We start from the raw sequence: 57,671 nt of genomic DNA, 5'->3' as shown, positions 1-57,671 counted from the left end.
CCCCCGGAAGAAGGCTTCGAGGCTGCACTCCGACTGATCAATGATGTGGACGAGATGCTCCATATGTACTCGGAAAATAAATCAACGGTATTCGACATCATGAGAGATGCTCTCGCAGGCACTCGCTCTATCCCATATCGTGATCATTGCTTCAGCATATTGCTGCAGAATTACGTGTGCTATGTTCTTTATTTTGAGTTTGATGAAATTCATCATCTGGTGGACTACTTTAGAGGCACTCCGGCATGGTGCAAGACGATTCTAAATAAAATCTTCGCGGATACCATCTTTCTTCAGAAGATCATGCGGCAGAACCGGATCGATATTGCCGATTATGGGAGTGTGATTGAATTCTTCGATGAGGAGGCTCGGAGGATTTACTTGTGAGTGGCAAGCATCCCTGTTACCTACTCAGGAGCCGATGCTTCACACACTTGCTGTACCTGTCCCCCGCTCTTATAATACCCATTGATTAAACCCCCTTAGCGCATTACGCTTCCATGTACAGGCAGAGAACTTCCTGCCAGCAGCTCGTTGTGCTAATGGAGACCTTGATGAAATAAACTTGGCCGGCAGCTTAAAAAAGAGCGTTCCCCTCTTTAGGGAAACGCTCTTTTGCTCATTCATATTATTTCAAGCCCAATACCTCAAAGTCATAAATCCGCGCGGCCGTATCCCCGCCTTGTGTCGCCTTCTCGACTTGAAGACGAACGTACTGTGCGGAGGTAAGCTCGATGGCATGGCTGCTGACCGCTTCCGTATTGTCCTTGACCGAAACCGCATCCTTCCATTCCTTGCCGTCCGAGCTTACCTGTACGGTGAATGCCCGCGTGTTGAATGCGGCCGGCTCGCCTCCCGCCTCCGCATGCTTGATCACGAATTCGCTGATCTTGTGCTCAGCTCCGAGATCCACCGTCAGAGAATGTGGCCCGTCTCCGACCGCACACCATTTGGTGGCGGCATTACCGTCAACCGTAAATGCAGGTGCTTCCTTCTCGTTCACGAAGCTGGATGCTGACGTTTGCTTGCCAAGGGCAAGATTGCCAACGCCATTCTCCGCTTCTCGTGTAACCGTAATGAGCTTCTTCCGAACCACGTCCTCGCCAATGCTATTTTTAGCGGTTAACGTCACTTCGAACGTTCCTTCTTCCGGATAGGTCACCTTAGGATTCTGCTCCGTGCTGGACGCCGGCTGTCCGCCCGGGAAGCTCCAGCTCCAGGACTCTGTGACTTCCGATGAAAGATCCGTGAATTGTACCGATTCTCCCGGTGCGATCAGCGTCTTATCCGCCTTGAAGGCTGCCGTCGGCTTCGGGTATTCCGGCCAGTCAAAGCTTACGGACGCTGCTTTTCCTTGTTCATAATGGCGGTTCACCGGAATCACGACCATTTTGGTAGACTGCTCTTTTTGCAGACGCTTCATTTCAGGCACATAATAAACGGTGTTGCCCGTCATGCCCATCAACTCGTACTTGCCGTCCGGATGAACCCGGTACACCTGATAATACATTACGTCCTCCGCCTGTTTCGGTGCCTTCCAGGACAACCGCGCATCCCCATAGATTCCGTCGCGGAAGTCGTTCTCGATCACCTCCAGATCGGTCACCTGATGCGGCTTCTTCGCCTTGTCATTCACCTGCGTAACGGCCAGTTTGCCGATATTGGCCTGATAATTGGCCATATCCGCCGCGGATTCGAATTGAAGCGAAATTCCCGCAATCGTACGTCCTTTGAACTTGTTCAGTCTGACGCTTCCCTGCTTCCAATCCTGATTCGCGCCTGCTTGGGTCCACTTGGCCGGCTCGAAGAACACATAGTCATCCGGCGCATCGGAGAAGGCCAGCCCGATCTTCACCTTGGCGTCCTTCGCATTGTCCGTATAAACAAGCGATACTTCCGTCGTCGCTTCTACCGGGATATTCGCCTTATACAGCTTGACATGGGTAGAGGAGCCTTTGCTAACGGGACCTTCTACCTGAAGCGAGCTGCCTCCGTAGTAGGATTTGCTGAAATCAAATCCAGGCTTGAGGGCTTCGCCCTTGCCGTTGGTTTCCGTGATCCAGCGCCAGGTCGGCAAAATATCCTGCAGACTCCGGTTGCTCCAATCGCTGCTCCGCATCACTTTGCCGTCCACCGCGAACATATGGCCGTTCCCCGTATTAAAATGGGTGACGAACTCGGAATCAGTAAGCACCGTTTTGGCAACGACATCATGGGCAATCCCTCTCCAGGCGAGCGGGTCGCTTCCTTCAGGCTGGGAGGTATTCGCCGGGTTCATGCGGGGCCCAGCCCAGAAAATCTGCTCCTTGTTCATATATTCCTCATGCGTCTCAGAGCTGTTGAACGCCCAATCCGGACGGTAAATGCCGAGGGAAGTGGTCGCTTTCTTGCCTTCCGGGAACACGACCGGCCAATTGAACCTGCTTTCGTAGCCGTTTGCCTCCACATCGATGCCGGCGTACAGATCATACGGACTGCGGCCAAGCTCGGCCGCCTTCGCCGGGGAGTTCAAGAATGGCGTGATATAATCGTATTTGCCGTTCTTCTCGTCCTTGAACTGCCAGCGGAAATCGATAAACATATTGTCGGAAACGCGCTGATTTCCCGCCTGGAAGAACATCTTGTTCTGGTCCGTCAAAGCCCCCTGCCACTTCACCGGCCCGTCCTTGATCATGGAATCGTACCAGATCACTTCCATGCCCGGTGCTTTCTTCTGCTGAAGATATGTTAAAAATTCAGCCATCTTGGCGGCATCCTCAGGCGTTCCGCCTTGCGTTTCCTGATTGATGAACCAGCCGTCAAATCCGTAATATGCAGCAACCTCAATCAGTTTGTCTGCAACCGGGAAGGATCCGTCCTCCCGCTGCTGTAACAGATCATGCAGCCACTGGATTTTGCCTCCATGCTCGGTTTGCGGCAAGAAAACGGTTCCAAATACAGGCACGCCATTCTTGTGGGCTGCATCGATCACGTCGGCGCTTGGCGGAACGATCAAGCCTTCACCTGCCGAGCCGCCCCACATTACCAGCTTGTCGATATACTGCCAATTACTGAACGTATACGTATGGAACTTCTCCGAGCCTTGGGAAGGAGCACCGCTTGTGCTTGGATACATGGAAGCAATCGATAGTACCTTCACTTCCTCCTTGGCATGGCTGTTGACCTTATGGCCCTGAACCCGCTTGGTCTCCAGCTTCACCGTTCCCCGGTTAAAAAGCGCATCCTTATCGGCCGACGGCGACCATTCCAGCAGCGTGTTCGGATACCAATAGGACGAATGAGGCTGCGCTGCTTCGGCTTCTCCGGCAAAACCCGCCAGGGATGCTGCCAGCACGGCTGTGCTCATCCATACGGTCATTCTTCGCTTCCACTGAGCTTTAGTAAAATAACCCGGTTTGATTTTTTTCACTCAAAAAAACCTCCTATACGGATAATGGTCATGCAGTTTTTCTAGTATTTTACAGGAGCGTGATGATAAATAGAGAGAAACGGCTATAATCATCAGCCGTTTCTACTCTTCAGCCACTTTTTATGCCTTACTTGTTCTGTGCTGCCTTCCACTCATCGAACTGCTTTTGAGCCTCAGCGATAACTTTGTCGATTCCAGCATCCTGGAACTTTTGTTTTGCTTTTGGCAAGTATTCGTCAGGATCGATGGAGCCGGTATACAGTGCAGGGATGAATTCCTTCGCTACGTTCGTCACGGCCGCAACTTCTGTTTTGACCGGAGCCGTATCGAAGTTAAAGCCGAATGTAGGAGCTACTACAGCGGAGCTGTTAAATTTCTCGAATGCTTCCCACTTGTCTTCAGGCTCGCCTTCATGAAGGTACGTCAGGAACATATTGCCGAGCGCAAATCCAGGCATTGCATAGTTTTCCTGCATGGCAGGCATATCTTCGATGTATGGCCCTTCAAGCTTCTTGTAATGCGTTCCTTCCAAACCGTATTGAATCATATTGCGCAGTTTCTCATCCGTGTTCAGCAGGTTCAAGAACATCATGGCCCGCTCCGGATTTTTGGAGTACGAAGAAATCGCCATCATCGAACCCGCTGCGGAGCTGGTGTAAATCACCGGATCATGCATCGGTCTCGTCACAATGTCATATCCCGCGTTTCTGGACCAGCCAAGCTCTGCGTATGGCTGCGTAATCTCGCGGTCCACGAGCCATTTGCCGGTCTTGATGTTATCAATGCCGTCCAGCGTCGCTACATCCTCGCGCACATAACCCGCTTTATAGTATTTGCGCATCGTGGCCAAAGCCGATTTCAATTCAGGTGTATCCAGCAAATTCACAAATTTAAAGTCTTTGGTGTCAAGATACATCCCGATCGGAATTTCATCGCCAAGCGGGAAGTCAACCGGCAAGTACGGCTTAAAGCTTTTCGGTACGGCAAGCGGTGTAATATCCGCCGGCTCGTTCTCTTTAATCGTTTTCAAAAGCGGCTCCAGATCCTCAAGCGTTGTCACGTTGGAAATGTCCAGGTTGTACTTATCCAGATACTTCTTGTTGAAACGCCATACAAACTGCTGTGCCAGCTCCTTATTGGCCGGGATGCCATAGTTCACGCCATTCACCTTCGTTCCTTCCAAGAAACGGGGATCCAGCGCTTCCTTGATGCCTTGTCCATACTGATCAAGCAAGTCATTCAGCGGTTTGAAGGCACCCTTCGCCGCGTTTGGAAGATAATCAAATGCCCACGAGCTGGTAAATGCGATGTCGTAATTCTCACCGGAGCTGGTAATAACCTGCATCCGTTGGCTGTAATCGCCCCAGTCGATCATATTGATCTCGATCGTAGCGTTGATTTTCTCCGTCAGGTATTTATTGATCTCCTCTTGAACCTTAGGAAGATCCTTCTGGTTAGGCCCGATCATGTACATTTTGAGCTTGACCGGGTCCAGCTTGGATGCATCCACCGTGCCGTCGCTCTGAATGGCAGCCTCTTCCTTCGCGGGCTCGCCAGACTTAGCGCCTTCCTTGCCGCCGCAAGCCGATAATACGACCGTGAGCAAAAGCACAAGAGCAAGGGACAGTATAGAAGCCTTTTTCTTAAACATGTGTTTTCCCCCTGTATCACTTAATGGTTAATGCTATATTGACACCGCTTACACACCTCGGACGTGAAAGCCGGATTACTCCGGCCGTGTGCGATGCGGGTACAACCTTATGAAATTAGCCTTTGACCGAGCCTACCGTCAGGCCCTGGACAAAATACCGCTGGAAGAACGGATACGCCATAACAATCGGCAGGGTCGCCAATACGACCATCGCCATTCTTACCGTCTCCGTCGGCAGGCTTGCTGCTGCGTCGAAGGAACCGATATTCTGCGCATTCTGCGTCAGAAAGTCCATGTTCTTCTCGATCTTCATCAGCATGAACTGCAGCGGCGGCGTCGCTTGTGGATCGTTATAATACAGCAAGGCGTTAAACCAGTCGTTCCAGTACCCCAGAGAGCTGAACAAACCAATGGTTGCAATCCCCGGGAGCGAAACCGGCAGCACGATTCGGATAAAGGTCAGAAACTCGCCGGCCCCATCGATTTTGGCGGACTCGATAATTTCATCCGGAATCGTCGTCTGGAAGAAAGTCCTCATGACAATGATGGAGAACGCGCTCAAGGATAAAGGAAAGATCAACGCCCAGATGGTGTTCTGCAGATGCAGGAACTGGGTCATCACGATATAACCAGGCACCATTCCGCCTGAGAACAGCATGGTGAAGAATGCAAGGAAGCTGAAGAAGCCTCTGAATTCAAAATTTCGACGGGACAATGCATAGGCATAAGTCGTAACCAATGCCAGACTCACCAGCGTCCCCAGCACCGTGATCAAAAGCGTTAAGCCGAATGAGGACAAAAGCTCGCTGCCCGTTTCGAAAATATATTCATACGCTGCCGTGCTGAACTGACTTGGCAACAGCCTGAAGCCTTCCGAAACCAGCGTCTGTTCGTCCGTCAGGGAAATAATAATAACAAATAGAAACGGAAAGATACAGGAAAACGAGAAGAGGCCGATCACGATATTGAAAATCGTATTCCACAATGGGGAGATGGCGTTATAGTCTCTCTTTCTTGAACGCTTTGCCGGCTGACCGGCAGGCTGCGTGGATAGCTGCGACATGATGGTGCACCTCCCTCGGATTAGAAGATCGCATGATCTTTTTCAATTTTACGAACGATATAGTTGGCAACCAGAATCAGAATCAAGCCTACAAATGATTGGTACAAGCCCGCTGCCGTACTCATGCCGATGTCTCCCATGTTCATCAGCCCGCGGTAGACGAAGGTATCGATGACGTTCGTAACCGGGTACAGCGCGCCCGAATCCTTCGGAAGCTGGTAGAACAATCCGAAATCGGAACGGAAGATGCCGCCGATTGCGAGTATGGTCAGGATAATCATAAGCGGCTTCAGCAGCGGAATCGTGATGTACCGCACTTGCTTCCACTTGCTGGCTCCGTCGATCACGGCCGCTTCATAATAAGACTTGTCGATCCCTGTGATAGCCGCAAGGTAAATAACGCTGTTGTAACCCACGCCTTTCCAGATACCGACAAAAACGAGAATGAAGGGCCAATACTTCGCTTCCGAATACCAGCTGATCGGCTCTCCCCCGAAATAAGTGATGATTTGATTGAGCGTCCCTTTGTCTACGCTAAGAAAAGTGAACGCAAAATAACTAATGATAACCCACGACAAAAAATGCGGCAGAAACATGCCGGTCTGATATACCTTGGCCGTACGCTTGTTGACAAGCTCGCTTAGCATGATCGCAAAGCCCACTGCAATGACCAGGCCCAGGATAATAAAAGCCAGGTTGTACAGAATCGTATTTCTCGTAATGATATAAGCATCATTGGTTGTAAACAGATATTCGAAGTTTTTGAACCCTACCCATTCGCTGTTGAGCACGCTGGCAAAAAAACCGTCCGGGCTAATACGGAAATCCTTAAACGCGAGAACGGTACCGAACATAGGCAAGTAAGCAAAGATAAGAAACCATATGGTTCCGGGCAGGATCATCAGCAGCATAAACCGGTTGCGTATGACCTTTTTGATGAACCCCGACATGAGCACTCCTCCTCTTCCCTGTTAAATACAAGTGATGCGACTGCAGTAGAAGATCCCCATGATCTTTGTCGATGCGTTATTCTATCACTTGCCCTTAACTACTATCATTGTGCCAAGTAAGCGCTATCGCGCTCAAGTTGAAAAATACTAGAACGGGATGGACAAATTAAAGAATCCCCTATAAGTGCGTGTTCAAAAAGTCGGGTTTTAACAAAAAACAGGCCGAAGGGTTATCCGCCCTGGGCCTGTCGCAAATGGTTTCCCGGTCGATTTAGTTCCGGTACATGGATCTCATCTCGGTTGGAGATACGCCGGTATATTTTTTGAACTGCCTATAAAAGTAGGAGCTGTCCGTATAACCCACGCTGAATGCAATATCCGCCGTCTTTTGATCCGTATGCAAGAGGAGCTGCGTGGCTTTCTCGATGCGGTATTGGTTCAAATAATCCGAGAAGCTGGCGCCGACCTCCTGCTGAAACAGCTGACCTAAATAATTCGGATGCATCTGCAGCCGCTGGCTCAGCGTCTTCAGGGAAAGCTCCTCCGGATAGTGATGCTGCACCTGCTCCACAAGAAACGAGACATGCGGGCTATAGCCCTGCTCCGCTTCTTCCAGGCGCGCAAGACTGCGCTCGACGATGCGCCATACATGATTTCGGAGCCCCTGGAGCGTATTAATCCGGTGCATTGGCGTAAATACCTCGCTGTAATCGGGGTTTTTCTCCATATCCTTCGCCGCGACCATCAGCTGGACTGCCGCATTCAAGCAGGTCTCCCGAGGAACCATCGGTTCCCTGCTGTCACCGCTCAGAACGGACTCGATATAAGCCTGCAGGGAGGGAATGTCTCCCTCGATCAGCAGCTTCGCGAACGTATCGGGACGAGCGAACGGCGAAGAAGCCTGAACGGCCTCCGGTTCCGCAGACGAACTATATAGGATCATGTCATCTCCGGCAATCAGGCAGGCGTTGAAGAGGTCCTTCGCCTTCCTGTAGCTCTCCTGAATATCTTTGAAATCATTGAAGCCTGCATTGCCCTCCGAGCACCAAATGCGCAAGCCAGTCAGCTCCCGCAGCCGGGCCATGGCATTTCTCATACCCTCCCGCTCCGCGTCCCTCCGTTCATTCCTCGCGGCCGACATCATAACGATGTCGTCATCCGCATCAGGGAAACAGATCACCTCATGATCTCCCCCCAGCACTTCCGAAAAAGCCCGGCTGCATTCATCGGCTAGGCTGGTTAAGCGATAGAGCTGGGATACCGGGCGTTCGTCGGATATGAGCCGCAGAACATAAACCTGGTAAGACGCATAATTGAGCGGAATTCCGAGAAGCTCAGCTCTCTGTTTTAATTCCGAGCTCTTGATTTCGCCGTTAACCCACCGCTGCAAAATATTGCTGCGCAGGATCCTCCAATCCTCCTCGGAACGGAACCGGCTCAATTCCTCGCGCTCCCAATCGCCGCGGATATGCTTAATCGTCGCTTCCAGCTCCTCGATGCTGATCGGCTTCAGAATATAATTCTGGATGCCGAGCGTGATCCCCACCTTCACATATTCAAATTCTTCGTAACCGCTCAGCACAATGAATTTGGTGCGCGGATGCATTTCTTTTACCTTCTTGATCAGTTCCAGCCCGTTCATTCTGGGCATCATAATGTCCGTGATCAGCAGATCCACAGGATCTTCCCTTAACCGCTCAAGCGCTTGCACCCCATCGTTGGCCGAACCTGACACATGCAGATCGTAATTCTGCCAATCTACGATGGTGGCCAATCCCTGGGCAATCAAAGGCTCGTCATCAACAAAAAATACCTTCCTCATGTCGTCTCCCCCTTGCGCAGCATCGGTATTTCCATGCGGACCTCGGTTCCCTGTCCTTCCGTGCTGTTGATGGTCACTCCGTAATCACTTCCGTAGTTCAGCACGATTCGTTCATGCACGTTCATCAGCCCGATCGAACGGTATCCCTTGTCTGGAGGCTGGAGAACCTTGTCCAGCGTGCTGCGAATTTGGGTCAGCTTTTCCGCCGGTATGCCCGTTCCGTTGTCCGATACGATGATCACGACCCGGTCCCCTGCCCGGCGGGCATGGACTGAAATTTTATTGTCGTCGTCAAGCGGACGAAATCCGTGAACGATATAGTTCTCCACGATTGGCTGGACCAGCAGCTTGATGATGCTGGCATTTTGGATCTCCGGATCGACCTCGATTTCCGTCTCCAGCCGCCCTTCATAGCGAATGCGGAACAAGTCGAGGTAAACGGAACACATGTCCATTTCCTCTTCAACGGTGACCACGGTGCTTTTTTTCACCATGTTCTTGAACATCACCGACAAGCTGTATATCATCTGACCCACTTCCTTCGCGCCCACAAAGTACGCCTTCATGCGAATGGATTCGAGCGTATTGTATAGAAAATGGGGGTTAATCTGGGATTGCAGGGCAACGAGTTCCGCGTTTTTTTGCTTGATTTCCGAGGTATACATTTTATCGATATATTGCTCCAAACGGTCGCCCATATCGTTAAACCGGCGGGAAATCTGCTGCAGCTCATCTTCGCCGGACATCTGAATGCGCGTCGACAGATCGCCTTCGCCGATCCGGTTCATCGAACGGATAATCCGCTGCACTTTCTTGGAGAACCTGCGAATGATCGTAAAGGTAATTGCAAAACTGGCCGCCATAAACAGAAGGGTGACCAGAATCAGTCCCGTTCTTAAACTCTCCGTGCTCTCTTTGATCAGGGATTGCGACACAATCCCCACCACCGACAAGCCCGCATTGCTGACATTCAATATGTTCACTTTGGAGGGTTCATCCAGCTCTACCCAGTCCCCGGCTTTTTCCTGCTCCAAGCGGTAGGGATAGGTTTGCCCGTAATACTCATCCTCCGAATCGTAAATGACCGTTCCCTGTGCGTTCAACACCATAATCCGGCCTTTTACCGAAGCTCGGCTCTCCAGCCAAGATGAAATTTGCCGGGCGTCGAACTCCACATTCATCATCCCCACCCGATTCAGGGTCCAGGGATCCTTCAGCTCTCTCGAATAGGAATACGATCCGGGACTGGAGCCTCCGGATGAAGGCGAGGATTCATTCTGAGGCATGGTATCCCAGCTGTGCTGCTCCCGGCGGGCAAACCAGGTCTCCCACTTGTTCTTGGAACCGGCATCATTATTCAACTGCTGGTTGGTCCGGCTGATATGCATGTAAAAATTGTTCGGATAGCTGTAGATCGAGACGCATCTGGCGCTTGATTCCTGCTCCAGATAATTTCTTATCAAGGTATTGAAAGACCGTAATCGCTGCTCTCCGGCTCTGGTGTACAAATCCAGCCGGTATTTCAGGTAACTCTCATATTCGTGGTTCAGAAAATAGATCAGCTCATCGCTCAGCGTGGCATCTCCGTAAATCTGCTGAAATATATTCTGTATGCCCTCATACTGCCGGCTCAAATAAATGTTCAGCACATGCGCGGATTTGAGATTCGCATCGGTCTGCTCACGGAGTATGCGCTGTGTCTGGTATTGATAAACCAGCGTTGCCGCAATCGCAAACAGCACGATCATGACGGTCGAATACAGCACAACGATTTTGTTGAACATCTTTCGCTTCAAATGATTTAAATAGAATTGGCGCAGTCTGAAAATATGAAACACACCCTGTTCTATAATGGTCACTTCGGCACTCAGTGTACACCCTTTCCGAAAACCCGGCAATTGAAAATTACATACTATGCTCTCGCCTAGCCTAAACCCCGATCATGCAGCCGGACGTGCGTGAACATTCTCCTAGCGCGGCAGGGCGGATTGTGCAGGAAATAGGGAAGGCCAATACATCAAAAGATGTTTCATCAAGTACAATAAAAGGTGCGACTAAAGCAAATGATTGAATTGCCTACAGAGGGGATTCAGCTTTACTTTTCAACTTTAAGGGGGGAGATAATGCTTCAAATTAGTTTATTCATTGAAAGCGATTCGGAACAAGAGGCATCTGCAATAATTAACGAGGTATTACCGGAATTAGCAGAGTTAGTTTCAACATACCAGGTTTCATCTTGTGAACAATACTGGAAGATTGAAACATGGTATAAGGCGGTGATCGATGTCACTACAGTTAATCCTATAACTCTGATAGTGCAAATTATATGCTCAAGAGATTATGTAACGTTTGGATATGGGACAACAATAAATCATCAGCTCACACAAATGATAGGAACGACGATGTTATCTATGTACATCCCAAAATCAGATTTATTAATTGTTGGTTTGAGGATTTAGAGTAACAACATAGTAACCGACTAAACACAGGACATTTATTTGTACAGAGCAAAAGGGAATTTTACGATAAGTAAAAGGGGTGTTACTTTAACACATGATTATTAACAGTGTTGGCGTTGACTCCTATCAACTTGGGTGCGGACTTGAAGAAATAAAAGAAAAAATAAAAGACCTTGATTTTACTGAGGAAGAGTTAGACAATCACTTTACCATATCAACAGACTCTATTAAGTTTTGGATTGATAAAGATCAAAGTAACGTAACCCAAATATCGGTGTTTGGTGAGTATACGGGAAAATTCCTTAAAAAAATTGGTATAGGAAGTACACTCTCTGACCTAAATGATTTAGGTATTAAGTGGGTTAAAGAAGACTATGTGTACAAACTACCTGAATATCCTGGAGTATGTTTTGAATTAGAGGATATTGATGATTGGAACGAAATAGAGGCACCCATACAGTTCATTTCAATCTATTGCGAATAGTTACTTCTTACCTTGAGGAAGAGATTCCTCAAGGTTTTTCTTTTCCGTTGTCAGTGAGAATACTGATCAAAAGGGATGAAACCGAAGCGATTTTCCCTTCCCCTTTTAATATAAGCTAAAATGATCTACCTCCCCCTCCTCCCACTTCTCCCTCAAACCTTTCAAGTCCTCGATAAAAAACCTTAGCAAATTGGGTCTTCTTCTTACTGCCAGCGGGTGATAGGTGAAGCCGATCGGGATCCCCTGGAACTCATGCCAGCTCCCCCGCAGCTCCTTGACGGTGGCATGCTCCTTCTCCGGGAATAATCCTTCAACCACGACATTGCCAAAGCCAAATAGGACAAGCGGTTGCTTCTGAAGGAGCTGCGCCTGCAGATGCGGCAGGCATGCTGCACGGGTGGCAGGCTTATCGTAAGCGCGGATTGGCCGGCGTTTCAGCAAATAAGTGACGTATACCGAGTGGATATCGATCCCCGCTTCCCTCATGCCGAGTTGGAGGGTTTCCCGGGTCCCGCACAAGAACGGATTGCCTTCCCGATCCTCCCGGGCTCCCGGGTTATCCAGAATCAACATCAATGAGCTCTGCGGATTCCCTTCCCCCCAGATGATGCGATTCCGCTGTTTGCACAATTCGCAGCGTTCACAATGCTGCATATCCTCGGGCGCTTGCTCTTCTGGCAAGATGACGCAGGATTGACCCATTTCCTTAGACACGCAATCCCCTCCTTTCCGATAACAAGCACTGGTTCCATTATGCCCACCTATAGTTAAAACTTGATCTCACCTATGGTTCGGACACCCGAAATAATGAGACCCTACCAAAAAAATCGTGCCTGTTCATCGGTTCATGATCTTCGATAGAATAAAGATGCTCCTTATTGTAAGCGTTTTCCGATGCGTGCTTATAACAGGAGAATCCACGATTAAGGGAGGGTATTTATGAAGCGATCTCACTATCACTCTACGGAAAGGCGGTTTAGGCGTAAGGGCCTGGGCTTGTTCTTGGCAATTGTGCTGCTGGTTAGTCTCGGTCTCATGCCGGCGTCGAAGGTTCAGGCAGCCGAAGAGGCTGGGACCACCATTACCTCGATGTCTTACTTTTCCGCGGCAGACGGACCGGTCATCACAAAATCAGGGGTTGGCCAGGCCAGCTATGGTTTTGTCATGCCGGTCTTCAACGGAGGCGCCGCCACTTGGAATGATGTTGCCCAAGACCTGGGGGTAAAGGTGAAGGTGAACGGCAGTTGGGTTGATATCGACAGTGTCGGCAGCTTTGTCTATAACCAGAACTGGGGGCACTGGAACGACGGCGGCTTTACCGGCTATTGGTTCACCCTCTCCGCAACAACGGAGATTCAGCTGTACTCCAAAGCGAATGGGGTGACGCTGGATTACAGGCTGGTCTTTCAAAACATCAACAAAACGACCATCACGGCAATGACCCCGACCCAAGGGCCGCAAATTACAGCAGGTTTTACGGGCGGTGCGGGCTTCACCTATCCGATCTTTAACAATGATCCAGCCATCACCTATGAAGCCGTCGCGGACGATTTGAAGGTGTATGTAAAGCCCGTCAACAGCAGCGAATGGATCGATATCGACAACAATGCCGCCAGCGGCTGGATCTATGATCAGAACTTCGGTCAATTCACCGATGGAGGCGGCGGCTACTGGTTTAACGTCACGGAGTCGATCAACGTCAAATTGGAATCGAAGACCTCTTCCGCTAACATCGTGTATACCATCACCTTTAACGAGCCCGTAAGAAATTCATATGTGCTTACGCCTTATGAAGGAACGACCTTTACAGCCGATGCGAGCGGCGCTATCGGTATTCCGCTGCCCAAGATTGATGGAGGCGCGCCAATCGGCACGGAGCTTGGCAATTTCGTATACCAGATTAACATCAACGGGCAGTGGGTGGATCTGGACAACTCGAGCCAGAGCGGATTTGTATACTCGGCGAACGGCTACAATAACATGTCCCCCGCCAATCAGTGGGGGTACTGGGCCGATCATATCTATGGTCTGTGGTTCCAGCCGATCCAAGAGGACATGCAAATCCGTATCGGCTATCCATTAAATGGGCAGGCAGGTGGAAGCGTGGGCAGCAATTACGTTAACTACACCTTGATCGGGAATCCCGATGCTCCTCGTCCGGATATCACCGATCAGGAGGATATTCCGATCGGATCGCCAAGCGATCCAACCATCGCGGGCATGAATCTGATCTGGCAGGATGAGTTTAACGGGACGACGCTGGATAACAGCAAATGGAATTATGAAACAGGGTATTATCTCAATGATGATCCGAATACCTGGGGTTGGGGCAACTCGGAGCTGCAGCACTATACCAATAGTGCGCAAAATGTTTTTGTACAGGACGGAAAGCTCAATATTAGAGCCTTGAACGAGCCAAAATCCTTCCCGCAGGATCCTAATCGGTATGCACAATACTCCTCCGGGAAGATAAACACCAGGGATCATTTTTCCCTCAAGTACGGTAGAGTGGACTTCCGTGCCAAGCTGCCAACCGGCAACGGTATCTGGCCTGCGCTCTGGATGCTTCCGCAGGATAATGTGTATGGAACATGGGCATCCTCCGGTGAGATCGATGTGATGGAAGCAAGAGGACGCTTACCTGGCGTGACGAGCGGCGCGGTTCACTTCGGCGGGCAATGGCCGACGAACCGGCATCTTTCCGGCGAATACCACTTCCCGGAAGGGCAGACCTTTGCCAATGACTATCATGTCTATTCGGTCGTCTGGGAAGAAGACAATATTAAATGGTATGTAGACGGCAAGTTCTTCTTTAAAGTGACCCGGGATCAGTGGTATTCCGCAGCGGCGCCGAACAATCCGAATGCCCCGTTCGATCAGCCGTTCTACCTCATTATGAACCTGGCGATCGGCGGTACCTTCGACGGCGGCCGGACCCCGGATCCGTCTGATATCCCTGCAACAATGCAGGTGGACTATGTACGGGTGTACAAGGAAGGGGACGGCGGGGGCCAGAATCCCGGAAACGTGCCCGTTACCGGCGTAACAGTGAATCCAAACACGGCGCAGGTGGAAGTCGGGCAAAGCGTTCAGCTAAACGCCAATGTAGCGCCGTCGAATGCTACGAATAAGCAGGTAACGTGGTCAGTTGCGAGCGGCAGCATTGCATCCGTAAGTCCGAGCGGTCTCGTGACCGGGCTCGCTCCGGGAACGACAACCGTCACGGCGACAACCGTCGACGGCAATAAAACCGCCAGCTCCACCATCACCGTTGTACCGCCTCCTTCCACAGTCATCGTCATCGGCGATGAGGTGAAGGGATTGAAGAAAATCGGCAATGACCTGCTGTTTTATGTTAACGGCGCCACCTTTGCCGACTTGCACTATAAGGTCAACAACGGCGTGCAGCTAAACGTAGCCATGACCCCTACGGGGAACGGCAACTACACTTACCCTGTCAATAACCTGAAGCACGGGGATACGGTCGAGTACTTCTTTACCTATAACCCGGGGCAAGGGGCATTGGATACTCCTTGGCAGACGTATGTGCATGGGGTGACGGAGGGGACACCGGAATAAGCGGGTAATCATCGGCAAGACATTGTTGGGGTTGGGGAATGTTATCTGCTCGGTTTTTAACAAAAAGTATTAATCAAATTTATCTGATCATCTTAATTGCTCGATCATAATAAAATGCAAAAGGAGCTGCCGCGGCAGCTCCTTTTTAACTCTCCTAGCTTAAGCCGACCCTTCTCGGATCTTATGACTCTCCCTCTTAACTCGACGGATCGTCCAGCATAACATCAATAACTTCAATATCCTCTTTTGCTCCGTTTCACTTCTGCTTCGAAGCCTGTCCACTTGCCAAGAATCAAGTTAAAATAGCTGACCCCTAAGCCTTCTTCACAAACTCCGATTTCAGCTTCATCGCTCCAAAGCCATCGATTTTGCAATCAATATTATGATCCCCGTCGATCAGGCGAATGTTTTTGACCTTGGTGCCGATCTTCACGACCGATGACGTTCCCTTTACTTTCAGGTCCTTGATGACGGTGACCGAATCTCCGTCCCGCAGCATATTGCCGTTGGCATCTTTTACGACTTTTTCGTCTTCATCAACTTCGAGACTGGAGCCCAGACTCCACTCATGAGCACATTCCGGGCACACCAGCAAGCTTCCATCCTCATACGTGTATTCGGAATTGCATTTCGGACAATTAGGCAGGTTAGACAATGTTCATATTCTCCATTCATGATCATAATCGAATCTCTAACATACTGACATGGCTTCATCCGATCGTCAAGCACATCAGCTATCACCGTATTGAATTTAATCTTGACCTTCACATTAGTGTCATACTTTAGAATCCATTTCGAAGGCAATATTCCTTGAGATACGGGCGATCTCATATGGAATAATCAATTCTGGCTTGTTGTGATTATCGAAAGGAGCGAAGTTAAATGAACAAAATAATCAATCATGACCGTACAGCGGTAACAGTCATTGGCCTTGGAAATATGGGTGTGGCACTTGCAGAGGCGTTCCTGAAGGGGGGGCACCCCACAACTGTCTGGAACCGCTCAGCGAATAAGGCCGATGGACTGGTTGCAAAAGGTGCTGCGCTTGCGGCTACCTTTGCTGATGCGGTAGCGGCTAGTCCCGTGGTGATCATATGCCTATCCACTTACGAAGTTATGCATGAACAGCTCTCCCCATTAACCGATGAACTTTCCGGTCGAGTCCTAGTCAACCTCACGAGTGGAACTCCAGACCAAGCTCGTAACACAGCCATCTGGGCAGCTGAGCGAGAAGTCGAATATCTCGACGGAGCCATCATGGCAGTACCCCAGCTAATCGGGCTGCCGGAAACCCTCATCTTCTACGGAGGCTCCAAGACTCTCTTTGAAGCTCACGCGCCGCTGTTACGGGTTTTCGGAGGCAATGCGGCTTATCTTGGCGATGATCATGGTGCCCCATTGTTGTACGATCTGGCGCTGCTCACCATGCTGTATGGATCCGTGTACGGATACCTCCATGCCCACGCCTTCTTGAGTACGGCAAACATATCGCCAACAGCTTTCCTCCCGTTTGCAACGAATTGGGTCAACCATGTAATTGCCCCAAGCATAACCAACCCCGATAGCGCACGTGCACTCGAGGAGCGCAATTACGCGACCGACGTGTCCAACCTGAATACCAACAAATTAGGGCTGGAACACATTATTCGCGCCAGCAAGGAGCTGGATATCCCGGCAGAGTGGTTAAAGCCCCTGCACGCTATTGCTGCGCAGCAAGTCGCTGAAGGCTACGGCAATGATGCATTTGAACGAGTCTTCGAGGCTTTGCGGAAATCCTGATGGGCCAATCATCGAAATACAGGAAGAAGAGGATTCTGTTTCAAGCAGAATCCTCTTCTTATCTCAATGGATCGGTTCCATTCCCTAATCCGGTATGTTTCCTGACCGTGTTCCTACCTCATAAGAAGGAAGCACATGATCATACATGAGATGCAGCGTCATCCCCGTCGCCGCATGATCGAGGTTATGACAGTGGTCCATCCACATGCCCGGGTTATCCGCGATAAAGCCGACCTCATACGATTCACCCGGCATGACGTTTAACGTATCGGTCAGCCACGGCGTGGCCACCTTCTTGCCGTTCTTCTTCAGCACCGTCATATGATGCCCGTGCAGATGCATCGGATGCTCGCCCAAGCTTCGATTCACGAACGTCGTTTTGACCCTGTCGCCCTCTTTGACGACGAAGGTTGGAACCCGGGGATACACCTCCCCGTTGATCGTCCATAGGAAATTAATCTGGCCGTTGTAAAATCCCATTCGGTTGCCGAGAATCATATGGAATTCCCGATCGAATTTGTCCTCTGCCGTAACCTCATTCATGACGGGCTTCCCGTAATCAGACGGGTCAAACTCAGCAGATTCAGCCTGAAAGACCGGTCTCTCTGGACGGCTCCCGGCATAAAACACGGTTCCCGGGTTGCCCTCGTTCCTTCTATTGACGAGTTTAAAGAAGACCGGACGATCCGGCATCGTGAAGACCACGTCGTATCGGCCCCCCGCCCCGAGCCGAAAAGCCGTTTGGTCGGACAAGGGCTTGGGGTCTTGAATCCGCATGCCGTCGATACTGGTGATTCGGAATTCGGTTCCTTGAAGCAGGAATTTTTCCGAATAGTTATATGCGTTGATGATCCGCAGCTTCACGGTATCCCCCGGCTTCACCTGCTTCCACTGGAACTCGTCTTGGTTTCCAAATGCTTTCCGACGGCCTTGGTCGGTCTCCCATTGATGGTTAATCAAGGTTATCTCTTCATCATAACTTTCCGTTTCCTGTTTCGGCTCGACGATCAGGGTGCCGAACAGCCCTCTCACGACTTGCTCCGCCGCTTGCTGATGCGAGTGAAACCAGTAGGTTCCTTCCTGATTGGCCCGAAACTTGTAAGTGAATGATTGCCCGGGTTTAACGACATTTTGTGTCATCCCCGGCACGCCGTCCATCGCATTCGGCACGTTATAGCCATGCCAATGAATGGTGACTCCGCGATCGATATCTTGATTGACGAGCTTCACTTCAATCATTTCGCCTTGCTTCACTCTGAGCTCGGGAGCGATCTCTCCATTATATGTCCAGGCATCGATGACTGCCCCGGAAGCGAGTGTCACCTTCTTCTGCTGTGCCACTAGCTCAAATGTCCGATCGGCGGGCTCCGAAATATCCCCGGTGAGCGACGCTACTTCGACTTGGCTGGGATCGACCGAAGCCGACGCATGATGAGCTTGATGCTGCTGATGATTGGAGCTTCCCGACATAAGCGTAGGGGCGCCGCCTCCCTCGTCAATCCAGTCGTGATTCATCATGTCGGAGGCTTCCGGCAGCTTGGAGACCTGGACTCCGACCAGTACGTTGGCAACCAGAAGGGTTATAGCCACCATGGCCGTGAGCAGACCTGCCGATACAAAGCTTATAAGCCTGGCACCAAGCCCGCGCCGAAGTGGTTTCCCCTGCTTCAACTTCGAGTATCTTCTATTTGCAAAAATCGCCGGCACAAGCAATAGAAGCGCAACCACCAAGTAGCGGGAGCCGATCTGAGATAGGCTTGGAAGAACCGGCTGGACAAAGAACGTACTGAGCGCGGAGATGCCGGATACGAGCGCAGCCGCTAAAAAGGATATTGATATGGAAGGCTGGGCCACTGCTTCCAGTGCTGCTGGCGTCGGCGGTTCTCCGCCGGCATTGCGTAAGCTTTTCAACCGGGGGAGAATCGCTCCAGCGATATACAACTGAGGAATCAATGTCAACGGGATGAGCATTTTGACCGTCCCCTCTACAAACAACCAGCCGTCCTTGATGAGTTGGAGGGTGATTACTCCGTACCAGGCAGCGCTCAGTACAAAAGCAATGCCTGCCACCCAGAGCAAGAATGTGCTCTTATTATTCAGGCTTCGACTTGACTTGGAGTAGGGAAGGCCTGCTGCCGCAATGGCGGCGATTCCCCACAACAGGGTCATAACGACCGTAATGATGATGCTGAATATGGTTTCGAACATGCTGTTCACTCCTTTTAACCGGGGCTTCGTAAGCCTCACGCCCGGTATCCTTTTCTTGATGGTTGACCTGTAGCATTTGTCCCCATCTGCCAAACGTTATCTTTGATGACCATATTACTAGCGAAATGTTGCGAACTTGTGGTGAAGGTATTTACAGATTGTGAAAGCACCCATATTCTTTAAGTAGCTATCAAAATGGATAAGTCTGGGAGTGTAGGAATGGGAATCAAATTGCTAATCGTTGAGGATGAAACAAAAATTGCGTCGCTCATGGAATCGTACCTTCAAGCAGAGGGATATGACGTACTGACCGCGATGGACGGAAAAACCGCCCTGCAGCTGTATGCGCAGCATAAACCGGATATCGTGATCTTGGACTGGATGCTTCCGCAATTGAACGGGCTGGACACCTGCCGACAGCTTAGACAGTCAGGGTCCCCAGGGATCATCATGGTTACGGCCAAGTCGGAGGAGGCTGACAAAATCGTGGGCCTCGAAATGGGCGCGGACGATTATCTGACAAAGCCCTTCAGCTTGAGAGAGCTGTCCGCGCGCATCCGTTCCTTATTGCGGCGCATGAACCACACAGGAAATGACGAGGCCGATACTGTGCTTCGAAGAGGGGATCTGACGATTGATGAGAGCAGCCTGCAGGTTTTTATTGGCGGTCAGGAGCTGCATCTCACACCGACCGAATTCAAGCTCTTGCACCTGCTGGCGTCAAAGCCCGGGCGGGTGTACAGCCGCATGCAGCTGCTGCGGCATGCCTTCGAGGAGGAATTCATCGTCGACGAACGGACGGTAGACTCCCATATTAGCAAGCTGCGGAAGAAGATGGAGAAGGACGGCCGGGCGGCCGATTATATTCAGACGGTCTACGGCTTCGGCTACCGATTCGGGGCAGAACATGAAAATTAAAACCAGGCTGACCCTGTCGATGGGCGGATTGATCGTGTTGATTATGCTCGTCCTGCTTGCCGTCACGCATGTGCAGTTTTATATCACCCGCGATTTGGCATATCTGGAGGAGAAGGATGCCTTTGAAGCCTTGAGGATGGAGTTTGAGCAATATTACCGGAGTCACGGCAATTCTTGGGAGGACGTAGAAAGCGCAAGCTTTGAATCCGCTGCCCCCTTTGTCGAAATCGTGTTGTCCGCCGAGGAGCAGGCCTTATATCAGCAAGGAAGTTTAAGCGTAGATAAGCTCCGCGGTGACGGCTACATGCTGGCGCTTGGTCAGGGGGACCAGAGGATCGGCAGACTGTATGTAATGAACGAGCGGCAGTCCAAAATCTACGAGTTCAAAACCATGTGGTACGGCATGCTGCCGAATATCGGGATTGCTTCGCTGCTGATTACCGGCATTGCCGCGCTGCTGATCATCCTGTTGTTGTCGTGGCGGCTGACAAGCCCTATACGCAAAATCATTAGCGGGATCGGGGCCATCAAACAAGGCGGCGCACCCATAGTCTTACCCGCGCATCGGAAGGATGAATTCGGCGCGATTTCCAAGGCCCTTCTTGAGATGAACGATTCGCTCGCGGAGGCGGAGCGCACCCGAAAACAGCTGATGTCTGACGTCGCCCATGAATTGAAAACCCCGCTGATGATCATCCAAGGGGAATTGGAGCTGGCGCACGAGACGGGCTCTCCCCTCACTGCCGTGAAGCAAGCCTCGATTCTTGATGAAGTTTTGCGGTTATCGCGATTGGTTCATGAAGTGCTGGATCTGTCCCGGCTTGAAGCCGGCATGACGGAGCTGCACCCGAAAGAGGAGAACCTGGTTGCGCTGCTGGAGGACTTACTGACGAAAACCCGGTTCATGGCCGAGGACAAAGAAATCCAGCTGTCCTTGCATGCCGAAGAGCCGATGATCCCCGTCTCGGTGGAGAAATCCCGTATTCTTCAGGCGCTGTACAACATCCTGACGAATGCCGTGTACTATACGAAGACCGGCGGACACATCCGCATTCATGCGGAAACGGTGCACCTGCCTGACCGGCAGCAGCGCTACGCCCGAATCCGGGTTGAAGACAACGGCACCGGCATCTCCGAGGCGGATCTTCCCCATATCTTCGACCGGTTCTATCGGGCGGACCATTCCAGGGCTCGTCCCGGCGGCGGAACCGGACTGGGCCTCGCGATTGCGCAGCATAATATCCTTGCTCATCAAGGCTTCATCGAGGTGGAAAGCGTGGTCGGCGAGGGCTCGGTGTTCACGATCTGCTTGCCGCTTGAGGATTAGGGGCCAGAGGGACTTGTATAACAAAGCCGCAGCATCCGTGCTGCGGCTTTGTTAATTATAGGAATATTACTTCGGCTTTGCGAAGAGACGTGCACGGAAGGTTACCTCGGTCCCTTCCCCCAACGTGCTCTTGATAAGCAGTCCTGTTCCGAAGTGCCGTTTTAATCGCAGATCCGTATTGATTAGCCCGACTCCGGCGTGCTCTGCCCGCCTTTCCAGGATCCGCTGCAATTGAGCTTCGTCCATTCCGACGCCATCGTCTTGAACGGTGATCTCGACGTCATCCGCCTGGACCGAGATCCGGATCCGGACCGTTCCCCCGCAGGATCGCTTCATGATTCCGTGCCTGATCGCATTTTCAACTAAAGGCTGGATCGATAGGAAGGGGATTTTTAATGGCTTGTGGTCATCGATCTCCCAAACAACCTGCAGACGCTCTCCGAACCGGACCTGTTCAATATATAGATACGATCGGACCATCTTGAGCTCCTCTTCGATGGGAACTAGGCCGTCTGTATCCTGGAACCTGAATCGGCTCCGCAAAAAATGGCTGAACTCCTCGAGCAAATCCCGCATTTTATCCAAATCAATGCCGCTTAACGCCGTTATGGCATTTAACGCATTGAATAAGAAATGAGGCTGGATTTGCGCCTGCAGCCATGCCGCCTCCAATCGCAGCTGCTCTCGAACCGTCTGCTTAATCGTTGTCAGCGCCTGAATCCGCGATCTGATCTCCAATGCTTCCACCGGCTTGGTCACATAATCGTTAGCTCCCGCCATAAATCCGCTCTGAATATCATTCGGCTGGCTTCTTGCCGTAAGGAGCAATATAGGAAGCTCGGTGAGCGTAAACCGCTCCCGAATCCGCCTTGTCAGCTCGTAACCGGACATCTGCGGCATCATGATATCGGTAATGACCAGATCCCATTCCTTCCTATCCAGGAGAGCCAACGCTTCTTTACCGCTCGTTGCCATCGTAAGGTCGTATTCGCCTGTCGGCAGGATCGCTTCCAGCACTCGAAGATTGACAGGGTCGTCATCAACGATTAACAGGTGTGGACGATAACCGCTCATGCCGGATAACGTTGTCGGGCTCGAAGCGGATGGAATGATTTCTTCTAGCTCCAAACCGGTCCGCGCCGTTTCCCCAATCGGCAAGGGCTGTACGGCCAATGCTTCAAACGATGTATGAACCTCCTCTTTCTCCACGTCCACCCCCGCCAACTCTAACGAAAATGTAAACTTCGAGCCTCTTCCTAATTCGGAGGACGCCTCTAACGTCCCCTCATGAAGCTCAATCAGCTGCTTGCTTATGCTTAAGCCTAATCCAAAGCCGCCTTCAATCATCGTCTCGCTGGCGCTTGCCTGCTCATACGGAAGAAATACGCGCTTCAGCATATCTGCATCCATTCCGATCCCCGTATCGGCAACGGCGATATAGGCTTTTCCGTCCTCTGCATGTGCCTGAATCGAAATGATGCCTTCGTTCGTGAATTTCACCGCATTATGAAGCAGATTGAACATGACCTGAATGACCCGGTTCTCATCGGCAATGACGGGAGGGAAATCTTCAGGAATCTGGTTTACGATTCGAACAGACTTCATATCCGCGTTCCACTGCAGCATATCCATGACGCCGGTCACAATCGGTTGAATCGATACGACCAATTTCTGTAAACGCGGATTGCCTTCCCGCAGACTCATTCCATCAATTAAATCATTTAATATGAGCGTCAGGCGGCGCCCTACAGATAACACCGTTTCAAGCTCTTTAATGCTTTGATTCTGCAGTACATCCCGTTCTCTGCTCAACACCGATTGGGACATGTTAAGGATGCAGTGGAGCGGATTTTTAAATTCATGCGACGTGTTCGCCAAGAATTGATCCTTCTGATCGTTCACCCTCTGCAGTGTCGCGGCAATCTCCTTCGTATGGGCATGCATACGGAAATAATCCCGAAACCATACGGAGGCCAGGCATCCGATCGAAATGATCAGGTCGAACGGATAGTGGGCGATGCTAAGGCCGCTCTCCCGCCAGTATAAGGTCCACAGGAAATGGTGAACCAGCGCAAACATCGATAAAAGCTGCAGCAGATGATTTTTGATATCCTTGAATACCTTTTTAAAGATAGCGGTGATCGCAACAACAGTTGCAACACAGCCCAATAAATAATAAACCGGAAAGAGTTTGATGATCTGATGGGGAGCCAGAAACAGCGTAACGGCGGCCGTCCCCAAACTCGCTGTAGCATAAACTGGATACACCCTTCTCCAAAAAGGGAGCTCCCGATGCTCCGTACATTGGAGCAGCGCGTAGCAGCCGATGATCGCCGCGGCATTCGTCAGCCGAAAATCCCAATCGCTGCCGATATAGAACAATTGGTGAAACAGCTTCTCATCGCTGCTCAATAAGCTGGGAAGCGTGACGCAGAGCGTCAGTAAGGAAAAATAAAGCAGCCTTCTCTCCCGGTTCCCCAGTAAGAACAAAATTAGCGCATAGACAGAATGCATAAGAAATATGACCGCTCCCAGCGTCTGCATCGATACGGAGAGCTTCATTTCCTGTGCTACGGCCTCCTCTGAGCCGAATTTAACCGATCTGGCAATGCCGCCGCTTCGACTATCCACATAATTTGCCGCCTGAACCACCAGCTCGATGACCCCGTTCTCATCTGCCGTAAAGCTTGTGGAATACGGGAGGTTCTTCGCCGTATATGCTTCCTTCGTCTTCCCCACCTGACCGGATTTGGCAAGCAGCCGGCCGTTTACATACACTTCCGATGCAGTCCGCACGCTGGGCAAGCGAACGCTATAATTCAAATCATTGTCCGGATTTACCAAAATACGCAGGCGATAGGACCCAAATCCATACGGCGTCCCCTCTTCACCTTCACGGTGCAAAGCTTCCTCCCATTGCCCCGGGACCTGAAGCAGCTTTGGCTCCGGACCGCCTGCACCATGCTGCTTGCGTTCCGACAGCCACTCCGAGGGATAAAACTCCCACTCCCCATCAAGCAGGAGAACGCCGCTGTCTTCTGCATGCCAATGGCGCAAATCCAATTGTCCGTTCTTGATGGACACCTGCATTTGATGAGGGAGCAACTCCATCCATAACACGCGCAGGCCGGATAAAATGACTAATAACAATCCGATGAACAATACAATATGGCTCTTTTTCATAAATAACTCGGGGAGTCTTTTGCCAACAAATATCCCTCTCCTAATCCAATCTCTAATGCAGACGCGTCAATGATCCAAGGGATGGTTATCCGAGAACAAATCCGGATTGTCCTTCAGCATCGCCGTGATGATCTCCGCCACCGCAGCTGCATCACACACCCTTACAACGGCATCGCCAAGCTGCCCCTTGTGCATCGCGCCTTCACGTTCTAGGACCTCGTCGACCTTCCAGAAATGCTCCGACCACGACAGCCCGCAATGCCTGCGGGAAGGCACAGAAATTTCCGTTCCATCCGGCAATACCGTGTACAGCTGCTCATGGTCATCCGTTAACCTCCCCGGGATGTCCACCCATTCCTCAACGCCATGAATAAAGGTGTTGCGCCTTAAATCAACCCCGACTAACAAAATGGTCGCCTTTCGGTCGAGCAGCTTCCCCCAGGCGGAGCCTCTGGCGCATGGCGTATCAAAGCGATGGTCGTCGCTTGTGAACGCTTCGGATTCCCGGCCCAATGCCGCCACCGAATGCGTGGGATGCAGCGAACGCACCACGCCGGGCCGCTTGCGAAACAGCTCGGGCAGTATCCCGACGCAGGAAGGCGAACGGTCCACGTAAAACCTCGGATTATCCGCATTGATGTAAGACCAAGTATGGGTGGGCAATACCAGCAGCCCATCCTTCATATATTCCGACAACGCATTCAACACCGTATCCGCGCCGCCCTCGACCGGCCCCATGCTTTTCATCGATGAATGAACCAGCAGCGTCCCCTGGCTGTCTATGCCCAGCTGCTCCAATTGCTCCATTAAGCTTTCTTTCGTGTGCATATTCCTTCTCCTCCCGTATGCTTATGAATCATAACCTATTGACGTCTCGATCTCTTAGCTGAACGATTCCTATAACAGGAATATAACATCCTTATTTGGGACCAGCCACCTATCCTTCTTAGCGTTGTTGTTACACAGGTCATATTTAGAAATTCTTCAGAGACCCATGTTACGCTTAAAATAAAAACAGAAAAGGGCAGTGAGCTTGTAAGTGAACAAAAATTACTTCGAAGAGATGCGCAAATTCAGCCATGACGACGAAATGAGATACAAGCTATTGATCCAGGGAGTCAAGCGGGTACTGCAAGAGCGTAAGCAGGGACGTCGTAAACTCACGCAGATTCTTGATTCACGTAAAAGAAACAAAAATTTGCAGGCCGGGAAGTGGTACCATTAGCCGCGCCGACTTGATGTTAGTCAATCGTTGTTTGTGTTTCTAAACCCTGCTCCCCGGATCGCCGGAGAGTATACATAGGGAATTTTATAAGAGCCTGTCCAACCCGGAAGGCCCTTTTTTGCATGGCTTAGAGCTATGTCCCATCGACTTGCCTGCGCTAACTCCTTCGCGGTTCGCGGCCAACGGCCGAATGGGAAGCCGGTCCGTCAAACGAGACCTTTATCCAAACCGCTGCGTTTTGTACCACTTTGCTTTTCTCCCCGTCACCTTGTCAACGACGAACGAGTAGAGCGCGCGCAAGGAAATGAGCAGAAATAGCTGGGCATACGTGAAATACGATATGCAGGACAGAATAAAGTTTTGGATCGTGCTCTGTCCGACATCGGTTGCCAGCGCCAAATTGATCTGCAGCACAAACAAGTAATACATCAATCCCCAGACCACCATCAGATAGACGTATACATCATCGGCGAATTGGAACGGCGATACTACATCCGGATTGAACAGCGCAACGACCCAATAGGCCACGTTGACGAGGATGATGATATCCGAGACGATAATGGATAACAAAAACCAGAAATAACTCGCCGCGTAGTACAGCACTTGCAGCTTGATCCGCCAGCTCGACCGATTGAACAAATGATGGATGTTATCAACCACGACGGAGAAATTCCCTTTGGCCCATCGTTCCCGCTGCTTCAGGTATACGCTGAGCTGCTCCGGTTCCTGCTGATAAGCTTCCGCCTGCGGAGCCAGGGCGATCAGTTGTCCCCTTGTCATAATCTCGAACGAGATGGCCGTATCCTCCGTGATGGCCTCCGTATCCCAGCCGCCGATCTCGCGCATCAGCTCTGTTTTCACAATAAAATTCGTCCCCGGGATCGTCCCCAGCTTGAACAGCTCCCACAGCCCGGTATGATAGATGCGCTGCGCGGTAACCAGCTCGAGATTAATGCATTTGGAGAGGAAATTCTGCCCGCGGTTCCGGGCCTTATTCCGTCCAAACACCGCTCCGTAGGTTTCCGGGTCTTCCATTGCTTTGTCGATCAGAAAATACAATGCGTTCCGCTCCGGCGCCGCATCCGCGTCGAAAATGCAAATCCATTCATGCTTGGCATACTCCAGCGCATCATTAAGCGCTCCGGACTTGCCGCCCGTTCCCGTGCGTTCGAAGATCATGAAGTCCCGGTCGCGATACGCTTCCTTGGCTTGCAAAGCCCGCAATTTCCCTGCGGTATCATCACTGCAATTATCGGCAATGACAATGAGCTGCACTTTATCCTTCGGATAATTCAGCCGTAAAATATTCTCTGCCGTTGCCGCGATTACCAATTCTTCATTGTGAGCGGGAACCATAACAGTTACCTTGGGGAAATGCTCCATCTCTTCCACATCGGGAATGGTCCACTCCTTGCGGCTCTGTCTAAAAATAAACCGAATCGCTCCCCCCATAATGAGGATCGACTCGAGCACGGCAGCCCAAATGCTGATAATACAAAAAATTAATAGTAGGTCAGCCACTGATCTTCCTCCGGTCGTATTTTCGATGTACGCGAACCCGAAGGGTCAGCGTTGCGATGAACAGCCCCACCACCGCAACGGTAAACAACAGGCTGACGATTTTGCAAAGCGGGACAAACCATTCCGTATAAGACATCTCTTTTTCTCCTCCTACTGCTAACTAAACACCTTATATATATTCTCCGATCAAATCCGTCTCCGTATTGCGCTCGAGTGCGGCAATGACGGCATCCGCATCTTCATACTTACTAAACTGCTCCTTAGCAAACACCAGCGCCCCTGCACGGATCACCAGCTTCAGCTCCCCGCCCTTCCGGTCTTGAAACGGCATGTCCATCAGCGCGTGCTTGATCCGGTCCGTCAATGCCTTTAAATACTCCTGGTTTGTCATCGGAAGCAGAACGATAAACCGCCCCTCATCCAGTGCGAACTTGTAATCCTCATAACGAATATGATTCCGGATCCCTTCCGACAAGGAAGCAAGCAGCTGGACATAGCCCTGTGAACCCAGGGATTCCCGCACCATCGGCAGAAATTCGATTTTGAACATGGCCAAGCAGAAGTTATATGTATCCGAATAACGATTGGCCAGATTGGACTGCTTGACCAGCGTTTCCCTAAAGGCTTCCTTATTGCCTAGCGAGGTTGCCAAATCCACTTCCGGATTCCTTCGCTGCAGCTCCTCGAGCCGCTCAATCAGCCGCTTGTTGCGGATCAGCCCGGATTTGATGAACATGGCCACGGCCACGTTAGCCGGCAGCAGCCACAGCCAGGAGATGGACAGCACATCAACCTCGGCAACCGTCGTAAGCCATACAAAATAAGCGACGATATAAACAAAAATACCAACGACCGAGACCCCCGGCGGGGCCAAAAAGCCCAGCAGCAGAGCCGCAAGGCATCCAATGGCGAATCCCAGCTCAGGTAAAGTAAAGGATTGGTCCCTAAACACATTCCAATAGATCAGCAATTCCTGCACGATTGCTAATCCGATCAGCAGTACGTATCCCCAGACCATGCGCTGGATGAATCTTTTATTTTCCATGTCCACCTCGTTGAATTGCGTATTCTCCTAATAAAGGGAGCAAGTTATCAAAAATATGCGTATTTTTCCCGAACACATATCCTCCGGGATATTGGGGATCCCGCCCCTTGAAGGTCTGCAGACCTCGTACAGCTGTTCTGCCAAAGGCCTGTCGCCCATTTGGAGCGCAAACTTGATCGCGAGGCCATACACCGACGGAGACTCGTAATTCACCGCTGCCTTTCGGTCGGCGCGTGTATACTGCCCTGCCAATTTCCCCGCCTGCCCGAACTCCTCCTTCAGAAATTGGTGCAGCGGTGCCTGATCCCTTCCCGTTTCTCCGGCATACATCGCGATCAGCAGCTGATCGATCAGATTCACCTTGTCTTCATAGGTATACTCCCGCGTCACGACATGAAAGGACTTGGGATAGAATACGCCGTCATCCGGCATGTTTCGAAGCAGGGCATGATATCGAATATAGGTTTCCTGATCCAGGATGCCTTCGCTCTGGAGCCCTTTGAGTGCCGGGAGATCCACATAGGCCAGACTCAGCGTATCGGGCATTTCCTGCCTGGAGAAATCATAGAAATCCACCAAATACCCGTTGTTTTGGGACCTGTTTAGCAAGGCTTCCGTAAGCTCCCTGGCCGTCTGCTTCCATTCCGGATGGCCCTTCCTCCATACCTTGGAGCCCTCCAGCAGCGCCCCGATAATCCGCAAATCGTCGCCAAGCGCATTCGTGCTGACCTTCGCCTCCCCCTCGGGGCTTAGCTTCCACACAATATAATCGCGATCAGCGATGAAATAGCGGGTTAATATGTCATAACTCTTCTCAAACTCGGCCAGATCGCGGCTTTCAATCGCTGCCTGCATCCAAAAACCAAGGGATTCAGAGAGCGCCTCTCGTCCTGCCGCCAGCTCAGGACTGACCGATTCCGCCTTCTGTAAATAGGTAGCCAGCGTGCCGTTAGCGTTGATCATATTAATCGTAATAAAACGTTTCGTTGGATTGTCCCCTTTGGCTTGGGTAAAGAATCCCCCGATTCCTACAACCGCGCCTAATAATAAGCCAAGTCCTGTCCACAGGACTTTACGTCCATATCGCCATTCCAAACTGCTTAAACCTCCATTCACTGCGGGACCGCGCCTTGATTCAACCCTAAATCCGCACCGGGATTTGCCACTCAAGGATTGTATCACTTCATTCTGAAGAAAAACTGTACATGGGGTTGTTTCAATATGCTTACAAGCCCTCGCAGCAAAAAAAACCGACATCCTGTCCCTACGTAAAGGACGGGATGTCGGCTATTGCTTCATGGCCCAGTGACGCAAAAGCTTAGCTATACAATAAACGCATCGCTTCGGCTTTTTCCTGAATGTACGTGATCGCTTCAACCGGCCCCTTAATCTTGACCTCGCTCCCGAGATTCCAGATCAAGTCTACATAGAAACGTAAATCCTCCGTGGCAATCTGAATGGCTGCCGCTCCGCTTCCGTCTTCGTTGCGCTGTATACTCGGGGCAAACCGGGGATTGGATTCCAGAAGCCATACTCCCTTCCTGGTGATCTCGATATGCAGCACCGTTTGATCCAGATGGCCTTTCTCCGGCTTATTCATCAGCGTCATCTTCCGGATCTCGTCCAGGGGAGGGACCGATGGATTGAGCGCTGCCGACAGGATCCGATCCGCCCTGAACTGACGGATATCCTCCCGCTCAAAACAATAAGCCGGGCAATACCAATAACCGGAGCTCGTGTAAAGGCCGATGGGCTGAATATCCCGCTTGGCTATCCCGCTGCTGGAGTTGTACTCCATGGTGACCACTTCGCCGGTCATGATGGCTTGCATCAGCGTTTGAAGAATCCCCGGAGCCATGGAACGGTACGGACTCCATAACATGATTCGCCCGTCCAGCCGATCGATCTGCTCCTTGATATCGGCAGGCAGATAATGATAAAACTTTTGCAGTGCGGATTCGGCCCCTTCGCCAAATGGCAGGGAGCTGAAGTAGTCCAGTGACTGGCACGCGAAGAACATCGCGATGGCCTCGCTTTCCGACAGGCTGATGGGCGGCAGCATCCTGTCTTGAAGCAGCTTGTACCCTCCCCCTCTTCCTTGAATGGAATAGATCGGGATGCCGAGCTCGGACAGCTCCTGCAAGTCACGGGTAATCGTTCGAGTGGACAACCCAAATTCATCGGCAAGCTCTCGAACGGTAAATGACTTTTTTGCATTGATCATCATAATCAGCTGAATGAGACGCTGCGACTTTTGCATGGGTCACCTTCTCTTCGAAGTTTTTTTCATTATAGCATTTAAATAAGACATGATTTGTCTTATTTACGTGATACGATGTTCACAAATAGCACGCAGCATATCAACCTGTGAGGGGAGTTAACTAATATGAAGAAGAACACCAACGAAGAGATCGGTTTTGTATTTATCCATGGAGCGGGATTAGAGGGCCGAATATGGAGTAACGTTGCGGAGGGACTGGGTCAGCCTTCTTTACTCCTCGATTTTCCGCTCAGGAAAGGCCCGGTCGATTCAAGAAGCGACTTGGCTTTAGAGGATTATGTCAGCCATATGGAACATCAAGTAAATCAATGGGGCATCCAGCGGTTTGTCATCGTCGCACATTCGCTCGGAGGCGTTCTAGCCCTAAAGCTCGCTTCCAAATTCTCTGATCGATTGGCCGGCTTTGTCGCCGTAGGGGCAGCGATCCCTAAGAACGGCGGTTCGTTCGTGTCGGTTCTTCCTTTCCCTAAACGAATGCTCATGACGGCCATATTGCGCAAATGGGGTACCAAACCGCCGGAATCCGCCATCCGCGCCGGCTTATGCAATGACCTGTCAGAGGAACAGACGACGGGGCTCGTACAAGGCTTCGTTCCCGAGGCCGTACGCGTATACACGGACCGGGCTCATGCGGACGTTCCGGCTGTGCCGAAGCTGTACGTCAAGCTGACGAAGGAATTCCCTTCTTCCCTGCAAAATAAAATGATCTCGCATCTATCCCCGCATTCCGTTGAACAACTGGAATCCGGCCACTTGCCGATGCTCAGCAAGCCGGGAGATTTGCAGCGCATTCTGCAATCTTTCCTGGATCGCATCGCTTAATTGAAACGGATACCCGTAGAAGTTAGTACAGAAAAAGGCTGCCAGCGTGCTGGCAGCCTTTAAGGTTGTTACCTTTGTTGAATCAAAAAATCCAAAAACATCTCCGTCGTCGGAAAAACATAATTGCCTTGGAAACTTCGGCTAGTAAATGCCACGCCTTGGAACGTGCTGTAATAGAATAAAGCCAATCTTCGCGGGTCCCCCGGCTTGAATTCGCTTTGCCGCTGCCCGGCTTGAATGAGCTCTGATAGGCTATCGATCAACCGGTTCATCGAGGCCCGTACGGCATTCTTCAGATCCGGGCTCAGCTCTCGATCTGTAAAACTATCGATCTGGCTAATTAGAAGCAGCCCATCCGTGGAGGAAGGATCCTCTTGAAGGTTACTCAGCAAAAATGTGGTTGCTTCTATGATCACATCTTTTTCATTGCCCTCTTGTTCAAAGAGCCCCGCCATACGGTCAAACCCGGGGATCGAAATTTCGATCAGCCTGCTCATGATTTCTTCTTTGGTAGCAAAGTACCGATATGCTAACCCTTTACTGAGACCGGCATCATCCGCAATGTCCTGCATTGTGGTTTTGCCAAACGTTTTTGTAGCGAAAAGTTTAGCTGCCGATAATAAAATCTTCTCCGTAGCCTCGGCTCTCATGGTTTCAAAGCGTTCTTTCTGCTTGCTCAACGCTAACTGCTCCTCCCGTTCTTCACCTTATTCTGCTGTTAGGAATCCTTGATCCTCCATCATTTGTGTAGGGGCATCATGGGTAATCGTAAAGACCATCTTAATCGAATCTTCTTTAACATGCAAAATGTAAAAAGAATCATGAACCAGATCGAAGGATTTACCCGAAGCCTGCTCGACTCTCGCCGTGCCTTTAACTTCTACCAGCACATAGTTGTCTTTTAAAGGGGTTTCCTTTACGGGCGTAAGCTTGAAAAACTGATAGCCTAAAGATTTTAAGTATTCCCCCGATTCTCTCGTCCCTGCCAAGTAATCCCCCTTCTTCACCGCATGTACGTCACCGGATGGATAGGCGCCCACCAAGGGGTCATTCACCAAGGGATCAAGAAGCTCCGGATCGTACATATTGTTCGCGTGCTCGAAATCTTTGAAATAATTCTGAATTCTTTGGCTTACTTCGCTCATTGTTTATTCCTCCAACCTCTTTTTAGAGTGATTTCCAATAAAATAAATGACTGAATATATAGTCATTATATTTTCTGTTCCATTAACTGTCAACCTCGTTCGAGAAAAATATACCCAATATTACTTCTGGTTTCTTAATATTGAAGGTAAAGTGTAAGCATATACGCTCGACCATCAACACTCCCGGGGGAGCAAGCCGCAGGTTGGCCTATGTTTGAACCTTCATGAAAGGAGCTTCACCCGGCTTTGTTGATGCGATGGGCACGATTATTTATTTTCCAATCTGTCACATCGGCACGTTTCCATACGTCAATCCAATGAGAGCTTATAGAAGGGAGACTTTTCAATGACCGACACCCATTGGCTTACGGATCAATTCGAAGCCCATCGTTCCCATCTGCGATCGGTAGCTTACCGAATCCTCGGAAGCTGGAACGAGGCAGAAGATGCCGTTCAGGAATCGTGGTTTCGATTGAACCGCTCCGAAACGGATGCGATCGAGAATATCAGAGGGTGGCTGACAACCGTTGTGTCCCGGGTATGCCTTGACATGCTGCGTTCCCGAAAGGCACGGCGCGAAGAATCAATGGAGGCTTACGAAATCGGAAAGCTCACCGATCTTGAAGCTGGGGGTGACCCGGAGCGGGAGGCGTTACTGGCTGATTCGATCGGCCTGGCATTGCTCGTGGTGCTTGGCACCTTGAGTGCCGATGAGCGGGTTGCATTCGTGCTGCATGACATTTTTGCCCTCCCTTATGCGGAGATTGCTCCTATTATAGGCTGCTCCGAGGCCGCAGCGAGGCAAATGGCCAGCCGTGCGCGCCGCCGCATACAAGGAGCAAAGACTTCGTCCAAGACGGACCTCTCCATTCAGAGGAGACTCGTTGATTCCTTTCTGGCGGCGGCGCGGAGCGGCGATCTCGGCGCATTGCTTCAGGTCCTCAACCCGGGAGTCGTGCTGCGCAGCGATCGCGAGAACGCTCCGAAAGAAGTCCGCGGTACCCATGCTGTAGCCGAACAATTGATGTGGGGACGCGCCAAAGCGGCACGGCCGGCTCTCGTCAACGGAGAGGTCGGCGTCGTCATTTCGCCTGGGGGGCAATTGCTCCTCGTGTTGGCTATCGACTATGCGGACGGGAAGATCAACGGAATCGATGTGATTTCCGATCCGGCACGTATGAAGGAACTGGACTTGGTCACGTTGAGCGAGTAAAAGGCTTTTCATTCTATATTTATATGGAGGGATTTGCATGATCCTGTTCTCGATCGTACTTCAGAGCTTACTTGTGGCTTATTATCTATTCTCGGGCACGGCCAAAATCATCGGAGCCAAGTACTGGGCCGATATCTTTGCCCACCTTGGGCTCTCCCAGAGATTTCGCGTCGTTACCGGCTTCGTCCAATTAGTCGGAGCTGCCGGGCTTATCGCTGGTTACTGGTATAGCTGGGCAATCGCTTGGGCCGGGGTATGGCTTGGTATCACGATGCTGGTCGCATGCCTCGTGCATCTCAAAGCCCGGGACACTTTCGGAAAAACAGCACCTGCCCTCGTATTCGCTGCATTGAATATCATCGTCCTATCCATCAACGCAAACGAGCTGACTAATATTTTCTGAACGAGCCGGATTGCCCAAGATAACATAATGGCTGAATGTACACTGTTCCAAATCTCGCCGTAACGAAAAGGGCACCTCGTTCGAGGTGCCAATTCATCAACGGAGTGATCTCAAGATAACGTCCTCATCGGACCATTGCGCGTTATGCAGCCCTGTAATTACTTGATCACTCCCTCAACATGATCCGCCCTTGCAAAGGACACCGCCGCAAACTCGGCTTCATGGAAAGCCTGGGCCAATACTTGATCTTTCCCCCGTAACCTTCCTTGGGCACGGATGATTTGATAGTCAATGCCCATAAAGTTAAACATCGCTTTTAAATATTTGTGAGAATACTCGACTTCGGTGTACCAATCCTCGTTCGTATAGATACCGTCACTTGCTTGAATGACAAGCACGCTTCTGCCGTCTTTTAGCAGACCGACCGAGCCCTTGTCCGTATAGGCGAACGTCTCTTTAGCGATCATGATGTTATCCATATAGTCTTTCAGCTTGGAGGGAATGTTAAAGTTATGGAGCGGCATGGCGATGACATATTTCTTCGCACGCTTAAATTGCTGCAGAATTTCGGTCATGCGGGAGTCGAGCGCCTGCTCCTCTTCAGTCAAAGGCTCTCCGCTTCTCCTTTTATCATATAGGCTCAGAAAGGTCCGGTCTATGCAAGGAATGGTTTCCCGATATAAATCGATCTGTTCGATTGGCCCCTCCGGATTCATCTCTCTATACGTCTCCAGAAAATGATGGAGCACTTGCAGGCTTATCGACGAATCGTCATCCACCATGGGGTGTGCATTGATAACGAGCAGTGTTTCCAACTTCGATCTCTCCCTTATCCTGTATTTCTGATACATAGATGAGACAAATAGCAGATGTCTTTTGTGACATGATCGCTGAGGACGCCAAATAAAAAAACCGACCCCAAAAGCAGGTCGGTTGTTCTTGTTCTATAAGCAGTCCATGAACTCGGACTTTAGTTGGCTCGGTTCCGGCTAAATTGATTCACAGCGCTAAACAGTGCTTTTACAGACGAGGTCATGATATCAACATCAATGCCGCAGCCCCAATATACGCTGCCGTCAGCAGCCGTTATACCGATGTAAGAGACCGCTTGTGACTTCGAGCCTGTTTCCAATGCGTGCTCTTTATAGATCAGATCGGTATAGTTCATTCCAAGCTCGGTTTGAAGCGCATTGCTGATTGCATCAAGTCTTCCGTTTCCGGTGCCCTCAATCTCCTTGACTTCATGGCCGGTTCGGATCGTGACGGTTGTATGGAAGTCTTCATTGTCCGTCATCCGGTATTTGATAAACTCGACAGGTGATGTTATGTTCACATATTCCTTCACGAAAATGTCGTAGATTTCGTCCGGCATCAATTCCTTCTGCTGCTGATCCGATACGTTTTTCACGAAGTATCCGAAGTTTTCGCGCATTTTCGCCGGGAGATCGAGCCCGTACTTCAGCTGCAGGACATATCCGATGCCGCCTTTGCCGGACTGGCTGTTAATGCGGATAATATCGCCTTCATACTCCCTGCCGATATCCTTGGGATCAATCAGCAGATAAGGAACCGACCAATGCCGCGGCTCTTGTTCCTCGCGCCACTTCATTCCTTTCGCAATCGCATCCTGGTGCGAACCCGAGAAAGCGGTGAATACCAGCTCGCCTCCGTATGGATGTCTCTCGCTTACTTTCATCTTGGTCAGCCGTTCATAGACGGAGATGATCGCAGGGATGTTCTCAAAATTCAGCTTCGGGTCCACCCCGTGCGAGTACATGTTGAGCGCCAGCGTCACAATGTCGACGTTCCCCGTTCTTTCGCCGTTTCCGAACAACGTGCCCTCGACGCGCTGGGCTCCGGCCAGCATTCCCAGCTCCGCATCCGCCACGCCCGTTCCTCTGTCGTTATGCGGATGGACCGACAAAATGACATGCTCCCGGAAGCTCAGATGCTCGCTCATATACTCGATCTGGCTTGCGTAGACGTGAGGCATCGACATGGAGACTGTTGCAGGAAGGTTAATGATAACCGGGTTCTCGGCCGTCGGCTGCCATACGTCGAGCACGCTGTTGCAGATGTCCAGCGCAAATTCGATCTCCGTACCGGTGAAGCTCTCCGGCGAATACTGGAACTGGAAATTGCCCTCGGTCTCAGCAGCGCATTCCTTGAGCAGCTTGGCGCCGCTCACGGCGATGTCGATAATCTCTTGTTTGGACTTGCGGAATACCTGCTCCCGCTGCGCTACGGAGGTCGAGTTGTACAAATGGACGACGGCCTTCTTCGCGCCCTTCAGCGATTCGAACGTTTTGCGGATGATGTGCTCTCTCGATTGGGTCAGCACTTGGATCGTAACGTCATCCGGGATCAAATCCTGCTCGATCAATGTGCGCAGAAAGGTAAACTCCGTCTCCGATGCCGCGGGAAATCCGACCTCGATCTCTTTGAACCCGATCTCCACAAGCAATTTGAAGTACTCCAGCTTTTCCTCCAAATTCATCGGAACGATCAATGCCTGGTTTCCGTCGCGAAGGTCGACGCTGCACCAAATCGGCGCCTCGGTAATGTATTCCTTTTGGGTCCAGCTCAAGCTTGTCTCCGGCGGCATAAAATATCCTCTGGCGTATTTCTCAACATTTTTCATGGATATCCTTCCTCTCATCGATTTCCTGTGCTTAACTGCAAAAGATCCGGATGCACAAAAAAAGCCTTCCATCTCCAATAACAGGAGACGAAAGACTTTGACATCTTACGCGGTACCACTCCGAATTCATGCCGTCACAGCATGCACTCTACGGATACAGGGCTGGCAGCAACGCACAATCCTTGCATCCTCCTGAAGATAACGGTCAGGCTCCGGCTCCACCTACTCTACGGGTTCAGCGAGCAACTCCAAGGCGAGTTCCGATTTTCTCCACGGCTGTTTCGCACCATCCAACAGCTCTCTTCACGTTTTGAAAAACGTACTATTCCTTTTCAACGTTTTAAATATTAGAAACAATGTATATCACCAATACGTTTGATGTCAAGTATTATCTTTCATGTGTCAGGGATGTGCATTGTTCTATAGTATGCCGCCATTTCGGAATTTTTACCTTCAAGTTCTGCTGTTTCTGCCATATACAAAATATAAAGTAATGGTGGACATGATCATCAATATAACGGAATACACCAAGGTTAACGCTTTGGTATCCGCTGCGGCCTGCGCATCCGTGCTGTTCTTGATGACGATTCCTAACGGTTGGTACAAAGGATGATAGAGGAACACCGTAACGTCGTAATCCGCCAAAATCCCGTTAAAGTTCAAAGCGAGAACCGCTAGCGTTGAAGGAAGAATGATAGGCAGCAGCACTTTCCTGAACGTATAGAAGGGTTTGGCGCCAAGGTTTCTTGCCGCATCTTCCAAATTGCTGTCCAAGCTGAAGAATGATGCCTTTACCATACGCAGGGTGAAAGGAATATGAACGATCACATACGCGATCAACAGCATCCAGACCGTTCCCACCAGAACCGAATTCCCGATCACCAGCTGGGGCGTATTAAACGTTACGATCAGTCCGATCGCGATTAATGTCGAAGGCAGGATCCATGGGATCAGCAGCGAGTATTCCAGGGCAAGCGTCCACTTGTTATTATATTTATGCAATAATCTTGAGACCGCCAGCGTCAACGCTACGACGATGACCGAGGCTGCCGCGGCATAGACGATGCTCACGAGATAAGGCTTGAATGCGGACATGGATGAAAACACTTGAATGTAATTGTCCAAGGTGAAGCTGCTCGGATTCAGCGTGGCGGTAGTAATGCTGGCCGAATCGGTGAACGAAAAGAGGATGATGAGCACGACCGGAACGATATAGAGCACAAACAGGCCGTAAGCCAGAATATGAGCGGCGATATTCCCGAATTTGTGGCGAATCTTTTGCTTGACCAGCTCGGATTTGACTTTGGAGACCGACATGAAGTTGCCCTTTCGTTCAAACCGGATCATCACGGTTAACAGCACCAGCGTTGCCAAACCGAGAATAAGGGCCAGCAGCGCGGCCAGATCCCTCGACGTCATGCTTTTCGAAAATGTCAGGATCATCGGCGTAATCGTTTGGAATTCCTTCCCGCCCAGGATGAGCGGTGCAGACGTGGCGGCAAGGCCGGTCAGGAAAGTCAGGATCGTTAGCGCATAAATGGTAGGCTTCAGAACCGGGAGCACAACTCTTCTTAGGATGTACCACGTTGGGGCTCCCATATTTCGCGCCGCTTCTATGGTCTGAAAGTCGATTTTGCGAATCGCATTGCCCATAAACAGGAAGTGGTTGGACGTGCAGGCGAACGTCATGACGAATAGAACCGCCCAGTAGCCATGAAACCAGGTTGCATCAAAAGAAGGGAATAAGCGGACCAAGAGCTTGGTCATAAACCCTTCTTCGCCGTAGACGAATTTATATCCGGACACCAGCACGACCCCGCTGTAAATCAGCGTCGTCGAATATCCCAGCTTTAAGATCTTCGCGCCTTTGATATCGAAGTATTCCGAGATCAGCACGAGCGTAATGCCCACGATGTTTACCGTAACGACAAGCGAGAACGCCAGGATAAAGCTGTTGTACAAACTTCTCATCGCGCGTTCGGATGACAGCAGCTTTTCCGCTGCCTCCAGCGTAAATTTGCCGTCTTTAAAGAAGATTTCGCCATAAATATTCAAGTTCGGGTAAATCAGAAAGGCAATGACGAACCAAATAATCAATCCGTACAGGATGATGGCGATCGGATTCATGGAAGCCAGCCGGGTGTTTAGGCTCCGGACATTCATGCTTCCCCCTCCTTCATCGGGTACTGCAAAATATCGCCTACCGGAATGTAAATATCCACCTCGTCGCCAACCTCATGCTGAACGAGACTGCTTTCCTTCTCGATGGTCTTTAATTGTCCGCCGCCGGCAATCTCCAGTACATATTTGCTGTATAATCCGTAAAATTCCCGCTCCGCAATCTTGCCTTTCAGCTGGATCGTATCAATGCCCGGCAGGGGCAGCAGGCTGACCTTTTCATTCCGGACATAGGCGATGTTTCCCGGATGGACCACCTCTTGCAGTCGGCTGTTTGTTATCGCCTGCGGATCGATCCGGTTAATATCCCCGATAAAATTACACACAAACTCCGTCTGGGATTGGTTATAGACCTCCTGGGGCGTGCCTACTTGCTCCAGAACCCCCTGATTGAATACGCCGATCCGATCGGACAGCGTTAACGCTTCTTCCTGATCGTGCGTGACATAGATCGTCGTGATCCCGAATTTCTTCTGCAATTCCTTCAGCTCGTTTCGAAGCTGTACCCTCAGCTTAGCGTCCAAATTGGATAAGGGTTCATCCAGCACCAGGATACTCGGCGTTAACACCAGCGCCCTGGCAATCGCCACGCGCTGCTGCTGTCCGCCGGATAATTCCGATACCTTCTTGAACAGCTGTTCATCCTTCAAATCGACCTTACGGGCAATATCCCGTACCCTTTGGTCCACTTCAGCCTTGGAAATCTTCTTTACCCGCAAGCCGAAGGCGATATTCTCGAACACATTCATTGTCGGAAACAGTGCATAGCTTTGAAACACCATACCGATCTCTCTTTTCTCGATCGGCAGATGAGTAATGTCGGTATCCTTCAACAGGATCCGTCCGCTCGTAGGCGTAATAAACCCGACCAGACTGCGAAGGGTCGTCGTTTTTCCGCAGCCCGAAGGACCAAGGAACGTGAAAAACTCCCCTTCCCGAATATGCAAATTGAGGTTCTTGACCGCATGAAACGCTCCGAATTTAATATCAACGCTCTGGAATGTAATCATCGTATACTCTTCCTTTTTGTTGTTCTTGAATGAACGGCTGTATATTGGCCTCCCAATATACAGCCGGCTTGACTCCATTCCTTCTTATTGCATAATCTCCAGCTCGATTTTCTCCGCCCACTGATCCATGTTTTCGGCGATAAAGGCCCAATCCAGCTCCTGCGGTTTTAAGGTAGCATACAGCTCCTTGACGGACGCGTTGGCTTGTTCGGCCGCTTTCGTATTGGCCGGCATCGCATTGAACTGTGCCGCAAATTGCCCTTGGACTTCTGCGGAGCCCATCCATTCCACGAATCGTTCTGCCGTTGCCTGCTTCTTCGTTCCATTTACAATCGCAGCGTGCTCTACAACCATCGGCACGCCGATTTCCGGACTGACGATGCCTGCCTTCACTTTATACTGCTCTTCCTTCTGCTCCAGGGTTCCGGACACCAGCGCTCCCAGCGGTGTTTTGCCGCTCGCCAGATTGGCATAGAAGTCTTCGCCCTCGACAGCGTTAACCCCGTTATCATAGAGCTGCTGAATTTCGTTCCAGCCTTCCTCGGAGATGCCGAGATCGCCATTCGGATCCTGGAATCTGGTCAGAATCCCCGCTACGACAAGGCGCGGGGTGTTTTGTCCAAGGAGCGTCGGAGCCTCATACTTCCCTTTGAACGCGTCGTTCTTATAAAGTTCGGTCCAGTCCTTCGGGGCCGTATCGGCCGTGAATTCGTTCGGGTTGTAACCAAGCAGAATCGCTTGCTTCACAAGACCGTGGTAGTAGCCTTCCGGATCGTTCAGGCCCTGCTCAACATCTCCTGCCCAGCTTGGAACAAACTTAGCCAGAACGTCTTCCTTCTTCAAATTCTCATACAGCATATTGTTCAAGCCGTATACAACGTCCGCGATCGGGTTGTTCTTCTCGGCAATCAACCGGTTCGTCAAATCGGCGCCGCCCGCCCCAACAATTTCAATGTCAAAGCCCGCGCTCTTCGCTTGCTCGATTAACCATTCGCCGCGGCCGTCAGAGTTCGCATTCGTGTACACGATCAGCTTCTCATTCTTGGCCGGTTCGGAAGACGAATCCGTCCCAGCCGATGTTCCGGCCGGCGCTGCGGCCCCCGAATCGCCCGTGTTTGCATTGCCGGCATTGTTGCCGCCGCAAGCCGATACGACCAGACACAAAATGAGAAGCAAAGCTGCCATCGTCCATTTTCTCATGATTATCCCAACTCTCCTTTTAATCATTCTTCTTATTCGTTTCAAATGTTTATGATTAACCCGTCGTATGCCGGCACAATTCCGACGGGATTGAAGATGCGGACAAAATCCTCGTGAAGCAGCTTGGAATTATGGCTAAAGTGCGTGACGACGATTTTGCCTTCGGGCTTCAGAATGCTTTCTTTCTGGAACTCGCGCTGAGCCTCCAGCACCGTTTCCACGCACATATGATTGCGGTCGCGGGAATTTCCCGTATATCCGTGCGTGCAGTCGAGGATGGCGCAATCCAGATTTTTGCCCTTTAACCACGCCCACGTCGCATCCGGAAACCACCCTGAATCATGTCCGTACAGCAGTGCTTTTCCATCCTTCTCAATCACGTACAGCAGGCAGGTTTCCATGCGGTCATGATCCGCCAACAATGGCGTTACCCGCGCATCGCCCATCATGAACGTCTCAAACGGACGCACCAGATGGAACGCATACCTTTGTCCTTCAAAACGGCCGATCGCGGCACGCGTATGATGCATCACGGTACCATTGCCATAAATGTGCATCGGATGCTGAAGGCCGTGCGCAATTCCTTCCCTCCGGCATTCCAGATCAGCGGCATTATAATGGTCCGAATGGGAATGGGTGACGAGCAGATGCTCGATGGCCCCAAGGTCAATGTTGTCCCGCAGCGCCTGCATATAGGAATCCGGGGAATAGTCAAACTTGATGACATCGTCAATGATGGCGGAAGTTCGCGTGCGGATATTTTTGCCGCCTAGCTCCCGCGCTTTGGCACAATACTCGCAGTGGCAAAATGCATTGGGAAAGCCCTCTGCGGCTGCGGTTCCTAGAAAGTGTATTTTCAAAAGTCATTTCTCCTTACCATGCAAACTGTAGCGATCCATGTTACGTCCTGGTCAGAACGGATTTTCGTTCTACAATCGATGTTTGAATTTTAATGGTGATCGGATTCTCGTTGGAGCTGCCGACACGCTTCATCAGCAAATCAACGGCCGATCGGGCAAGCCTCTCGGTATCTTGTCGAACCGTCGTCAGCGGAATCGGAATATAGGCCGCCAACTGGATATCGGAGAACCCGACGATGGACAGCTTGTCAGGGACCGGAATATCCATATGGAGTGCGGTATATATCGTCGAAATGGCCACGTGGTCATCACCGCACATGATGGCGGTCATGTGGGGGTTGTCCTGAATGAACCGCTCCTGTTCCGGATCTCGCTCATGAATGCGGCTGGTATTGCAAGCCACGCTCCTGAAGTGAATGTTCTGGTATTTTACCGGGATTTTATGGTCGAGCAGCGCCTGGATATATCCTTGGTACCGCTCCTCCCTGCTTGTGATATGATCGATCGCGTTCGACGTATAGCCGATTTCCCGGTGCCCCTTCCCGATCAAATACTTGGTCATTTGGTAGGAGCCCATATAGTGGTCGTGATAGACGCAGTCGATCTCCACTTCATGGAAAATGCGGTCGATGATGACAAGCGGCAGCTTTTGCAGCTTTAACCGTAAAACCTGGTCGCTGCAGGTCTTCCTCCCCTGAGGGAATAAAATAATGCCGGTGATTCCTCCTTCGGCCAGCCTTTCCAGGCAAAGCTCCTCATCGTCGCAATCCTTCGTCATTTTCAAAATGAGGTCGCAGCCGTGCTTTCGCACTTCGGCCTCGGCGGCGGCGATGATTCGGGCCGTATAATCGGACAGGTGAGGCATGATGAGCGCGATCTGCCCGCTCCGCTTCTCGACCGCCGGAGCCGCCTCGGGATCCTGGGGAGGGAACCCTCCTTGCGTGATGCGTCCGTCTTGCGGTTCGGCAAGGAACGTTCCTCTTCGGGGCAAGCGGTACACCAGACCCTGCTCGGCCAGCTTTTGCAGCGCTAGCTTGCTCGTCATTCGGCTGACGCCAAACAGCTTGGCAAGCTCGCCCTCCGAAGGAACCGGATCATGCGGCCGCAGCCTGCGGCTTTGAATAATCTCGATGACCTGATCGGCCACCCGGTGATAGAGTTGGTTCTGTTTGGTCAAACGGATATCTTTCATCACATTATCCCTCTAATCGTTGAGTCGACTCGAATCCGCAAGGGATCTAATTTGAACATAAAGAATGTCACTGACATATTCAATGATATATATGTAAATGTCTTGTAAAATCTATGTTAAATCCGGATTTTATGCTCCAAAATCAGGAATTGTATATCAGTGATATCCCCTCTTTACGAGCAACCGATTATTTGGGACATACGGCATTGCGACTCCAAAAGAAAAAACCGACCCCAATTTCAGGTCGGTTCATCCTCTATTTTCATACTTTATCAACATAAATAAATATATTCCCGAGGTAAAATCATACTGGATCCCGATCGGACAATTCCAAGGTTTTATTAGGGGGGCTGGTAATGTACTCCAGCAGCTTCTCTCGAAATACTTTGGCAGGTGTGCCGAGCACCCTGTCCCTATGCCAGATCAGTCCGTGGTTCATCCGGACCGGCTTAGGCAGCGGAATACTGACAACCGTTCCTGTGGCGAGCTCCTTCTCCATGGTGATCTCCGGCACAAACGCAATGCCGAGTCCGCATGCGACCATAGAGCGGATCATCTCTGTGCTTGGAAACTCTGCTTGTGGTGCGGAAGCGGGCAGTCCCAGCTCCGCCAATATGCGCAGACCATCGTTGTGGTAGACACAGCGACTGCCAAAGCCGATTACCTGAACACCGGTTAATCCGCTCCAATCTTCGGAGCGGATCCGGCTGGCGAGTTCATTCGAACAAACGAGCACTAAATTTTCTTCGACGAGTGGCTCGAACAGAATGTCTTCCCGCTCGGGGTCTTTCGGTACGATACCGAAATCAATCTCATGGGAGGCGACCTGGTCGACAATATCTCCTTGGAATCCGGTATCGAGCAGAAGCGTCACTTCCGGATATTCGGCGAAAAACGGATTCAAGAATCCGCTTAGCCGCGTAACGCAGAACGATTCGAGCGCCCGCACACGGACAGGCCCTCGCGGTCGTTCCAGACTCCCTAAATCCTCCTCCAGCATTTGCCCAAGCTGTACAAATTGCCTGGCATAAACGGCCAGCTTCTCTCCGGCGTCCGTCGGTTTTACGCCCCGGGAAAGCCGGTGAAACAGTTTATTCCCACAGATTTGCTCCAGCATTTGAATCTGTGAGGTGACAGTCGACTGCACGTACCCCAGCTTATCAGCCGCACGGCTGAAGCTTCCCTCTCCCACTACGGTTAGGAATGTGACCAGAAACCGCCCTTCCAGCTTCTCCAGCACGCTTTGTCCTCCTTGTGATATCGAATTATCCGATATTACGCATCGTTTATTTTCGTTTTTCGAATATGTAATACGATGATAGCATAGGAGTTAGTTCCGGAACAATGAAAATGTAGGAGGGTTACGATGGAGATGGAGAAGGAGAAGGAGAAGGAAAAGGAAAAGAACATCATCCCGGGCTTCCGCCTTGGCATATACGTGTTCAAGGATGCGGAAATCGTGGACTATGCCGCCCCGTACGGGGTATTCTCTGTGGCCCGCAGACTGGCTCCCGAGCTTGAGGCATTCCTCGTTGCAGACGCAATGCATCCTATTCAGACGCAAGCTGGTCTTACCGTACTGCCCAACTATAGTTTCCACGACGAGCCTGACATGGATGCGTTCCTGATTCCAGGGGGCTTCGGTACCCGACAGGAAATGCATAACGGCCGACTGCACAGGTACATCCGTTCTTTGCCGGAATCATGCCTGCTGACGAGCGTATGCACCGGTTCCTGGGTGTACGGTCAGATGGGACTGCTCGATGGCATCGCCGCGACGAGCCGGAAGGAAGCTGACCGATTGGAGGCATCAACGCTCGGCAAAGTGCCGATCGACCGACTCGCGGAAATCGCCCCGGCGTGCAAGATCAGCCGCGCCCGGGTCGTGGACAGCGGTCGGATGATCACCGCCGGCGGCATCGCTTCCGGCATGGAACTCGGGTTTCACCTGCTGCGCCGGGCGGGCTATGACGAAACCTTTATTTCGGAGGTAGCGCGAATTATGGAATATCACCAGGCGTATGACGGATACCGGGACGATATCGAACCGGGCCGCGCGGCAATCAGAGGTTAAGCAGCATGTCCAGCGACAATGTGTACCATTCCGGTGAACTGGCCGTACAAAGATTAGCAGGCGCCGAGGCGATCGCAGAGCAGAACGGAAGAATGATCAAGAGCAGATTTCCTAAGGGAGCGGCGGTTTTTTTATCGAAGCAGACGCTGATCATTGCTTCTTCCATTGACAAGAACGGGAATGTCTGGTGTTCGATGTTAACCGGCAACCCGGGATTTATCGAGCTGTTAGACGAAGTCACCATGGTGATCGACGCCGTTCCCGTGGAAGGAGATCCCCTGATTCATCACTTAGGGGGTAATCCGAATCTTGGATTGCTAGCGATCGATCTCTACAAGAAATCGAGATTAAGAATGAACGGCCAGGCTATGGTTGACAGTGAACATCGACTAGTTGTCAATATCGAACAAGTTTACGGCAACTGTCCGAAATACATTCAAAGAAGAACCGCGTTGTTCGAAGCCGATTCCCGAAGAGTTCCAAAATTAGCTGAGCGCAGTTCGGAGCTCAATGCCGTGCAATCGGCGCAGATTCAGAATGCGGACACTTTTTTCATCGGCAGTATCGGCCCGGAAGGGAATGCCGACGCTTCGCATCGGGGAGGGCCGCCGGGTTTTGTAAAGACGCTTGACGAACGCACGCTTCTTTTTCCCGATTATTACGGCAATTCCATGTTCAATACGTTAGGCAACATCTACTGCAACCCGAGTACCGGTTTATTATTGGTCGATTTCGATAACGGGCATTACTTGCAACTGACGGGGCGCTCGGAAATCATATGGGAAGATAACGAAATATCCCGCTTTCCAGGTGCGGAGCGGTTGGTACGGTTCGAGATCGACGAAGTACTTTATATCGAACAAGGTACAAATCGAGTTTGGGTAATCGAAAACAAGGAGGAATAACGATGGTAGCGGATAAGTTTCTGATTGTGATCCAAGCGAACCAACAGGATGTCGGCAAGGCGGTTCATGGACTTTTATACGGGCAAGAGCTTTACGAAGCAGGCTGCGAGGTTGAAATCGTATTTGACGGGTTAGGGACGCAGTGGCCCGATGAGTTCGGCAAGCCGGAGCATCCATTTCACGCTTTGTTCAAGCAAGTGATGAAATCCGGAATCATTAAAGGAGGTTGTCAAGCTTGCTCGGGATTTTTCGAGGTGGCGGAGCAAATCGAGAACGCTGGCATCCCGTTGATCGGTAACGAGGGTTCGGGTGGGCATATTCCTTTCGGTCAATATGTAAAAGACGGTTTCTTGCCGATCGTTCTCTAACAAAGACAAAGCCAGGAAGATGCTTCCTGGCTTTGCGTATTTAGCATTTTGATACTCGCCCAGCAACAATATATTACCTTTGGAATCCACGCTCTGCGTGGTTTTCTCAATTATAAGACATTAAGCTTTAAGGCTTCGATACGGATACGAGAAGCTCGTTATCCCCAGAGATGACCGTCACTTCAGGCGGTAGGGTCAGGTCTTTCACGAAGAGTGTATCTCCGACTTCCATCGCACTGATGTCCAGTTCAACTGTGGTTGGCAGGTCTTTCGGGAGAGCCTCTACTTCAACATAAGGGGCCTGGATTTGCACAACGCCGCCTGACTTGGTTCCGATCGGAGTCCCTACGAATTTCACCCCGAGCTTCGTACGAATGATCTCGCCCGTCTGGACGAGCTGAAAGTCGACATGCACAAGGGCGCGGGTTACCGGGTTCCGCTGAAGATCCTCCAGCAGCACCGTCATGGATCGGTCCCCTTCCATCTGCAGCTCAATAAAGCCAGATGCCCCTCTCTTTAGCCATTTCTCAAATTGTTTCGTGGAAATGTGAATGATTTCGTTATCTGCGTTTTTGCCGAACACAACCCCTGGCAAACGCCCCTTCTGACGTAAATTACGAAGTCCCGAAGAATTTAATCGCGGACGTCTTTCTGTATGAATGCATGCAGCCATGCTCTACCTCTCCTTTACATGAGTGATCTTAGCGCTGTAAATAGCAGCCGTAGAACCTCCCCTGAACGGGGATCAATAGAGAAACATAGCATCCAGACCTCCATCCTTTCAGATCGATCGCAATACATTAAATGTAAAAACCCCGCAAATACAGACGAAGGCACCCCACTCCGAGGAGTGGAATGCCTATGGGTTTCATCTACCATATCATAGTTTGATGGATATTGGTATAGGGGTTAATTTTGTAGCAAATGTTTGCCGGTAAAGTCACCTTCGCTGGCTCAGAATCGCCTCCTAAGGTGAGGTGGTTATTCCCTTCAACTTCTTTACCTGGTAATACAATCTGAGTCGGCAGACCATAACCGTTATATTCACAAGCGATAATACAACCAGCCATATGATCAGCGATGACATGGCGGTCCATAGTCCATACCAAGGCAATACTCGCCCGGTTCCAATAAATGTAGCTAACGGCGACAGAAATAAGAGAATCAAGACTGGGAGCAGTCCTCCTGCTAATGAAACCATCATTTTCCCGGCTGTCATGGCCTTTTTGCTTCGATGGATACGATAGAGCCTATATATCCCCCAAGCAATCGTCGCAAGCACCAGGAGAATCATAACCGTCTCCATGTTTTTGCTGTTGACAATCGGCGATTCGGCCTTTTCTCCCTTCATAATCTTTGCGATTCCATCAACAAAAGCCGAATAATCGACAAAGGCGTTTAAACCGGAGTCAAACATCATCGCAATGCCCAGCCGCTGATCCAAATCGATCGTCTCTTCCGCCTTATACGTCCATAAAATTCCGCTATGGGAAATCCTCCGGCCCCCTTGCTCATCCTCATCCGCAAGCCACCCCATTCCATACGGTCCCTTCTGTCCGGCCGTGTGGTACTGCTCCATCAGCTCTGGCGTAAGAAGCCTGCCATTATATTGGGCGAGCATCCACTTGGCCATATCATCGGCAGTCGAAATCATACCGGCGGGTCCGTCAACGAACCAAGAGGGTTCAGACTGTCTTACAGGATGGCCAAGCAATATATAATGTCCCCGCGGAATGGCGGAGTTCTCATTGATCTGCCGCGTGTTGCTGACATTAAAGGTATCTCTCATTCCCAGAGGCTCAAAGATATGCTCCTCCAAGTAATCGGAGAAGTTCTGTCCGCTCATTGTCTCGACCAATAAAGCCAAATATTGATAGTTCGGATTGTGATAGCTATAGGCTGCCCCAGGATCATTCGCTAGCTGAACCGCGTTCAACGACTCGTTAACCTGATGCAGCGATTGATATGGGGACGAACGGGTCATGTCGGGATTCACCTTGTCATTAAGTCCGCTTGTCTGGTTGAGCAAATCCCGAACGGTAATATCGCGAACGCGCTCGTCCTTAGGTGCGAGGTCGGGAAAATATGATGCGTACGGCGCATCAAGCTCGATTAATCCTTTGTCCGCCAGCTGAAGGACAGCCAGTGCCGTAAAAGATTTGCTTAACGAAGCAATAGGAAACGGGGTGCGGTCGTTTATATCACGGCCCTCTGTAGCGCCGTACCCTTGCGTATAGAACACCTCATCGTTATGAACGATGGCAAGGGCCGCACCCTGAATATGATTGGCGCTCATTGTTTTTTTAACGTATTCATCGATCTCCTGTTGGACTTCTGTTTTGCTTCGAGCTTCAACGGCGGAAGCGGGTCTGGCCAGGATGCCCATCAATAGCAGGAAACAACTCAAGACTAGCCACATTTTCTTCTCTACGGTTCTCATACCAGCACTCCTTATTTCATGTTAAGGAAATGCTAATCGATCTTTTTCAACTATTTATCAACTCCGTACCAAAAACTTGCCGTTACGCTCCCACCGCCATGGAGGCCGTTGGCTACCTGCAGACTCCCCTCATGCTTTTCGCAAAGAACTTTGCAAATGTAAAGCCCCAGTCCGTGATGTTCATTCGCATCCCATACCTCTCCGCGATAAAAGGGAAGCACGGCCTTGCGGAGCGTCACCTCGGAAAAACCTGCGCCGTCATCCGCGACGGTTATAGAAAAGAGGTCCTTGCCGACGTTATAATGAACGCTTACGTGACTAGAGGCATAACGCGCTGCATTTACGATCAAATTCTCAAAAACCTGCATCGTCAAATGGACATCGACCGTTATTTCGTTCGCTTCCTCGGCAATGGATGAACCGAAAGTCTTACCATTCCGTCCGGTAATTTGGCGTGCGCTGTCATTCAGCAAGGAGATGAGCTCATCCGTTTCAATCCTGCGGCTCTGTACCGGCATATCCTCCAGCTTCTGAATAGAATTCATCGCCTCCGTGAAGCTTTCAAGACGGACGATATGCGCCTGCATCGTTTGAATCGTGTCCAATAGTTTCTCCTCGGATATCTTGCGCTCCGGCAAGTAAGCGGTCAGAAACTCAGAGTATCCTTTTAGAACGGACAGAGGTGTTCTCAGATCATGGGCAAAAATAGCGTTAAGTTGTCTTCGCTCTTCGGCCGATCGCCAAAGCGTTTGGTGGTTCTTCTCCAACTGACCGCGCATGTTCTCAAATACACGGCATAATTCCCCCATCTCATCCCGGCTGTCGTAAGAAATATGAAACCCCAAATCGTTCGCCGAAATTTTCTCCGATGCCTGCATCAAGATTTCAAGCGGTTGTTTCAGTTTCCACCGATAAAACAAGCTGCCCATCAGGACGATGCCGACGGCAACCGTTAACAGGACAACCGCAACGAGGGAAGGCAGCAACCAGTCGTTCACGGAAGAATAGCCGGCAAACCGCAACCGTATGCTTTCCGCCCATCTAAACTCCAATGTGATGACGACTAGAACGGCGATGAGCGTAAGGCAGCATAATAGGATGAACGATTGCAGCAAGGTGAACCGCTTCAGGCTCAGCCAGTTTATCATTTTCGCCATTTGTAACCCACTCCCCATACCGTTTCAATCCTGTCGGCGCAGCCATGCTCTTTCAATTTGACACGAATTCGCCGGATATGCTCCGCTATTACGGCGCTGTCGCCTTCGCCGTCCAGTCCCCACACTTTTTCAAAAATACGCTCTTTGTCGAACACCATTCCGGGATGCATGGACAATAGCTCTATAATATCGAATTCTTTTTTGGCCAAGGGAATTCGTACATCGTGGATGTAAAGCGCGCGAGCCGAATAATCAATGGCCAAATCTTCGCTAAATCGTACGGACGTTTTCGTTTGGCTTCGCATCTCCCTGCGCAAATGTGCCTCTACCCTGGCACCCAGCTCATGAATACTGAACGGCTTGGCTATATAGTCATCCCCTCCGGCCTGAAATCCCGATATTTTATCCGCATCCTCGTCGCGGGCGGTTAGAAACAGAATCGGACAGGACACAAAATGCCGGATTCTCCTGCATAATTCCAGACCGTCAAGCTCCGGCATATTGATATCCAGCAGCACAAGATCCGGTTGATTCTCTAGTTGCCGCAGCGCTTCGCTGCCATCCTTCGCCGTCATCACAAAATACCCGTTTATTTCAAAGTAATCCGTGAGCAGTTTGCGAAGATCGGCTTCATCATCTACGATCAGTATCTTTTTCATCCTGCCCTCCCCGCCCCCCTATCCATTTCTCTGGATCCAGCATAACAAAAATCGCCGTCCGAGTCCCGACAGGGACCGTGAACGGCGACAATTCTAAAGTCATCACTTAAGCTGCAGTCTTCTCGGGTATACGTATATCTCAATCTAAAAAGCTAGTCGGCCATTTCCGCCAGCACCTTGCCCAACCGATCAAGCTGCTGTTCATTAGCTTCTATGCAGATGGGCTTCGCTTTTTCAAACTCCTCTTTCTTCTTGAAATTTTGACGGAAGGTGACCCTGGTTCGGCTATCCAAGTCTTCGAAGGTACCCGTCACCCGAAATTCGTGAACGTTCAGATGATCAATCACGACCCGCTCCGCCGGGACAAGCTCAACAAAGACATTATGGTTAGGATAATCCACGCCATCCGGTCCGTGCATAGTGAACTTCCACGTACCTCCCGGCCGTATATCGCACTCGTGAAACGTATTCTTGAAGCCTCTCGGTCCCCACCACTTTGCTAATAAATCAGGGGTTGTCCATGCCCGAAACACAAGCTCCTGCGGGACATCGTACTCGCGCGAAGCAATAAGCTCATTTTCTCCTATAATCATGTTCCTACCTCCTCTTCTATTTCCTTGCCCAATGTCTCTTCATGAACCATCTCCACTCTTTTGCGCTAGCTGAATACCGGTAACTCTAATGTAAATCATTACGTTGCGTAAGGTTCAAGTGCAATCGTGACAGCAAATTGTTAGTTATTTATAACTAACACCCACTTCAAAAAAAATATGCTCAGCTTGATGCATGAATATTGCCGACATGTTCCTCCTTACTGTGTAATAAGGTTCGTCACTGTGTAATAAGGTTCGTCTTACAAAACCCATGAAGACCAGTAAAGCAATGAACCCGGAAACCGCGCATGATGCAAATAGAGCAGGGTAGCCGAACTGTTGGGATCCTCCTTTCGTTAGTTATAGATAACTAACATTTTTCATTATCAATACCTTGGGGAACTGACTGTCAATCGTATATGCGTGCTATTAGAAATGAATGGAGTATGTAGTCACCACATACCCCATTCATTCCCACCATATTAAACCCTCAACCCAGGCATGCATGAAACGAAGAACCATTCTTAGCGGCTTCTCAGGACATGCTCGATTCGCTTATCCGGCATGAACCAAACCACGGCAACAAGTACGAAAAAGAACCCGGATATCCAGACACTCACGTAAGCGGTCAAGGCCGCAGTCAAGTAGAGTAACGGTGATAGTTTCCCCTTCCAGTCCTTCCCCATCGCTGCAACGAATGAGGAATCACCGGAATGCTGGTTCATGATCATGCGCTGAAGCAGCCAATACGAGAACGCCGCCAGGAGCAGAATAATACCGTACAGCGCCGTTGGAGTAGGTGCAAAATGGCTTTCCCCCATCCACGCCGTCGTGAACGGCACAAGGGATAGCCAAAAGAGGAGCAGCAAGTTGAGCCACATCAATCTCCCGTTCATGGTTCGAACCATATGCAGCAGATGATGATGATTGTTCCAGTAGATGCCGATATATACGAAACTGAAGATATAGCTAACAACTTTCGGGCCAAGTGCGATTAGCGCATGCCAGTCATGGCCTTCCGGCACTTTGAATTCCAGCACCATGATCGTAATGATAATGGCCAGAACCCCATCGCTGAATGCTTCCATCCGATTTGCTTTCAATGCGTCTCACCTATTCCCCTCGCTTCAAGTAATGACCCTTAACCTTCTCCTCACCATTTGCTTATTAAGATCGTCGCTTCACCGAGCCATCAGTCTATGCCCGCCGCTTTTAGCAGACAAAGCAGCAGCTCCTTGCGCGGTCCCTGCGCCTTGCGAGCCAATGCAGTCAGCTTCTCCGGCTTGCCCCAGATCGGATACAGTACCCGCTCGGCCTCGTCGTCCGACAGCGTCTCTATTTGCTGCACGAACAACGTCAGCTTGTCTTCGTTCTCCAGCTCCGGCTGAATCTTCAGCTTCAACGAATCGTGGGAGCGCAGCAGACTGGAGATCAAGGTCGGCGTCGAGCGTTCCGTAATGCCATAGGTTTCGGCGAAAACGGCTGTAAACTTGTCATGCATCAGCTGATGCTCATCATCTACAAGGTCCATATAAGCTTCAACAAGCGGAAAATACCGCTCAGAGGAAAGCCCCAGCCCAAACACGGCATAGCTGCCCGGCATGACGCTTTTTTCATCCTCCGCATCTTCATACCACTCGAATTCTACCATCGCCTCGCGAGCGTACTCCTCTAATAACGGATGCAGCTCGGAATAAGCCAGAGCATTCGCAAAAAAACGGTGCGTATCCGATTTGGCCAGCCCCTTGATGGGCAAATACTCTCTCACGCTGGATTTTAGCTTGATTTTGTAGCTTTTCGGGAAGTCCTTTCGGAGCAGCGAGAGAATAAACGATATCGCCCGCTCATACGCCCCGGCTTCTTCCTTGCGAATAACGATGGTGAAAAGGGAAAAAACATCGTTCGCCTTGCATTCGACCAACTCATGGCGCATATTGACTTCGTCGTGCGAGAAGCTATCGCTGCCCTGTTTCAGCATACGTGAGGCTTTGCCGCTGCCAAGCTGCTCCGCCAGCTCCAGAAAAGTCTGCCCTCTAGACTTGCTATAGTTCGGCTCATACCGAATAATCATTACAGCGCCGTACAACAGAAGGTCAATAGGCTGGTTCGGCTCATCCTTATTCTCAAGAACGGCATCCGGCTTGATCACATACTCATTGGCCCTGTATTCGGAACGGGTAACGTCATAGTAGCGTGGCAGGAATATATCCTCGGCCCAGCTGGTCAAGGCCATAATAATATCTCTTCGATGCTCCGCAAGCGCCTCAACCCGGCCTTTATTCAATTCTTGGATCCGGTCAAATAAAGCGATTGTCTTTGCGGCCTCCGGTTCAGGGAACAAATGCGGATCCAGCAGATGACGCGCCAAAAAGAAGGTTTCCAGCGGCTTTGTCGGATAAGTGCCCTTCTCGAGTTTCTTCTCGATATAGGAATGAATTCGCTCCAGAAGCTGCTGCTTTTTCGCTTCATATTCGGTTTCCAGCACCGTTAATTCGACAAGCCCGTCTGCTGTCGCGAAGGTTCCTTGAAAGGTAAACCGGTAATCGATCAGCGGCGACGTTTCCACCTTGTTCAGCCTCTCCCGTACGATATTCACGAGCAGTGGCTGAACCTCATGCAATATCTGCTCTCGTGTAAAGGGCGAAACTCTCATCGACTTATTGCCTGCCGCGCTCCCCAAAGGTTTCAAGCTGTCAACGCTTGTCCTCCCCGGCCGATAATCCAGCATGACAGAGTTAAAGATGCCTACTTGCAGCGTGGTGCGCAAGACCACTTCCTCTGCGTTCTTTCGATTCTCCTGCTCGTCAAACCATGTATGAATGGCCGTTTCCATCTCTTCCAGCGCTTCCTTCTGCAGCTCGTTCATTGTGTTCCACCTTTCCGCTTGTCCCATCTTTTCTCAACATTATCATACTATGAAAATAAAAAACTTACGGCCGCTCCATCCGATATATTGCACTTTCTTCAGTCCTTCCGGGCTCATTCACTCGCTAACGAGACTCAGGAATGACTGCAGTTACTGATGATTCGACTAATTCATCAAGAAATCGGATAACAAAAAGACCGTCCTCCGCATGCAACGCATGTCAGTGGTCGGTTCTTTTGACAAGATTGCCATTTTGCTTACCATCGGGGTTTTATCCGTACTTCGTTTCCAGCAATCCTACAGGATCCGATCATTGCTTTGCGACCCCTCCACAAATCATGAGAATTGCCAAAAACCTGCTATTGGATGTTGTATCCCCTCCGCCCCAATCTTCGCAAAAATATACAGAGATCCAAAACCAAAAGGATAACTGTAGTCGTCTCGAAGAAGCATATCGGGGTAACCATCTTCATCTACCTGAAATAAAAAAGAGTATGACTCCTCCTTCAGCTTCGTGAAATAGTAGTCGTTATTTTGGATAAGTCTCGGATTCCCGCCTAGCTTGATCAAAAAAGACTGATCCATGGATTTCTCGTCATTGCTTATATCCCCGGCGGAAATTGCATGTTTTAAGAGACCTGGATTCGTGAACGTCTCTTTAACGCTTTCCTTTGAAATTGGATGCTCGACCACCTTTATCGAGCACTTCGGATAAACATTATTGTCCAAATATTCCTCATAGTCCTCTGGGATGAAGATCGAAATCATGCTCTCCGGTTTAAAGGGATGGACGAGGCACATGTAAAAATAATATTTTTGATTACCTTCGTGGATAAGGTCTGCTTGATCATCAAAGAAGTCCGGTGCATTCCCCCCGATCCAGCCTGTACCCTGTTCGTTCGATAGACTTGGTTCCGCATAATAAAGAATACAGTCTGTTTTCTCAACTAAATAATTTGTGTGGTTCTCCATTTTACGCCTCTCCCTCAAGAAACTTCATGAGGTGCATTTCAGGCGACGCGAGGAACTCTGTAAAGCTGCATAAATCCGCATAAGTCTGATGTTCCTCGTCGTAGCAGCCGATCAGCCCTTTTTTCTTCGGATTCCAAACGAGCTGCAGATCGGAGTAATTGTCGATATCGGCTGATAGACGCAGCAGCTTTTGCTTGCCAACTTTCATCTCAATCGTATCGGTCAATGTGAAAAAGTCGATATGCCTGATTTCATACTCGTTTTGCGCGAGCTCAAGGCGCAGCTTGTCTCCCGTAAGGAAGCTGACCAGTTCATCCGTTAGCTTATATTTCTTTAACTCATATTTTTTGTTTTCCATATCATGCATCTCATCCGGCTCCAGCGATTTCAAATAATCGGCCAAGACGGTATTCTTATTACTGACTGCAATCGTATAAGGCCGCTCGCCGTTCTTTTCCGCTAACGTAACGTCCGCGCCGTGTTCAATCAAAAACTTGACCATCGCCATATTCCCAATCCGCGTCGCAACGGTTAACGGAGTCGCTTGATAAGGATAGACCATATCTGGTTTATTATAGTTGATGTCTACCCCTTGATCGAGCAGATACTTGAGTGTCTTCATGTCATGGTCCGAGGCGGCTTGACGCATTACGTCACCGCCATGCAGCTTGATATCTAATCCGAGCTCATGAATAAGCGGAATGTTTTTTTTGTTGCCATTGTAGGCCTCTGAATAGGCGCCTGACCCGATTTTATTGAGCTTGTCCATCTCGGCGCCTTGCGCTGCAATATAGCGGACGATGTCCTCCCTGCAATAGCGAACAGCCCGCAAAAAAGCCGGATTATGATGGACGTTCAGGTTGACGCCGTGCTCGACCAGCAGCTTTACAACATCCATTCTCTGCGTTACTAGCGCCAGATCCAACGGACTTAGCTTGGTGCGCTTGCTGAGTACGATGCCATCTTCAATATCCCAGCCTGCGGCAATTGCAGCCTCTAAAGCGGGAATATTCCCTTGGTATATATGCATCGCGATTTCCGGCAGCTCCTCGAACCTCCCGATATCTTTTAGAACGATCATCCAATACCACTCCTATCTGTCCGTTAACTTAACCTAGGCCAAGGCGGTTGCCATGTCCGGGAAATAAAAGTATTAAAAAAGCCAGCGGAAACGTACCGCCAGCTCATTTTCGTGCCGTATCACACTGCAGGCATGTTTAGTATAAAATTGATGGCTCAGTCGGCTCGATCGTGGCCCCTCCCGCGACTCCAGGCGAGAGGCCCCGGTCATACGTCAGCCTAATTTATTCTCGTTCTCCTGCCGCATATTCGCCTGGACAGACGTCCATCACTTCTCTGGCAGGCTGGATCAGCGACATTTCGAACCTGCAAGGCCAATGCACCTCCGGTGCCATCTCCCCGTTCAGCAAGCCGGCGATCGTCTCGCCGTCGTTTACCGGCACGTCCGCTTCAAACAAATAGGCTGCAACACTGAATGCATGCCGTGACACGTCGTTTGGATCCAAGGTATGAAAGTGATACTGGACATCCGGAAGTCCAAGCGCAAAGAGGCCGAGCGAATCGACCAAGCTGTCTTCGGTGCCATGAATGGTAAAATAGCGGATATTCATGCCGAACTGCAAGAACCTCGCGGCTCCTTCGTACGGATTATCCGCAATTTCGGACGGATGCAGCAGCTTCCCGCTCGATGGAATCCAGATCGCTTTGCAGGTCGGGAACAGGCTTACGGCAGCCTCCAGCCAATCCGCCAACAAGGCGCTGCGCGATTTATAGTCCAGCCCCGCCGCCATGAAGTCGCTGATCAGCAGCTTATAACGGCACTGTTCCAGAACGTCCTCCCCATCCGGCATTGTCCAAAACTGGGTGCGCTCCATGTCGGTAATCGACTCTGGTTGGAAAGGCGTAACGTCTGCCATCATTACCTGAGCCGGCATTTCCCCATCCCGGTAGGCTACTTTATACGCCTCTACGGCAAACGACGACAACGCGTCGGATCCCGACACGATATCCGTTTTTCCGCATTGGGTTTCTATCGCAATCCGGATGGC

49 protein-coding genes and 1 other annotated feature (2 of these 50 only partly in view) are annotated in these 57,671 nt (G+C 50.6%); of the genes, 13 read left to right on the top strand and 36 right to left on the bottom strand.

Annotated elements, in window-relative coordinates; all coding sequences use genetic code 11:
• Positions 1-387: the 3' end of a hypothetical protein gene (locus NST44_RS06025; protein WP_210094101.1), read on the top strand. 687 nt of this gene lie to the left of the window's left edge; the window shows 387 of its 1,074 coding nt (coding positions 688-1,074); its start codon lies beyond the left edge, outside the window; it ends in the stop codon at positions 385-387.
• A gap of 241 nt (positions 388-628) precedes the next feature.
• Here the strand turns inward: NST44_RS06025 and NST44_RS06020 are convergent, their stop codons facing one another.
• The 6 genes from NST44_RS06020 to NST44_RS05995 all read right to left on the bottom strand — a co-directional run bounded on the left by NST44_RS06020 (position 629) and on the right by NST44_RS05995 (position 10,754).
• Positions 629-3,409 (bottom strand): endo-beta-N-acetylglucosaminidase, encoded by a 2,781-nt coding sequence (locus NST44_RS06020; RefSeq protein WP_340898328.1) that lies wholly within the window; start codon positions 3,407-3,409, stop codon positions 629-631.
• Positions 3,410-3,536: 127 nt separating this feature from the next.
• Positions 3,537-5,060: an ABC transporter substrate-binding protein gene (locus NST44_RS06015; protein WP_007129076.1), complete on the bottom strand. Its 1,524-nt coding sequence runs from the start codon at positions 5,058-5,060 to the stop codon at positions 3,537-3,539.
• A gap of 115 nt (positions 5,061-5,175) precedes the next feature.
• Positions 5,176-6,123, bottom strand: a complete 948-nt coding sequence (locus tag NST44_RS06010) for a carbohydrate ABC transporter permease (protein WP_213616819.1) — start codon at positions 6,121-6,123, stop codon at positions 5,176-5,178.
• Positions 6,124-6,143: 20 nt separating this feature from the next.
• Positions 6,144-7,073 (bottom strand): ABC transporter permease, encoded by a 930-nt coding sequence (locus tag NST44_RS06005; protein ID WP_213616817.1) that lies wholly within the window; start codon positions 7,071-7,073, stop codon positions 6,144-6,146.
• 271 nt (positions 7,074-7,344) lie between these two features.
• Positions 7,345-8,895, bottom strand: a complete 1,551-nt coding sequence (locus NST44_RS06000) for a response regulator transcription factor (protein WP_210094103.1) — start codon at positions 8,893-8,895, stop codon at positions 7,345-7,347.
• Positions 8,892-10,754 carry a histidine kinase gene (locus NST44_RS05995; protein ID WP_210094104.1) on the bottom strand — a complete coding sequence of 621 codons (1,863 nt, stop codon included), beginning with the start codon at positions 10,752-10,754 and terminating at the stop codon, positions 8,892-8,894. Before NST44_RS05995 ends, NST44_RS06000 begins: the two co-directional genes overlap by 4 nt.
• Positions 10,755-10,958: 204 nt before the next feature.
• Between NST44_RS05995 and NST44_RS05990 the strand changes: the two genes are divergently transcribed.
• Positions 10,959-11,354 (top strand): hypothetical protein, encoded by a 396-nt coding sequence (locus tag NST44_RS05990; protein WP_210094105.1) that lies wholly within the window; start codon positions 10,959-10,961, stop codon positions 11,352-11,354.
• Positions 11,355-11,448: 94 nt separating this feature from the next.
• Complete coding sequence (locus NST44_RS05985) at positions 11,449-11,838, top strand: hypothetical protein (RefSeq protein ID WP_210094106.1); 390 nt, start codon at positions 11,449-11,451, stop codon at positions 11,836-11,838.
• Positions 11,839-11,943: 105 nt separating this feature from the next.
• Here the strand turns inward: NST44_RS05985 and NST44_RS05980 are convergent, their stop codons facing one another.
• Positions 11,944-12,540, bottom strand: coding sequence for a uracil-DNA glycosylase (locus tag NST44_RS05980; protein ID WP_445670724.1), 597 nt, complete (start codon positions 12,538-12,540; stop codon positions 11,944-11,946).
• Between the two features lie 237 nt (positions 12,541-12,777).
• Between NST44_RS05980 and NST44_RS05975 the strand changes: the two genes are divergently transcribed.
• Complete coding sequence (locus NST44_RS05975; RefSeq protein WP_340898322.1) at positions 12,778-15,417, top strand: family 16 glycosylhydrolase; 2,640 nt, start codon at positions 12,778-12,780, stop codon at positions 15,415-15,417.
• A gap of 313 nt (positions 15,418-15,730) precedes the next feature.
• On the opposite strand, the gene NST44_RS05970 is transcribed toward NST44_RS05975, so the two are convergent.
• Positions 15,731-16,072: a zinc ribbon domain-containing protein YjdM gene (locus tag NST44_RS05970; RefSeq protein ID WP_007129088.1), complete on the bottom strand. Its 342-nt coding sequence runs from the start codon at positions 16,070-16,072 to the stop codon at positions 15,731-15,733.
• 227 nt (positions 16,073-16,299) lie between these two features.
• Between NST44_RS05970 and NST44_RS05965 the strand changes: the two genes are divergently transcribed.
• Positions 16,300-17,196 (top strand): NAD(P)-dependent oxidoreductase, encoded by an 897-nt coding sequence (locus NST44_RS05965; RefSeq protein ID WP_210094114.1) that lies wholly within the window; start codon positions 16,300-16,302, stop codon positions 17,194-17,196.
• Between the two features lie 84 nt (positions 17,197-17,280).
• On the opposite strand, the gene NST44_RS05960 is transcribed toward NST44_RS05965, so the two are convergent.
• Positions 17,281-19,404, bottom strand: a complete 2,124-nt coding sequence (locus NST44_RS05960) for a multicopper oxidase family protein (protein ID WP_210094115.1) — start codon at positions 19,402-19,404, stop codon at positions 17,281-17,283.
• A gap of 219 nt (positions 19,405-19,623) precedes the next feature.
• Here NST44_RS05960 and NST44_RS05955 point away from each other — a divergent pair, with 219 nt between their 5' ends.
• Entirely contained in the window at positions 19,624-20,322 is a 699-nt protein-coding gene (locus tag NST44_RS05955; protein WP_007129092.1) for a response regulator, read from the top strand.
• On the top strand, positions 20,312-21,649 hold the full coding sequence (locus NST44_RS05950) for a sensor histidine kinase (protein WP_210094116.1): 1,338 nt from the start codon (positions 20,312-20,314) through the stop codon (positions 21,647-21,649). Before NST44_RS05955 ends, NST44_RS05950 begins: the two co-directional genes overlap by 11 nt.
• 66 nt (positions 21,650-21,715) lie before the next feature.
• Here the strand turns inward: NST44_RS05950 and NST44_RS05945 are convergent, their stop codons facing one another.
• The 7 genes from NST44_RS05945 to NST44_RS05915 form a co-directional block, all read right to left on the bottom strand.
• Positions 21,716-24,832 (bottom strand): hybrid sensor histidine kinase/response regulator, encoded by a 3,117-nt coding sequence (locus tag NST44_RS05945; protein WP_340898316.1) that lies wholly within the window; start codon positions 24,830-24,832, stop codon positions 21,716-21,718.
• Positions 24,833-24,898: 66 nt separating this feature from the next.
• Positions 24,899-25,660 (bottom strand): AAC(3) family N-acetyltransferase, encoded by a 762-nt coding sequence (locus NST44_RS05940; RefSeq protein ID WP_340898314.1) that lies wholly within the window; start codon positions 25,658-25,660, stop codon positions 24,899-24,901.
• A 616-nt stretch (positions 25,661-26,276) separates the two neighbouring features.
• Positions 26,277-27,578: a glycosyltransferase family 2 protein gene (locus tag NST44_RS05935; protein ID WP_340898313.1), complete on the bottom strand. Its 1,302-nt coding sequence runs from the start codon at positions 27,576-27,578 to the stop codon at positions 26,277-26,279.
• Entirely contained in the window at positions 27,571-27,714 is a 144-nt protein-coding gene (locus tag NST44_RS05930) for a hypothetical protein (RefSeq protein ID WP_340898310.1), read from the bottom strand. The genes NST44_RS05935 and NST44_RS05930 overlap by 8 nt, the downstream gene beginning before the upstream one ends.
• A gap of 33 nt (positions 27,715-27,747) precedes the next feature.
• Positions 27,748-28,623, bottom strand: a complete 876-nt coding sequence (locus tag NST44_RS05925) for a GGDEF domain-containing protein (RefSeq protein ID WP_340898308.1) — start codon at positions 28,621-28,623, stop codon at positions 27,748-27,750.
• Between the two features lie 27 nt (positions 28,624-28,650).
• Positions 28,651-29,718: a glycosyl hydrolase gene (locus tag NST44_RS05920; protein ID WP_340898306.1), complete on the bottom strand. Its 1,068-nt coding sequence runs from the start codon at positions 29,716-29,718 to the stop codon at positions 28,651-28,653.
• Positions 29,719-29,941: 223 nt separating this feature from the next.
• Entirely contained in the window at positions 29,942-30,883 is a 942-nt protein-coding gene (locus tag NST44_RS05915; RefSeq protein ID WP_340898304.1) for a helix-turn-helix transcriptional regulator, read from the bottom strand.
• A 126-nt stretch (positions 30,884-31,009) separates the two neighbouring features.
• Between NST44_RS05915 and NST44_RS05910 the strand changes: the two genes are divergently transcribed.
• Positions 31,010-31,726, top strand: a complete 717-nt coding sequence (locus NST44_RS05910) for an alpha/beta fold hydrolase (protein ID WP_340898302.1) — start codon at positions 31,010-31,012, stop codon at positions 31,724-31,726.
• Between the two features lie 68 nt (positions 31,727-31,794).
• On the opposite strand, the gene NST44_RS05905 is transcribed toward NST44_RS05910, so the two are convergent.
• Positions 31,795-32,406, bottom strand: a complete 612-nt coding sequence (locus NST44_RS05905) for a TetR/AcrR family transcriptional regulator (protein ID WP_210094130.1) — start codon at positions 32,404-32,406, stop codon at positions 31,795-31,797.
• Positions 32,407-32,433: 27 nt separating this feature from the next.
• A complete protein-coding gene (locus NST44_RS05900) occupies positions 32,434-32,871 on the bottom strand; it encodes a hypothetical protein (RefSeq protein ID WP_210094131.1) in 438 nt (145 codons plus the stop codon).
• Positions 32,872-33,217: 346 nt separating this feature from the next.
• Here NST44_RS05900 and NST44_RS05895 point away from each other — a divergent pair, with 346 nt between their 5' ends.
• On the top strand, positions 33,218-34,084 hold the full coding sequence (locus NST44_RS05895; protein ID WP_210094132.1) for a sigma-70 family RNA polymerase sigma factor: 867 nt from the start codon (positions 33,218-33,220) through the stop codon (positions 34,082-34,084).
• A 37-nt stretch (positions 34,085-34,121) separates the two neighbouring features.
• Positions 34,122-34,487 (top strand): DoxX family protein, encoded by a 366-nt coding sequence (locus NST44_RS05890; protein ID WP_210094133.1) that lies wholly within the window; start codon positions 34,122-34,124, stop codon positions 34,485-34,487.
• Positions 34,488-34,645: 158 nt separating this feature from the next.
• Here NST44_RS05890 and NST44_RS05885 read toward each other — a convergent pair whose 3' ends face one another.
• From NST44_RS05885 to NST44_RS05850, 8 genes are all read right to left on the bottom strand, one after another.
• Positions 34,646-35,302 (bottom strand): FMN-dependent NADH-azoreductase, encoded by a 657-nt coding sequence (locus NST44_RS05885; RefSeq protein WP_340898296.1) that lies wholly within the window; start codon positions 35,300-35,302, stop codon positions 34,646-34,648.
• A gap of 155 nt (positions 35,303-35,457) precedes the next feature.
• A complete protein-coding gene (gene leuA / locus NST44_RS05880; protein WP_340898295.1) occupies positions 35,458-37,128 on the bottom strand; it encodes a 2-isopropylmalate synthase in 1,671 nt (556 codons plus the stop codon).
• A gap of 80 nt (positions 37,129-37,208) precedes the next feature.
• Positions 37,209-37,473: a binding site (T-box leader), on the bottom strand.
• A gap of 108 nt (positions 37,474-37,581) precedes the next feature.
• Positions 37,582-39,291: an ABC transporter permease gene (locus tag NST44_RS05875; RefSeq protein ID WP_213616775.1), complete on the bottom strand. Its 1,710-nt coding sequence runs from the start codon at positions 39,289-39,291 to the stop codon at positions 37,582-37,584.
• Positions 39,288-40,316 (bottom strand): ABC transporter ATP-binding protein, encoded by a 1,029-nt coding sequence (locus NST44_RS05870; protein ID WP_213616773.1) that lies wholly within the window; start codon positions 40,314-40,316, stop codon positions 39,288-39,290. The genes NST44_RS05875 and NST44_RS05870 overlap by 4 nt, the downstream gene beginning before the upstream one ends.
• A gap of 84 nt (positions 40,317-40,400) precedes the next feature.
• Positions 40,401-41,516 carry an extracellular solute-binding protein gene (locus NST44_RS05865; protein WP_213616771.1) on the bottom strand — a complete coding sequence of 372 codons (1,116 nt, stop codon included), beginning with the start codon at positions 41,514-41,516 and terminating at the stop codon, positions 40,401-40,403.
• Positions 41,517-41,557: 41 nt separating this feature from the next.
• Positions 41,558-42,376, bottom strand: a complete 819-nt coding sequence (locus NST44_RS05860; RefSeq protein WP_210094139.1) for an MBL fold metallo-hydrolase — start codon at positions 42,374-42,376, stop codon at positions 41,558-41,560.
• Positions 42,377-42,416: 40 nt separating this feature from the next.
• Positions 42,417-43,568 (bottom strand): GntR family transcriptional regulator, encoded by a 1,152-nt coding sequence (locus tag NST44_RS05855; protein ID WP_213616770.1) that lies wholly within the window; start codon positions 43,566-43,568, stop codon positions 42,417-42,419.
• Positions 43,569-43,872: 304 nt separating this feature from the next.
• Positions 43,873-44,808: a LysR family transcriptional regulator gene (locus NST44_RS05850; protein ID WP_340898291.1), complete on the bottom strand. Its 936-nt coding sequence runs from the start codon at positions 44,806-44,808 to the stop codon at positions 43,873-43,875.
• A 126-nt stretch (positions 44,809-44,934) separates the two neighbouring features.
• On the opposite strand from NST44_RS05850, the gene NST44_RS05845 reads away from it, so the two are divergent.
• The 3 genes from NST44_RS05845 to NST44_RS05835 are packed head-to-tail and all read left to right on the top strand — an operon-like array spanning position 44,935 to position 46,915.
• Entirely contained in the window at positions 44,935-45,642 is a 708-nt protein-coding gene (locus tag NST44_RS05845; RefSeq protein WP_007129120.1) for a DJ-1/PfpI family protein, read from the top strand.
• A 5-nt stretch (positions 45,643-45,647) separates the two neighbouring features.
• A complete protein-coding gene (locus NST44_RS05840; protein ID WP_007129121.1) occupies positions 45,648-46,547 on the top strand; it encodes a pyridoxamine 5'-phosphate oxidase family protein in 900 nt (299 codons plus the stop codon).
• A 2-nt stretch (positions 46,548-46,549) separates the two neighbouring features.
• A complete protein-coding gene (locus tag NST44_RS05835; RefSeq protein ID WP_007129122.1) occupies positions 46,550-46,915 on the top strand; it encodes a hypothetical protein in 366 nt (121 codons plus the stop codon).
• 127 nt (positions 46,916-47,042) lie between these two features.
• Here NST44_RS05835 and NST44_RS05830 read toward each other — a convergent pair whose 3' ends face one another.
• The 10 genes from NST44_RS05830 to NST44_RS05785 all read right to left on the bottom strand — a co-directional run.
• Positions 47,043-47,588 carry a 50S ribosomal protein L25 gene (locus NST44_RS05830; RefSeq protein WP_340898288.1) on the bottom strand — a complete coding sequence of 182 codons (546 nt, stop codon included), beginning with the start codon at positions 47,586-47,588 and terminating at the stop codon, positions 47,043-47,045.
• A gap of 294 nt (positions 47,589-47,882) precedes the next feature.
• The gene (locus tag NST44_RS05825) at positions 47,883-49,355 is read right to left on the bottom strand and encodes a serine hydrolase domain-containing protein (protein WP_007129124.1); all 1,473 of its coding nucleotides are present in this window, start codon (positions 49,353-49,355) and stop codon (positions 47,883-47,885) included.
• Between the two features lie 50 nt (positions 49,356-49,405).
• Complete coding sequence (locus NST44_RS05820) at positions 49,406-50,512, bottom strand: HAMP domain-containing sensor histidine kinase (protein WP_007129125.1); 1,107 nt, start codon at positions 50,510-50,512, stop codon at positions 49,406-49,408.
• Positions 50,500-51,171 carry a response regulator transcription factor gene (locus NST44_RS05815; protein WP_007129126.1) on the bottom strand — a complete coding sequence of 224 codons (672 nt, stop codon included), beginning with the start codon at positions 51,169-51,171 and terminating at the stop codon, positions 50,500-50,502. Before NST44_RS05815 ends, NST44_RS05820 begins: the two co-directional genes overlap by 13 nt.
• A gap of 152 nt (positions 51,172-51,323) precedes the next feature.
• On the bottom strand, positions 51,324-51,764 hold the full coding sequence (locus tag NST44_RS05810) for an SRPBCC family protein (protein WP_007129127.1): 441 nt from the start codon (positions 51,762-51,764) through the stop codon (positions 51,324-51,326).
• 524 nt (positions 51,765-52,288) lie between these two features.
• Positions 52,289-52,867, bottom strand: a complete 579-nt coding sequence (locus NST44_RS05805) for a TMEM175 family protein (protein ID WP_007129128.1) — start codon at positions 52,865-52,867, stop codon at positions 52,289-52,291.
• A gap of 89 nt (positions 52,868-52,956) precedes the next feature.
• On the bottom strand, positions 52,957-54,630 hold the full coding sequence (locus NST44_RS05800; protein WP_007129129.1) for a DUF6138 family protein: 1,674 nt from the start codon (positions 54,628-54,630) through the stop codon (positions 52,957-52,959).
• A gap of 336 nt (positions 54,631-54,966) precedes the next feature.
• A complete protein-coding gene (locus tag NST44_RS05795; RefSeq protein ID WP_007129130.1) occupies positions 54,967-55,602 on the bottom strand; it encodes a hypothetical protein in 636 nt (211 codons plus the stop codon).
• Between the two features lies 1 nt (position 55,603).
• Complete coding sequence (locus NST44_RS05790; protein ID WP_210094144.1) at positions 55,604-56,683, bottom strand: ankyrin repeat domain-containing protein; 1,080 nt, start codon at positions 56,681-56,683, stop codon at positions 55,604-55,606.
• A gap of 223 nt (positions 56,684-56,906) precedes the next feature.
• A protein-coding gene (locus NST44_RS05785) for a DUF4261 domain-containing protein (RefSeq protein ID WP_040738332.1) crosses the window boundary here: on the bottom strand, positions 56,907-57,671 show its 3' portion. It continues 111 nt past the right edge of the window; only the last 765 of its 876 coding nucleotides appear in the window; its start codon lies beyond the right edge, outside the window — the gene reads right to left on this strand; it ends in the stop codon at positions 56,907-56,909.

Origin of the sequence: Paenibacillus sp. FSL W8-0919, from assembly GCF_038003785.1 — a bacterium.
Lineage (GTDB): Bacteria > Bacillota > Bacilli > Paenibacillales > Paenibacillaceae > Paenibacillus_AQ > Paenibacillus_AQ lactis.
The sequence above is the reverse complement of the archived record's forward strand: the minus strand, read 5'-3'. Positions and strand labels throughout refer to the sequence as shown.

What these genes read in the sequence shown, in the direction of transcription:
- NST44_RS06015 (WP_007129076.1), bottom strand. Translation starts at nt 5,060, where the DNA reads ATGTTTAAGAAAAAGGCTTCTATACTGTCCCTTGCTCTTGTGCTTTTG.
- NST44_RS06010 (WP_213616819.1), bottom strand. Translation starts at nt 6,123, where the DNA reads ATGTCGCAGCTATCCACGCAGCCTGCCGGTCAGCCGGCAAAGCGTTCA.
- NST44_RS06005 (WP_213616817.1), bottom strand. Translation starts at nt 7,073, where the DNA reads ATGTCGGGGTTCATCAAAAAGGTCATACGCAACCGGTTTATGCTGCTG.
- NST44_RS06000 (WP_210094103.1), bottom strand. Translation starts at nt 8,895, where the DNA reads ATGAGGAAGGTATTTTTTGTTGATGACGAGCCTTTGATTGCCCAGGGA.
- NST44_RS05990 (WP_210094105.1), top strand. Translation starts at nt 10,959, where the DNA reads ATGATTGAATTGCCTACAGAGGGGATTCAGCTTTACTTTTCAACTTTA.
- NST44_RS05985 (WP_210094106.1), top strand. Translation starts at nt 11,449, where the DNA reads ATGATTATTAACAGTGTTGGCGTTGACTCCTATCAACTTGGGTGCGGA.
- NST44_RS05980 (WP_445670724.1), bottom strand. Translation starts at nt 12,540, where the DNA reads ATGGGTCAATCCTGCGTCATCTTGCCAGAAGAGCAAGCGCCCGAGGAT.
- NST44_RS05975 (WP_340898322.1), top strand. Translation starts at nt 12,778, where the DNA reads ATGAAGCGATCTCACTATCACTCTACGGAAAGGCGGTTTAGGCGTAAG.
- NST44_RS05965 (WP_210094114.1), top strand. Translation starts at nt 16,300, where the DNA reads ATGAACAAAATAATCAATCATGACCGTACAGCGGTAACAGTCATTGGC.
- NST44_RS05960 (WP_210094115.1), bottom strand. Translation starts at nt 19,404, where the DNA reads ATGTTCGAAACCATATTCAGCATCATCATTACGGTCGTTATGACCCTG.
- NST44_RS05955 (WP_007129092.1), top strand. Translation starts at nt 19,624, where the DNA reads ATGGGAATCAAATTGCTAATCGTTGAGGATGAAACAAAAATTGCGTCG.
- NST44_RS05950 (WP_210094116.1), top strand. Translation starts at nt 20,312, where the DNA reads ATGAAAATTAAAACCAGGCTGACCCTGTCGATGGGCGGATTGATCGTG.
- NST44_RS05945 (WP_340898316.1), bottom strand. Translation starts at nt 24,832, where the DNA reads ATGAAAAAGAGCCATATTGTATTGTTCATCGGATTGTTATTAGTCATT.
- NST44_RS05940 (WP_340898314.1), bottom strand. Translation starts at nt 25,660, where the DNA reads ATGCACACGAAAGAAAGCTTAATGGAGCAATTGGAGCAGCTGGGCATA.
- NST44_RS05930 (WP_340898310.1), bottom strand. Translation starts at nt 27,714, where the DNA reads ATGTCTTATACGGAATGGTTTGTCCCGCTTTGCAAAATCGTCAGCCTG.
- NST44_RS05925 (WP_340898308.1), bottom strand. Translation starts at nt 28,623, where the DNA reads ATGGAAAATAAAAGATTCATCCAGCGCATGGTCTGGGGATACGTACTG.
- NST44_RS05915 (WP_340898304.1), bottom strand. Translation starts at nt 30,883, where the DNA reads ATGCAAAAGTCGCAGCGTCTCATTCAGCTGATTATGATGATCAATGCA.
- NST44_RS05910 (WP_340898302.1), top strand. Translation starts at nt 31,010, where the DNA reads ATGAAGAAGAACACCAACGAAGAGATCGGTTTTGTATTTATCCATGGA.
- NST44_RS05900 (WP_210094131.1), bottom strand. Translation starts at nt 32,871, where the DNA reads ATGAGCGAAGTAAGCCAAAGAATTCAGAATTATTTCAAAGATTTCGAG.
- NST44_RS05895 (WP_210094132.1), top strand. Translation starts at nt 33,218, where the DNA reads ATGACCGACACCCATTGGCTTACGGATCAATTCGAAGCCCATCGTTCC.
- NST44_RS05890 (WP_210094133.1), top strand. Translation starts at nt 34,122, where the DNA reads ATGATCCTGTTCTCGATCGTACTTCAGAGCTTACTTGTGGCTTATTAT.
- leuA (WP_340898295.1), bottom strand. Translation starts at nt 37,128, where the DNA reads ATGAAAAATGTTGAGAAATACGCCAGAGGATATTTTATGCCGCCGGAG.
- NST44_RS05875 (WP_213616775.1), bottom strand. Translation starts at nt 39,291, where the DNA reads ATGAATGTCCGGAGCCTAAACACCCGGCTGGCTTCCATGAATCCGATC.
- NST44_RS05870 (WP_213616773.1), bottom strand. Translation starts at nt 40,316, where the DNA reads ATGATTACATTCCAGAGCGTTGATATTAAATTCGGAGCGTTTCATGCG.
- NST44_RS05865 (WP_213616771.1), bottom strand. Translation starts at nt 41,516, where the DNA reads ATGAGAAAATGGACGATGGCAGCTTTGCTTCTCATTTTGTGTCTGGTC.
- NST44_RS05855 (WP_213616770.1), bottom strand. Translation starts at nt 43,568, where the DNA reads ATGAAAGATATCCGTTTGACCAAACAGAACCAACTCTATCACCGGGTG.
- NST44_RS05845 (WP_007129120.1), top strand. Translation starts at nt 44,935, where the DNA reads ATGGAGATGGAGAAGGAGAAGGAGAAGGAAAAGGAAAAGAACATCATC.
- NST44_RS05840 (WP_007129121.1), top strand. Translation starts at nt 45,648, where the DNA reads ATGTCCAGCGACAATGTGTACCATTCCGGTGAACTGGCCGTACAAAGA.
- NST44_RS05835 (WP_007129122.1), top strand. Translation starts at nt 46,550, where the DNA reads ATGGTAGCGGATAAGTTTCTGATTGTGATCCAAGCGAACCAACAGGAT.
- NST44_RS05830 (WP_340898288.1), bottom strand. Translation starts at nt 47,588, where the DNA reads ATGGCTGCATGCATTCATACAGAAAGACGTCCGCGATTAAATTCTTCG.
- NST44_RS05825 (WP_007129124.1), bottom strand. Translation starts at nt 49,355, where the DNA reads ATGAGAACCGTAGAGAAGAAAATGTGGCTAGTCTTGAGTTGTTTCCTG.
- NST44_RS05820 (WP_007129125.1), bottom strand. Translation starts at nt 50,512, where the DNA reads ATGGCGAAAATGATAAACTGGCTGAGCCTGAAGCGGTTCACCTTGCTG.
- NST44_RS05815 (WP_007129126.1), bottom strand. Translation starts at nt 51,171, where the DNA reads ATGAAAAAGATACTGATCGTAGATGATGAAGCCGATCTTCGCAAACTG.
- NST44_RS05810 (WP_007129127.1), bottom strand. Translation starts at nt 51,764, where the DNA reads ATGATTATAGGAGAAAATGAGCTTATTGCTTCGCGCGAGTACGATGTC.
- NST44_RS05800 (WP_007129129.1), bottom strand. Translation starts at nt 54,630, where the DNA reads ATGAACGAGCTGCAGAAGGAAGCGCTGGAAGAGATGGAAACGGCCATT.
- NST44_RS05795 (WP_007129130.1), bottom strand. Translation starts at nt 55,602, where the DNA reads ATGGAGAACCACACAAATTATTTAGTTGAGAAAACAGACTGTATTCTT.
- NST44_RS05790 (WP_210094144.1), bottom strand. Translation starts at nt 56,683, where the DNA reads ATGATCGTTCTAAAAGATATCGGGAGGTTCGAGGAGCTGCCGGAAATC.